General features: G+C 64.9%; 52 protein-coding genes (1 of these 52 cut by a window edge). 24 read left to right on the top strand and 28 right to left on the bottom strand.

The annotated features are described in order from the left end of the window. On the top strand, nt 1-81 hold the 3' end of the coding sequence (locus GPJ75_RS08940) for a class I SAM-dependent methyltransferase (protein ID WP_163267260.1). Its footprint begins 1,002 nt before the window's first position; the window shows 81 of its 1,083 coding nt (coding positions 1,003-1,083); its start codon lies beyond the left edge, outside the window; the stop codon is at nt 79-81. Here the strand turns inward: GPJ75_RS08940 and GPJ75_RS08935 are convergent. After that, nucleotides 78-461 (bottom strand): cupin domain-containing protein, encoded by a 384-nt coding sequence (locus GPJ75_RS08935; protein ID WP_163267259.1) that lies wholly within the window; start codon nt 459-461, stop codon nt 78-80. The genes GPJ75_RS08940 and GPJ75_RS08935 overlap by 4 nt on opposite strands. Before the next feature lie 270 nt (nt 462-731). Between GPJ75_RS08935 and GPJ75_RS08930 the strand changes: the two genes are divergently transcribed. Genes GPJ75_RS08930 through GPJ75_RS08900 form a run of 7 tightly spaced genes read left to right on the top strand, consistent with a single transcriptional unit; the run spans nt 732 to nt 8,263 of the window. After that, nucleotides 732-1,733 (top strand): BMP family ABC transporter substrate-binding protein, encoded by a 1,002-nt coding sequence (locus GPJ75_RS08930; protein WP_163267258.1) that lies wholly within the window; start codon nt 732-734, stop codon nt 1,731-1,733. Between the two features lie 51 nt (nt 1,734-1,784). Continuing rightward, a complete protein-coding gene (locus tag GPJ75_RS08925; RefSeq protein ID WP_163267257.1) occupies nt 1,785-3,305 on the top strand; it encodes an ABC transporter ATP-binding protein in 1,521 nt (506 codons plus the stop codon). Beyond that, nucleotides 3,302-4,372, top strand: a complete 1,071-nt coding sequence (locus GPJ75_RS08920; RefSeq protein WP_163267256.1) for an ABC transporter permease — start codon at nt 3,302-3,304, stop codon at nt 4,370-4,372. The genes GPJ75_RS08925 and GPJ75_RS08920 overlap by 4 nt, the downstream gene beginning before the upstream one ends. Continuing rightward, nucleotides 4,365-5,282 (top strand): ABC transporter permease, encoded by a 918-nt coding sequence (locus tag GPJ75_RS08915; protein WP_163267255.1) that lies wholly within the window; start codon nt 4,365-4,367, stop codon nt 5,280-5,282. Before GPJ75_RS08920 ends, GPJ75_RS08915 begins: the two co-directional genes overlap by 8 nt. Further along, nucleotides 5,279-6,595, top strand: a complete 1,317-nt coding sequence (locus tag GPJ75_RS08910) for an amidohydrolase family protein (RefSeq protein WP_163267253.1) — start codon at nt 5,279-5,281, stop codon at nt 6,593-6,595. Before GPJ75_RS08915 ends, GPJ75_RS08910 begins: the two co-directional genes overlap by 4 nt. A 24-nt stretch (nt 6,596-6,619) precedes the next feature. Then, nucleotides 6,620-7,465, top strand: coding sequence for a purine-nucleoside phosphorylase (locus GPJ75_RS08905; protein WP_163267252.1), 846 nt, complete (start codon nt 6,620-6,622; stop codon nt 7,463-7,465). Between the two features lie 3 nt (nt 7,466-7,468). Next, the gene (locus GPJ75_RS08900) at nt 7,469-8,263 is read left to right on the top strand and encodes an SDR family NAD(P)-dependent oxidoreductase (RefSeq protein WP_163267250.1); all 795 of its coding nucleotides are present in this window, start codon (nt 7,469-7,471) and stop codon (nt 8,261-8,263) included. A 1-nt stretch (nt 8,264) separates the two neighbouring features. On the opposite strand, the gene ureG is transcribed toward GPJ75_RS08900, so the two are convergent. From ureG to urtA, 16 genes are all read right to left on the bottom strand, one after another. Then, a complete protein-coding gene (gene ureG / locus GPJ75_RS08895; protein ID WP_163267248.1) occupies nt 8,265-8,888 on the bottom strand; it encodes an urease accessory protein UreG in 624 nt (207 codons plus the stop codon). Next, nucleotides 8,885-9,592, bottom strand: a complete 708-nt coding sequence (locus GPJ75_RS08890; protein ID WP_246248987.1) for an urease accessory protein UreF — start codon at nt 9,590-9,592, stop codon at nt 8,885-8,887. The genes ureG and GPJ75_RS08890 overlap by 4 nt, the downstream gene beginning before the upstream one ends. Then, the gene (locus tag GPJ75_RS08885) at nt 9,540-10,028 is read right to left on the bottom strand and encodes an urease accessory protein UreE (protein ID WP_163267246.1); all 489 of its coding nucleotides are present in this window, start codon (nt 10,026-10,028) and stop codon (nt 9,540-9,542) included. Before GPJ75_RS08885 ends, GPJ75_RS08890 begins: the two co-directional genes overlap by 53 nt. Nucleotides 10,029-10,057: 29 nt before the next feature. Then, nucleotides 10,058-10,648 (bottom strand): hypothetical protein, encoded by a 591-nt coding sequence (locus tag GPJ75_RS08880; RefSeq protein ID WP_163267244.1) that lies wholly within the window; start codon nt 10,646-10,648, stop codon nt 10,058-10,060. Between the two features lie 145 nt (nt 10,649-10,793). Further along, nucleotides 10,794-11,336: a peroxiredoxin gene (locus tag GPJ75_RS08875; protein WP_163267242.1), complete on the bottom strand. Its 543-nt coding sequence runs from the start codon at nt 11,334-11,336 to the stop codon at nt 10,794-10,796. Nucleotides 11,337-11,534: 198 nt separating this feature from the next. Then, nucleotides 11,535-12,143, bottom strand: coding sequence for a LysE family translocator (locus GPJ75_RS08870; protein WP_163267240.1), 609 nt, complete (start codon nt 12,141-12,143; stop codon nt 11,535-11,537). A 30-nt stretch (nt 12,144-12,173) separates the two neighbouring features. Further along, nucleotides 12,174-13,883, bottom strand: coding sequence for an urease subunit alpha (gene ureC / locus GPJ75_RS08865; protein WP_163267238.1), 1,710 nt, complete (start codon nt 13,881-13,883; stop codon nt 12,174-12,176). Continuing rightward, nucleotides 13,883-14,188: an urease subunit beta gene (locus GPJ75_RS08860; protein ID WP_163267236.1), complete on the bottom strand. Its 306-nt coding sequence runs from the start codon at nt 14,186-14,188 to the stop codon at nt 13,883-13,885. Before GPJ75_RS08860 ends, ureC begins: the two co-directional genes overlap by 1 nt. Before the next feature lie 25 nt (nt 14,189-14,213). Beyond that, entirely contained in the window at nt 14,214-14,804 is a 591-nt protein-coding gene (locus tag GPJ75_RS08855) for a HupE/UreJ family protein (RefSeq protein ID WP_163267234.1), read from the bottom strand. 25 nt (nt 14,805-14,829) lie between these two features. Beyond that, the gene (locus GPJ75_RS08850; RefSeq protein WP_159590232.1) at nt 14,830-15,132 is read right to left on the bottom strand and encodes an urease subunit gamma; all 303 of its coding nucleotides are present in this window, start codon (nt 15,130-15,132) and stop codon (nt 14,830-14,832) included. Nucleotides 15,133-15,150: 18 nt separating this feature from the next. After that, complete coding sequence (locus GPJ75_RS08845) at nt 15,151-15,978, bottom strand: urease accessory protein UreD (RefSeq protein ID WP_163267232.1); 828 nt, start codon at nt 15,976-15,978, stop codon at nt 15,151-15,153. Nucleotides 15,979-16,002: 24 nt separating this feature from the next. After that, nucleotides 16,003-16,707 (bottom strand): urea ABC transporter ATP-binding subunit UrtE, encoded by a 705-nt coding sequence (gene urtE, locus GPJ75_RS08840; protein WP_163267230.1) that lies wholly within the window; start codon nt 16,705-16,707, stop codon nt 16,003-16,005. A 2-nt stretch (nt 16,708-16,709) separates the two neighbouring features. Continuing rightward, a complete protein-coding gene (gene urtD / locus GPJ75_RS08835; protein WP_163267228.1) occupies nt 16,710-17,459 on the bottom strand; it encodes an urea ABC transporter ATP-binding protein UrtD in 750 nt (249 codons plus the stop codon). Between the two features lie 9 nt (nt 17,460-17,468). Then, entirely contained in the window at nt 17,469-18,629 is a 1,161-nt protein-coding gene (urtC, locus tag GPJ75_RS08830) for an urea ABC transporter permease subunit UrtC (protein WP_163267226.1), read from the bottom strand. After that, nucleotides 18,626-20,242, bottom strand: a complete 1,617-nt coding sequence (gene urtB, locus GPJ75_RS08825) for an urea ABC transporter permease subunit UrtB (RefSeq protein ID WP_163267224.1) — start codon at nt 20,240-20,242, stop codon at nt 18,626-18,628. Before urtB ends, urtC begins: the two co-directional genes overlap by 4 nt. Before the next feature lie 115 nt (nt 20,243-20,357). Further along, nucleotides 20,358-21,653, bottom strand: coding sequence for an urea ABC transporter substrate-binding protein (gene urtA, locus GPJ75_RS08820; RefSeq protein WP_163267222.1), 1,296 nt, complete (start codon nt 21,651-21,653; stop codon nt 20,358-20,360). A gap of 323 nt (nt 21,654-21,976) precedes the next feature. Between urtA and GPJ75_RS08815 the strand changes: the two genes are divergently transcribed. Both GPJ75_RS08815 and GPJ75_RS08810 read left to right on the top strand, forming a co-directional pair. Next, the gene (locus GPJ75_RS08815; RefSeq protein ID WP_163267220.1) at nt 21,977-25,336 is read left to right on the top strand and encodes a hybrid sensor histidine kinase/response regulator; all 3,360 of its coding nucleotides are present in this window, start codon (nt 21,977-21,979) and stop codon (nt 25,334-25,336) included. Continuing rightward, nucleotides 25,329-26,243 (top strand): response regulator transcription factor, encoded by a 915-nt coding sequence (locus tag GPJ75_RS08810; RefSeq protein WP_163267218.1) that lies wholly within the window; start codon nt 25,329-25,331, stop codon nt 26,241-26,243. Before GPJ75_RS08815 ends, GPJ75_RS08810 begins: the two co-directional genes overlap by 8 nt. Before the next feature lie 16 nt (nt 26,244-26,259). Here the strand turns inward: GPJ75_RS08810 and GPJ75_RS08805 are convergent, their stop codons facing one another. Beyond that, nucleotides 26,260-27,189, bottom strand: coding sequence for a sugar phosphate isomerase/epimerase family protein (locus tag GPJ75_RS08805; protein ID WP_163267216.1), 930 nt, complete (start codon nt 27,187-27,189; stop codon nt 26,260-26,262). 206 nt (nt 27,190-27,395) lie between these two features. On the opposite strand from GPJ75_RS08805, the gene GPJ75_RS08800 reads away from it, so the two are divergent. From GPJ75_RS08800 to GPJ75_RS08740, 13 genes are all read left to right on the top strand, one after another. Beyond that, a complete protein-coding gene (locus GPJ75_RS08800; protein ID WP_163267214.1) occupies nt 27,396-28,553 on the top strand; it encodes a fumarylacetoacetate hydrolase family protein in 1,158 nt (385 codons plus the stop codon). 101 nt (nt 28,554-28,654) lie between these two features. Further along, a complete protein-coding gene (locus tag GPJ75_RS08795) occupies nt 28,655-29,665 on the top strand; it encodes a LacI family DNA-binding transcriptional regulator (protein WP_163267212.1) in 1,011 nt (336 codons plus the stop codon). Nucleotides 29,666-29,783: 118 nt separating this feature from the next. Continuing rightward, entirely contained in the window at nt 29,784-31,616 is a 1,833-nt protein-coding gene (locus tag GPJ75_RS08790) for a heparinase II/III domain-containing protein (protein ID WP_163267210.1), read from the top strand. A gap of 149 nt (nt 31,617-31,765) precedes the next feature. Then, nucleotides 31,766-33,706 (top strand): ABC transporter substrate-binding protein, encoded by a 1,941-nt coding sequence (locus GPJ75_RS08785; RefSeq protein WP_163267208.1) that lies wholly within the window; start codon nt 31,766-31,768, stop codon nt 33,704-33,706. A gap of 141 nt (nt 33,707-33,847) precedes the next feature. After that, on the top strand, nt 33,848-34,843 hold the full coding sequence (locus GPJ75_RS08780) for an ABC transporter permease (RefSeq protein WP_159590262.1): 996 nt from the start codon (nt 33,848-33,850) through the stop codon (nt 34,841-34,843). Continuing rightward, nucleotides 34,840-35,976, top strand: coding sequence for an ABC transporter permease (locus GPJ75_RS08775; RefSeq protein WP_163267206.1), 1,137 nt, complete (start codon nt 34,840-34,842; stop codon nt 35,974-35,976). Before GPJ75_RS08780 ends, GPJ75_RS08775 begins: the two co-directional genes overlap by 4 nt. Continuing rightward, a complete protein-coding gene (locus GPJ75_RS08770; protein ID WP_163267746.1) occupies nt 35,966-36,991 on the top strand; it encodes an ABC transporter ATP-binding protein in 1,026 nt (341 codons plus the stop codon). Before GPJ75_RS08775 ends, GPJ75_RS08770 begins: the two co-directional genes overlap by 11 nt. Continuing rightward, nucleotides 36,988-38,025 carry an ABC transporter ATP-binding protein gene (locus GPJ75_RS08765; protein WP_163267204.1) on the top strand — a complete coding sequence of 346 codons (1,038 nt, stop codon included), beginning with the start codon at nt 36,988-36,990 and terminating at the stop codon, nt 38,023-38,025. Before GPJ75_RS08770 ends, GPJ75_RS08765 begins: the two co-directional genes overlap by 4 nt. Then, nucleotides 38,022-39,881 (top strand): DUF2264 domain-containing protein, encoded by a 1,860-nt coding sequence (locus GPJ75_RS08760; RefSeq protein ID WP_163267202.1) that lies wholly within the window; start codon nt 38,022-38,024, stop codon nt 39,879-39,881. The genes GPJ75_RS08765 and GPJ75_RS08760 overlap by 4 nt, the downstream gene beginning before the upstream one ends. Beyond that, on the top strand, nt 39,878-40,888 hold the full coding sequence (locus GPJ75_RS08755) for a hydroxyacid dehydrogenase (RefSeq protein ID WP_163267200.1): 1,011 nt from the start codon (nt 39,878-39,880) through the stop codon (nt 40,886-40,888). Before GPJ75_RS08760 ends, GPJ75_RS08755 begins: the two co-directional genes overlap by 4 nt. After that, on the top strand, nt 40,885-42,537 hold the full coding sequence (locus GPJ75_RS08750; protein WP_163267198.1) for an acyltransferase: 1,653 nt from the start codon (nt 40,885-40,887) through the stop codon (nt 42,535-42,537). Before GPJ75_RS08755 ends, GPJ75_RS08750 begins: the two co-directional genes overlap by 4 nt. Nucleotides 42,538-42,547: 10 nt before the next feature. Continuing rightward, nucleotides 42,548-43,231 (top strand): ThuA domain-containing protein, encoded by a 684-nt coding sequence (locus GPJ75_RS08745; protein WP_163267197.1) that lies wholly within the window; start codon nt 42,548-42,550, stop codon nt 43,229-43,231. Between the two features lie 122 nt (nt 43,232-43,353). Then, nucleotides 43,354-44,178: a DUF2189 domain-containing protein gene (locus tag GPJ75_RS08740; protein ID WP_163267195.1), complete on the top strand. Its 825-nt coding sequence runs from the start codon at nt 43,354-43,356 to the stop codon at nt 44,176-44,178. Between the two features lie 19 nt (nt 44,179-44,197). On the opposite strand, the gene GPJ75_RS08735 is transcribed toward GPJ75_RS08740, so the two are convergent. From GPJ75_RS08735 to coxB, 5 genes are all read right to left on the bottom strand, one after another. Then, nucleotides 44,198-44,572: a cytochrome C oxidase subunit IV family protein gene (locus GPJ75_RS08735; RefSeq protein ID WP_163267193.1), complete on the bottom strand. Its 375-nt coding sequence runs from the start codon at nt 44,570-44,572 to the stop codon at nt 44,198-44,200. 9 nt (nt 44,573-44,581) lie between these two features. Beyond that, on the bottom strand, nt 44,582-45,304 hold the full coding sequence (locus tag GPJ75_RS08730; protein WP_163267191.1) for a heme-copper oxidase subunit III family protein: 723 nt from the start codon (nt 45,302-45,304) through the stop codon (nt 44,582-44,584). Nucleotides 45,305-45,317: 13 nt separating this feature from the next. Next, nucleotides 45,318-46,025 carry a cytochrome c oxidase subunit 3 gene (locus GPJ75_RS08725; protein WP_163267744.1) on the bottom strand — a complete coding sequence of 236 codons (708 nt, stop codon included), beginning with the start codon at nt 46,023-46,025 and terminating at the stop codon, nt 45,318-45,320. Then, nucleotides 46,022-47,797 carry a cbb3-type cytochrome c oxidase subunit I gene (locus GPJ75_RS08720; RefSeq protein ID WP_205602497.1) on the bottom strand — a complete coding sequence of 592 codons (1,776 nt, stop codon included), beginning with the start codon at nt 47,795-47,797 and terminating at the stop codon, nt 46,022-46,024. The genes GPJ75_RS08725 and GPJ75_RS08720 overlap by 4 nt, the downstream gene beginning before the upstream one ends. Nucleotides 47,798-47,879: 82 nt before the next feature. Then, nucleotides 47,880-48,707 (bottom strand): cytochrome c oxidase subunit II, encoded by an 828-nt coding sequence (gene coxB, locus GPJ75_RS08715; protein ID WP_163267189.1) that lies wholly within the window; start codon nt 48,705-48,707, stop codon nt 47,880-47,882. Nucleotides 48,708-49,301: 594 nt separating this feature from the next. On the opposite strand from coxB, the gene GPJ75_RS08710 reads away from it, so the two are divergent. Continuing rightward, nucleotides 49,302-49,703, top strand: coding sequence for a c-type cytochrome (locus tag GPJ75_RS08710; RefSeq protein ID WP_163267187.1), 402 nt, complete (start codon nt 49,302-49,304; stop codon nt 49,701-49,703). Nucleotides 49,704-49,772: 69 nt separating this feature from the next. Here the strand turns inward: GPJ75_RS08710 and GPJ75_RS08705 are convergent, their stop codons facing one another. The 5 genes from GPJ75_RS08705 to GPJ75_RS08685 form a co-directional block, all read right to left on the bottom strand. Further along, a complete protein-coding gene (locus GPJ75_RS08705; protein WP_163267185.1) occupies nt 49,773-51,671 on the bottom strand; it encodes a glycoside hydrolase family 127 protein in 1,899 nt (632 codons plus the stop codon). Continuing rightward, nucleotides 51,664-52,740, bottom strand: coding sequence for a LacI family DNA-binding transcriptional regulator (locus GPJ75_RS08700; protein WP_163267183.1), 1,077 nt, complete (start codon nt 52,738-52,740; stop codon nt 51,664-51,666). The genes GPJ75_RS08705 and GPJ75_RS08700 overlap by 8 nt, the downstream gene beginning before the upstream one ends. 29 nt (nt 52,741-52,769) lie before the next feature. Then, on the bottom strand, nt 52,770-53,657 hold the full coding sequence (locus GPJ75_RS08695) for a carbohydrate ABC transporter permease (protein WP_205602496.1): 888 nt from the start codon (nt 53,655-53,657) through the stop codon (nt 52,770-52,772). Beyond that, nucleotides 53,654-54,529: a carbohydrate ABC transporter permease gene (locus GPJ75_RS08690; protein WP_163267181.1), complete on the bottom strand. Its 876-nt coding sequence runs from the start codon at nt 54,527-54,529 to the stop codon at nt 53,654-53,656. Before GPJ75_RS08690 ends, GPJ75_RS08695 begins: the two co-directional genes overlap by 4 nt. Nucleotides 54,530-54,634: 105 nt before the next feature. Next, nucleotides 54,635-55,897 (bottom strand): ABC transporter substrate-binding protein, encoded by a 1,263-nt coding sequence (locus tag GPJ75_RS08685; RefSeq protein ID WP_163267179.1) that lies wholly within the window; start codon nt 55,895-55,897, stop codon nt 54,635-54,637. Nucleotides 55,898-55,999: the final 102 nt, after the last annotated feature.

The following is a 55,999-nucleotide window of genomic DNA, read 5'->3' as shown; positions in this document are numbered from 1 at the left end:
GAGAGCGCGGGTTTCCGTTCGGTGGACCGCCACGTCCTGCCGCACGACCCGATGAACGTCTGGTTTGTGGCGCGGGTTTAACCCGCGCCTCCGCTCTCCTCCAGGTTCACGTAAACTTCAGGCCGGAATTGGGGTGTACAGAGGCAGTAGAACTCCAGATCGCCGTCGCCGGTGTTGGTGATGCGTTGGGCGGCGTTCGCCGGGATCACCGCCTGGTCGCCGACCGTGAGCTGCTGGCGGACGCCGTCGATCTCGACAATGCCCTTGCCCTTGCGGATGATATAGCGTTCCGAGGTGCCGGCAAGCTTGTGCAGTTGCGTCGTGACGCCTGGCTCTACCCGGGCGACGGCGAGCGAAGCATCGGGCGAGGCCGGCGCGTTCAAAAGCTCGGTGATGAAGCATCGCTCCTCCGTCCAGAGCTCCTTCCGGCCCGCGTCGGGCACAAACCAATCGGACTGCATCGCTTCCTCGCTATGAACAATTTCAGCAAATATCAGATCGCTTGACAATTGTTAGAAATGGCATCCTAAATTGTCAAAAGCAGTGGTCGGGCTTGCGAAGCGGCGCCGTTTCCCGTTGCATGGGGGTGCGGCTTCCGGGCGATTTCACCCTTGACTTCATGCCGTGGCGGCTGCGTCCGCAAGCGATTGTCATGCCGCCGTTCTTGGGGACCGATCTGCGACCGCTTCAGGCGAAAGCCGGCGCGAGGGGACGAACAGGGAGATTACCGGATGAAATTCTTGAAAGCACTGCTCGCCGCCGGGTTGGTGAGCGCGGCAGGAACGGCAGCCGCCCAAGAGGACAAGCTCTTCGTCTACGTCTCGCCGGACCCGATCGGCGTCAACGCGTTCCTGCAGATGGGCCGGGACGGCATCGAGGCGGCGGGCGAGGAGTATGGGGCCGATGTGAGGACCTACGAGAGCAGGACCGCCGCCGACCGCCTGGAGAACGTGAATGCGGCGGTGAACGAAGAGGCCGACATCGTCGTGCTTCTCGGCTTCGAGTTCAACGACATCGTCCGGGAAGTGGCGCCGACGGCGCCCGACATCCAGTTCCTCATCGTCGACCAGTGCATTGAGGACAGGCCGGAGAACGTTCACTGTGCCGTGTTCCGGGAATACGAGGCAAGCTACCTGATGGGCGTTGCCGCCGGAATGTTGTCGGAGAGCGGCAAGGTGGGCGTGGTCGGGGCACTCGATATCCCCTTCCTGCATCGCTACACCGACGGCTACGCGCAGGGCGTCAAGTCGGTGGCACCCGAGGCGAGCGTCGACGTGCGCTGGGTGGGCGGGGAGAACCCGTTCTCCGATCCGGTGCGCGCCAAGGAGCAGGCGGTGGCCATGCACTCGGCCGGCTCCGACCTCATCTTCACGGCCACGTCGGGCGGCGATTTCGGCGTCTTCGAAGCTGCCGAGCAAGGCGACTTCCTGGTTTTCTCCGTCGACATCAACCAGTGCCCGCAAGCGCCAGGCCACGTGGTCGACGTCACGCTGAAGCGGGTCGACAACGCCATGCTGCAGGCCATCGGCGCCATTCTCGAGGGCGAGCATGTGATGATGTCGCTCGGCCTTGCGGAAGGCGGGGTGTCGGCCATGGCTCTCGAAGAGGGCCAGCTCGCCGACAGTCAATGCGTGGTCGCCGAGCATCCGGAGGTGGTGGAGAAGATGCGTAGCGTCGCCGCCAGCATCAGCGATGGCTCGCTGAAGCTCGAAGACCCGATGTTTGCCCAGTGAGCGATCTCGCCGTAAGAACGGCGAGTGTGCGCATGGCGGAAGGGTAGGCCGATGCGTGTGGCGCTTTCCGGCATCACGGTCCGCTTCGGCGCGCTGACCGCTGTCGATGATGCTTCGCTCGTCATCGAGCCGGGCGAGATCCACGCTATCGTCGGTGAGAACGGGGCGGGCAAGACGACGCTCATGAACGTGCTCTTCGGCCTCGTCGCGCCGGAGGCCGGCACGATCAGCCTCGATGGCAAGGAGATGCGTTGGGCCTCGCCCCAGGAGGCGATCCGCCACGGCCTCGGTATGGTGCACCAGCACTTCATGCTGCAGGAATCGATGACGGTCCTGGAGAACGTGGTGCTGTGCGCCGAGCCTGTCGGCCGTTTCGGGTTTGTCGATTTTGCCGCCGCGCGGCGGCGGTTGGCCGTGGTTGCGGACGAACACGGCATCGCCATGGACCTCGACCGTCCGGTCGGCCGGCTTTCGGTGGGAGAGCGGCAGGTCGTCGAGGTGCTGAAGATGCTTTACCGGGAGGCGGAGGTGCTGATCCTCGACGAGCCCACCTCGGTGCTGACCCCGCTGGAGAAGGACCGGCTCTTCGCCACCCTGCGCAGCTTCCGCTCGGCGGAGAAGGCCATCGTCCTCATCACCCATAAGCTGGACGAAGTGATGGAACTGGCCGATCGTGTCAGCGTCATGCGCGCGGGACGGCTGGTCCGGTCGGGGCCGCTGTCTGCGACCAGCAAGGAGGAGATCGCGCGCGGGATCATCGGCGGCGAACTGCCGCCGGCGCGGCAGCGCACCGCGCGGACACCGGGCGAGGAGGTGCTTATTGTGCGCGACCTCAAGGTCGCCGGCCGAGGTGGCACTGTCGGGCCATTGTCGCTTTCCGTGCGTGCTGGCGAGATCGTCGGCATCGCCGGTGTCAGCGGCAACGGGCAGGCCGAGCTGATCCAGGCGATCACCGGGCTTGCGCCGTCGCTATCGGGGGAGATCGTACTTTGCGGCAGGCCGATCGGGAACCTGGACGTGGAGGACCGGCGGCTGATCGGCATGAGCTACATCCCGGAGGACCGCCAACGCATGGGGCTGGCGCTGGGCGCGACGGTCAGCGAGAACGCCAATGCCGGCCGCGACGACAGCGCCTCCTTCACGCGCGGCCCATTCCTCGACCGCGCAGCGATGGCTGGTTTCGCCCGTCAGCTGATCGAGCGCTACCGCATTCGAACTGGCGGACCCACGGCACTTGCCTCCACCATGTCGGGCGGTAACAAGCAGAAGCTCGTCGTCGGGCGCGAGTTGGCGCGGGATACACCGCTGGTCATCGCCGAGAACCCCACCTGGGGCGTCGACATCGGTGCCATCGACTTCATCCACGGCGAATTGATGAGGATGCGCGACGAGGGCCATGCCGTGCTGCTGGTCTCAACCGAGCTCGATGAGGTGCTGGCGCTCTCGGACCGCATCCTAGTCATGTATTCCGGCGCCTTCGCCGGCGAGGTGGCAGGGGCGGAGGCGGACCGGGAGCGGATCGGCAGCATGATGACGTCGCGCGTGGTGGATGCCCTGCCGGAGGTGGCATGAACGGTATCGGGCAAGGGTCGATGGCGCGCGAGGCGGTATCATGGGCGGTGGCGCTCGCCTGGATCGCGGCCGTGCTCTTCATCCTCATGGCGCTTGTTGGAGCGCCTTTCGGCGATGCGCTTGCGGCCTTCCTGCAAAACGCCTTCGGCGGTCGGCGCTTCTCCTATCTCATGGCGACCCTCAGCCGGACCGCGCTCATCGCCGGCATGGCGGTCTCCGTCATGCTGAGCTTCCGCGCCGGGTTGTTCAACATCGGCGGTGAGGGGCAGTTGGTGGCGGGCGGGCTCGCCGCCGCCCTGGCAGCACTTCTCCTGCCCGGGCCGCCGCTCTTCGTGCTTACTGCCTCGATCCTCGCTGCCATGCTGGCGGGGGCGGGCTGGGCACTTCTGGCGGGTGTGATGCAGCTTTATGTGGGCGTGCCGCTGCTGGTGGGCTCGCTGCTTCTCAACTATCCCATCCGCTACATTGCCTCCTACGTCGTCGCGCATCCCTTCCGCGACGTGCAGTCGGGCATGGTGCAGTCGCATCTGGTTCCCCAAGCGACGTGGCTTTCCTACTTTCCCGGCACGCGGCTCGATATCGGCATCCTGTTCATCGTGGCCGTGAGCCTCTTCGCCGTCGTCTACAGCCGCGCCACCGTGCATGGCTATCACGCCCGCATGAACGGCCTGTCTCCGGCCTTCGCGCGCACGGTCGGGCTGCCGGTCAGCAAGCTCACGCTGCAGACGCTGGCCATGAGCGGGGCGGTTGCCGGGTTGGTCGGCGCCATCGCCGTCTTCGGGATGCACCACCGCTATATTGACGGCATGCTGGTGCAGCCGCTCTATGCCTGGACGGGCATCATCGCGGTTCTCCTCGTGGGCATGATCCCCTGGGCGGTGCCGCTTTCGGGCCTGTTCTTCGCGGCGATCCAGACGGGGGCGGCGGGCATGGAGCGCTCGGCCGGTGTGCCCAAGGAGATCGCGCTGGTCATGCAGGCGGTCATCATCCTGTTCGTGGCGAGCCGGGTCTCCGGCGCGCTCGTCGCCTCTTCCGAACGCAAGGCGGGGGCGACCGACGATGCTTGACCTGCTCTTCGATGCCTCGTTTGCCGCTTCGGTGCCGCGTTTCGTCACGCCGATCCTGCTTGCCGCGCTCGGCGGGGCGCTGTGCGAGCGGGCAGGGGTTTTCAACATCGCGCTCGAAGGTTTCCTGCTCGTCGGCGCCTTCGCCGCCGTCGTCGGCTCCTATTTTTCCGGTTCCCCCTACATCGGCGCGCTTGCCGCTATGCTGGCCGGCGTTGCCATGGGCCTCGTCTTCGCCGAGTTCAACCTGCGGCGGGGCGGGGACGCCATTGTCGTTTCCATCGCCATCAACATCCTGGCCGCCGGGCTCACCACCTATCTCCTGCGCGCCATCTTCGATGCCATGGGTGCCTTCAGCGATCCGGCGATTGCTGGCTTTGCCCGGATCTCCATCCCGGGCCTCGCTTCCCTGCCGCTGATCGGCCCCTTCCTCGACGGGCAGTCGCCGCTGTTCTATCTGGCACTTCTCATGGTGCCGGCGCTCAGTTTCTTCTTCGCCCGCCACCGGCTCGGCTTGCGCATCCGCGCCGCTGGCGAAAATCCGGCGGCGCTCGAGGCGGGAGGTGTCGGGCGGCGGCGTGTGCAGCTTTATGCGCTGATGGGCTGCGGGGCTTTGTGCGGGCTCGGCGGCGCGCAGCTTTCAATCGCCAACGTCAATCTTTTCGTGGAGAGTATGAGCGCCGGGCGCGGCTGGATCGCGGTGGTCGCTGTGCTTCTGACACGCGGACGGCCGTGGCCGCTCTTTGCCATCGCCGTCATCTTCGGTGCCGTTGACAGCATGTCGTTCCGCGTGCAGGGGCTGGGCATGCCGCAGCAGTTCACGGATATGATGCCGTATCTCGCCACGCTCGTGGTTCTGGTGGCGCTGTCGTGGTGGCGCCACGGACGCACAGCGAACGGAGGAACGCTATGACGGATCTCGTCGTCACCAACGCAACCGTGGTCACCTGCGATGCCGCAGGCACGGTGATCACCGTGGGCGGTGTTGCCGTCGAGGGCGGTCGCATCGAGCGTGTCGCCTCCAGTGCGGAGCTCGAAGCCGCCGCGGCCAGTGCCCGCCAGGTCGTCGACGGCACGGGCTATATCCTGATGCCGGGTCTTATCAACACCCACTGCCATGCCGGCGACAGCCTGTTCCGCGGGCTCGTGGAGGACCTACCGCTGGAGCCGTGGCTGCAGACGGTGTGGAAGGCGGAAGGGGCGATCCTCAATCCCGAGACCTGCCATCTCGGCAGTGTGTTGGGTTTTGCCGAGCTCCTGCTTTCGGGCGTCACAACGGTGATGGACATGTTCTGGTATCCGGCCGAGACGGTGAAGGCGGCGCGCAAGGTGGGCATGCGTGTTTCGACCGGGGGCATCTTCTTCGACCCACCGGGGGTGACGGGCGACGATCTCAAGGGCCGCATTGCTGCGGCAGAGCGTTTCTTCGAGGAATTCGGAGGGGCGGAGGATGTCTTTCCTGCCATCCTGCCGCACGGCGCCTATACGGTGGCGCCGGAGAATCTGAAGGCGGCCAAGGAGATCGCCGACCATCACGGCGCGCTCTTCAGCACCCATGCAGCCGAGACCAGGGCCGAGCAGGCCGACGTCTCCAGTCGCTACGGCCGCTCCGTCATCCGCCATCTCGATCATCTGGGCCTGCTCGACGAGCGCACGGTGCTTGCCCACTGTGTGCATCTCGACGACGAGGAGATCGATATCCTTGCCCGCACGGGCGCTACCGCGGTGCACAATCCGATGTCGAACCTGAAACTCGCCTCGGGCTTTGCCCGCGTGCCTGAGATGCTCGCCGCCGGCGTGCGGGTGACGCTCGGCACCGACGGTGCCATCAGCGGCAACGACCTCGACATGTGGATGGCGCTCAGGCTGGCGGCGACGCTGCACAAGGCCGTCTCGGCCAAGGCCGACGCCGTCTCCACGGGCGAAGCGCTGGCCATGATGACCTCGGCGGGCGCGGCGGCACTGAACGCGGCCGACCGCATCGGCAGCCTGGAGCCGGGCAAGCTCGCCGATATGATCCTTATCGACGTGAAGCGGCCGCACGCCGTTCCGATGTTCGATCCCGTCACGCATCTCGTCTATTCGACCGCCAAATCCGATGTGCGCCATGTTTTCCTGGGCGGCGAGCAGGTGGTGCGCGAGGGGGAGCTGACCCGCCACGCCATCGAGGAAACGATCGAGGCCGTCGAACTGCTGGTGCCGAAGATCGCCGCGAGCATCGCTTAAACGATCACCATACGAGGGATAGTCATGACCGAGAGCCAGCTTCCGCGCCTTGAGAGGGCCTATGCATCGATCGCCGAGCGCGCCGGCGCGCCGTGCGAGATCGCCCTCATGCTCGGCTCCGGGCTCGGCCATCTCGCCGATGCCGTGTCGGATGCCACGGTCATCCCTTACCAGGAGATCGAGGATTTTCCCGTCTCGACGGCCCCTGGCCACAAGGGCCAGCTCGTCATCGGCACGCTTCATGGCCGACGTGTCGTCGTGATGCAGGGACGGCTGCATCTTTTCGAGGGCTGGTCGCCGCGCGACATCGCGCTTGCCGTCTATCTGTTGAAGCGGCTTGGCGCGGCGACGCTGGTGGTGACCAATGCCGCCGGCGGTCTCAACCCCGACTACCAGGCGGGCGAGGTGATGCTGATCGAGGATCATCTGAACTTCACCGGCCATAATCCGCTGCGGGGCACGAACGACGAGGCGATCGGCCTGCGCTTCCCCGACATGTCGCGGGCCTACGACCCGTCGCTGCTCGACCTTGCCGCGCAGGCGGCCGGGCGCGCGGAGGTGACCGTCCGCCGCGGCATCTATGCGGGCGTGCTCGGCCCTTCGCTCGAGACCTCCGCCGAGCGCCGCTTCCTGCGCGCCGCCGGGGCGGACGCGGTCGGCATGTCCACCGTCACCGAGGTGATCGCGGCCAACCATGCGAGCCTGCCCGTCGTTGGCTTTTCGGCGATCACCAACCAGGCCACCGGCGGACCGGACCAGCAGCCCGACACTGTTGAGGACATCTTCGCCCATGCCGCCATATGCGGCGAGAAAATCGCGGCGGTCCTCACCGAGCTTCTGCCTGCCCTGCCGGGTGGGAAGGAGGGATGAGCAATGGCGGCGGACACCCCTCCGGTCGCTGAGCTTCTCGACCTCTCCGGCCGGACGGTGGTCGTCACCGGGGCGAGCGGGGGGATCGGCGCGGGCATCGCCCGGCGTCTCGCCGAGGCGGGCGCCAATGTCGTCTGTCACTACCACGGCAACCGCGCGGCGGCGGAGGGTCTCGTTTCGCAAATCGCGCAAGCGGGTGGGAAGGCTGCCACCTGCCAGGCGGACCTTGCCGAAGAGGCCGATGCCGAAGCGCTCGTCCGTGACGCTGTGGAGCAGTTCGGCGGCCTTTACGGCGTCGTGAATTGCGCAGGAAACCAGCCGGTGGAGCCGTTCACGGATATCTCGCAGGCGAGCTGGGCGCGGATGATGGCGGTCAATGCCGGCGCGCCGTTCCTGCTCACACGCACCTTCGCCGGGCATGTGCGCGCGTCGGGTTCCGGCGCTGGCGCGGTGGTCAACATCGCCTCGATCGAAGGGCACCAGCCGGCGGAGGGGCACGCCCACTACGCGGCGTCGAAGGCGGCGCTCCTCATGTTCACCAGGGCGGCGGCGCTGGAATTGGGTGTGCTCGGCATTCGCGTCAACGCCATCTCGCCGGGGCTTGTTCACCGCGAGGGCATCGAGGAAGTCTGGCCGGAAGGTGTTACCCGATGGAAGAAGGCTACACCGCTCGGCCGGCTCGGCCAGCCGGAAGATGTTGGAGATGCCGTGCTCTTCCTCCTCTCCGACGCCGCGCGCTGGATCACCGGTGCCGATCTGGTAGTCGATGGCGGCGTCAGCACGCGCCCGACATGGTAGATCAGGCCAAAGCCTTCAACGCCCCATTACGCTCGATAAAGGCAACGACATCTTCGAGCCCATTGCGGCGGGAGAGGTCCGTCATCACGTAGGGGCGCCCCTCGCGCACCTTTTCGGTGTCCTTCCGCATCACGTCGAGATCGGCGCCCACGTGGGGTGCGAGGTCGGTCTTGTTGATGATAAGCAGGTCCGAGCGTGTGATGGCGGGGCCGCCCTTGCGCGGGATCTTTTCGCCTTGGGCGACGGAGATAACGTAGATCGTCAGGTCGGCCAGGTCGGGCGAGAAGGTGGCGGCCAGGTTGTCGCCGCCGCTTTCGATCAGCACCACATCGAGGTCGGGGAAGCGGCGGTTCAGGTCGGCGATTGCTGCGAGGTTCAACGAGGCATCCTCGCGGATCGCCGTATGCGGACAGCCGCCGGTCTCCACACCGATGATGCGGTCTTCCGAGATCGTCTGCAGACGGGCGAGGATGAGGGCGTCCTCCTTGGTATAGATATCGTTGGTGACGACGGCCATGGAATAGCGCTCGCGCATGGTCTTGAGCAGCATCTCGCACAGGGTCGTCTTGCCGGAGCCGACAGGCCCGCCGATGCCGATGCGCAGGGGTCCGTTGGGTGAGGTCATGAGCGGAAAATCCTCGTGGAAAGCGTTTCGTGTTTCATGGCCGCGATGTCGGCGGCATAGGCGGCCGAGCCAAGGTCGTTGAGGCTTGCCTTGGCGAGCGTGTCCCCAGTTGCGGCGATCAGCGGCTCCAGCGCCGCCAGGATGGCAAGCCCATCGGTCTGGCCGAGCGGTACCAGCCGGATGGACACTGAAATCTGCGCCTGGGTGTAGGCGGTGAGGAAGGCGATCAGCGTCTCGGCCGCTGCGATACCGCCTGCGCCGGCAACCGCGCCGAAGGCGACCGGGTAGGGGCAGGGATCGGGAAGCCGGCCCAGCACCGGGTTCGGCCACGCGCTTGCCGCCTCCATGAACGCCTTACCCGTCACCAGCATCTCCTCGTGCCGCTGGCGTGCCGGGGTGAGCGCCAGGCAGTGCTCGGCAAGCTCCGTCAACTTCGCCGTGTACCGATGGGCGCGGCAGGCCTCGGCTGCCAGGATCGCGTCGTTGCGCGCCGCGCCGCCTCGCAGGCTGCCCTCGATCCAGTTTCGCGTTGTGGCGGAATCGGTTATGCGCTTTTCCTCGATTGCCGATTCAAGACCGGCCGAATAGGCGAAGGCACCCACCGGAAAGGCCGGTGAGGCCCAGGCGAGCAATCTCTGGAGGGCCTGCGTGTCAGCCATGATGGTGGTGGTGCTCGGCGTCGTGATCGTGGTGATGGTGGCCATGTGAATGGCTGTGATAGGCGCCGCGTTCCGGCGAGAAGGGCGCGGTGATCTCCCGCACCGTCGCGCCGAGGCCGAGGAGCATGTCACGGATGACGTGGTCGCGGCCGATGAGGACGCGGTCCTCGTCGATCTCGGTGGGCAAGTGGCGGTTGCCCAGGTGCCAGCACAGCTTTGCCAGATGGTTCCTGTCGCGCGCCGTCACCTCGTAAAGCGCTTCCTCGGCGGCGAGGATCTCCACCAGGCCTCCATCCTCCAGCACAAGCGCATCGCCGTTGCCTAGCGCCACTGCCTCGTGCAGGTCGACGACCACCTCGCCACCCTCCTTGAGCGTGAGAAGCTTGCGGCGCAGGTGGCGTTCGTCATGGGCGAGCACGATATGACCGACGGGGGTGCCGTCGAATTCTCCGGCATGGACGTGCGAAACGGCGCGGGGCATCTGTTTTCCTTTTCGGGCTTGCCGCCGGTTCAACTGGGCGTGTCGAACAGCGTGGCGATCCAGATGGCTTCATAGGCCATATTAATAGCCACCATGGCGAGATGGAACTTGCGAATGGCGATCCGCATCGCCATCAGGCACAGGATGAAGAAGACCGGCGTGCTAACCAACAGCTCTATGCGGTACTCGTCGAAATGCGTCTCGCCTTTGATGTATGTGTCGACGACGTCGAGAATGAGGGTGGAGGCGAGCAGGCCGAAGAACCACTTTCGACGGTTGAGAAAGAAATCCTCGTAGTTTGCGTATTCTCGGATGTCGTCGGGGAACAACAGCACGCTCATCAGGAAGAGCACGACGGAGTAGATGATGAGGAAGAAGAAGACGCCGAAGGACCAGTGCCGGATGCCGTAGAGCGCTACCTCCCACCACCAGAAATGCACCAGCATCAAGAGCATGGTTGCGACCCAGGCGAGGTGGATGGTGGAGATGCTCTCCCGGGCCGGGTGCTGGACGAAGCGGGCGATGCCGGCCAGCAGGCGGGTGATGCCCATGCCGATGATGATGCCCATGACGATGCGGATATGCGGGAAAATCTCCACGCCGGTCAGTTCATGGTCCATCGCATCCTGCTGATATTGCCGTCATGGAATCTCCCCCTCGCGCATGGTCAGGCGCGCCAAGTGTGCGTCAGCGGCAGTCGTGGTGCAAGGAAAAGCCCCGGCCGCGTCAGCGCCGCCGGGGCTCGGATTTTGCCGGATAGTGCAGTCAGGCGGCGACCGCTTCGCCCGCCCGCAGATTGTCCAGAATATTCTGCGGCGAGGAGACGCCGTAGGGATCGGTCTCGCAGTTGTCGGCGAAGCCCTCCTCCTTGAACCATTGCTCTATGACGCCGTCATTGACGACCGCCGCATAGCGCCAGGAGCGCATGCCGAAGCCAAGATTATCCTTGGCCACCAGCATGCCCATCTTGCGGGTAAACTCGCCCGAGCCATCCGGGATGAGCTTGATGTTCTCGATGCCTTGCGTTTTGCCCCAGGCATTCATGACAAAGGCGTCATTGACGGAGATGCAGTAGATCTCGTCGATGCCCTCCGCGTTGAACTCGCCATAGAGCTTCTCGAAGTCAGGAAGCTGGTAGGTGGAACAGGTGGGGGTGAAGGCACCCGGCAGTGAGAAGAGGACGATCCGCTTACCGGCGAAATAGTCGGCGGTGGTCTTCTCTTCCCAGCGATAGGGGTTCGGGCCTTCGATGCTTTCATCGCGCACACGCGTGCGGAAGGTCGCGTCGGGGACTTTTCTCAACCTCATGAATACAATCCTTCGACAACAGATGAACCAGCCCCGGAAAAAATCGGGGAGGCTGCAAACTTGGTTCTGGTCATGATCCGGCGCGGGGGAGGACCGCGCCGAGTACGGCACTGCAATAAATCATTTTGCAGGTGCGAAGCCAAGTGCGGCAAAGCGCCGATTCTGTTGAGAGAGCGGAGAAAGCCGAGGCTTTTGCGGTCAGTGCCGCGAAAGTGCCATGGAGGCGCCGGAGGCGATCAGGACGCCGCCGACCAGGCGGTTCAGATGCACGAACACGCGGCCCGATTTCAGCAGCTTACCGAGAAGCACGCCGGCCACGACGTAGAGAAGGACAGCGACCACCTCGAGGAGGAGAAAGACGGCGCCCATTGCCGCGAGCTGGCTCCAGGCCGGGGCCGGGGCCGTGATGAACTGCGGGAAGAAGGCGGTGAAGACGGCGATTGCCTTGGGATTTGAGATGGCGATGAGGAAGTCCCGCCGCATCAAGAGCCTTATGGCCGATTCCTCGGACTGCGCCGCGGCTAGCACCCGCGCCTTGCGCCAGAACTGGATGCCGACATAGACGAGATAGGCAGCGCCGACGAATTTGATGATCGTGAAGGCTGTGGCGGAGGTGGCGAGCACGGCGCCGAGGCCGAACACCGTGATCAGGATGAGCAGGGCGAAGGCCGGCATGCGGCCAAAACCGCCCGCCATGGCGCGGAGGAGGCCCAGCCGCGCGCCATTCGAGAATGCCAGCATGTTGTTCGGCCCAGGCGCGCAGTTGAGCGCGAAGCAGGCGGGGATGAAGATGGACCAGGCGATCATGGCGTGTCCCAGTTGGTTGGAGGCCCGACGTTAAAACAGGAAATACCGCTGCGCCATGGCTAGCTCCGTCGCCGGCTCGCAGGTGAGCAACGTGCCGTCGGCGCGCACCTCGTAGGTCTCGGGGTCGACCTCGATATGCGGTGTTGCATCGTTCAGCAGCATTGCCTTCTTGCCGATCCGCCCGCGCGTGTTCTCCACCGCGAGCATGCCCTTATCGACACCCAGCTTCTCCTTCAGCCCGTCTTCAAGCGCGGCCCTGGACACGAACGTGACGGAGGAAGCCGAGATCGCCTTGCCGTAGGCGCCGAACATCGGGCGATAGTGCATGGGCTGCGGCGTGGGGATGGAGGCGTTGGGATCGCCCATGGGGGCGGCGGCGATGGTGCCGCCGACAAGGATCATCTCCGGCTTGACGCCGAAGAAAGCCGGGTTCCAGAGCACGAGGTCGGCGCGCTTGCCCACTTCGATGGAGCCGATTTCCCTCGACATGCCGTGGGCGACGGCAGGGTTGGTCGTGTATTTGGCGATGTAGCGCCTGACGCGGAAATTGTCGTTGTCGCCGGTCTCCTCGGGCAGTCGGCCGCGCTGGCGCTTCATCTTGTCGGCTGTCTGCCAGGTGCGGATGATGACCTCGCCGACGCGGCCCATCGCCTGGCTGTCGGAGGCGATGATGGAGAAGGCGCCCATGTCGTGCAGGATGTCTTCCGCGGCGATGGTCTCCTTGCGGATGCGGCTCTCGGCAAAGGCCACGTCCTCGGGGATCGAGGCGTCGAGATGGTGGCAGACCATCAGCATGTCGAGATGTTCTGCGACGGTGTTCACCGTGTAGGGCCGCGTCGGGTTGGTGGAGGAGGGGATGACGTTTTCCAGTCCGCACACCTTGATGATGTCCGGTGCGTGGCCACCGCCCGCGCCCTCGGTATGATAGGCGTGGATAGTGCGGTTCTTGAAGGCGCGGATCGTGTTCTCCACGAAGCCGCTTTCGTTGAGCGTATCCGTGTGGATCATCACCTGCACGTCGTAATCGTCGGCCACATTGAGGCAGTTGTCGATGGCGCCAGGCGTGGTGCCCCAGTCCTCATGCAGCTTGAGCGAACAGGCGCCGGCCAGAACCATTTCTTCCAAGGGCGCGGGCAGTGAGGCGTTGCCCTTGCCGGCAAGTCCGATGTTCATCGGGAATGCGTCGAAGGACTGGATCATGCGGCCGATATGCCAGGCACCCGTGCAAGTGGTGGCGAGCGTGCCGTGTGCCGGGCCGCTGCCGCCGCCCAGCATGGTGGTCACCCCGCTCATCAGCGCTTCTTCGATCTGTTGCGGGCAGATGAAGTGAATATGCGCGTCGAAGCCGCCAGCCGTGAGGATCTTGCCCTCGCCGGCGATGGCTTCGGTGGAAGGGCCGATGACGATGTCGACGCCGGCTTGCGTGTCCGGATTGCCGGCCTTGCCGATGGCAGCGATGCGGCCGTCCCTCAGTCCGACATCGGCCTTGTAGATGCCGGTCACGTCGACGATCAGCGCATTGGTGATGACGGTATCGACCGCGCCGTCCGCGCGCGAGGCCTGGCTCTGGCCCATGCCGTCGCGGATCACCTTGCCGCCGCCGAACTTCACCTCCTCGCCATAGACGGTGAGATCCTTCTCCACCTCGATGAAAAGCTCGGTATCGGCCAGCCGCACGTGATCGCCCGTGGTGGGGCCATACATGTCGGCATAGGCGGCGCGGGAGACTTTTGCGGGCATCAGAGCTTTCCCATGATCTTCTGCTGGAAACCATACACCTTGCGCGCGCCGGAAAGCGGCACCAGCCGCACCTCGCGCGTCTGGCCGGGCTCGAAGCGGACCGCCGTTCCAGCGGCGATGTCGAGCCGCATCCCGCGCGCCTTGTCGCGGTCGAAGGAGAGCGCTTCGTTCACCTCGAAGAAGTGGTAGTGCGAGCCGATCTGCACAGGCCGGTCGCCGGTGTTGCTCACCTCCAACATTAACTGCTTCGCGCCAGCGTTGAGCTCGATTTCGCCCGTTTTCGTAATGACTTCGCCCGGTATCATGAGAAATTGATTCCTTTTCGAGTTGTCAGCCGGCGAAGGCCAGCCACAGACCCGCCAGCGCCGTGGCTAGGCCTGCGATGCGGGTCAGTGTGCCACCTGTGACGTCGTTCTGCCGGTGGCCGAAGGCGAGGCCCGCCGCGATACCGGCGGTATGCAGGAGCACGGTGGCGAGGGCGAAGCCGGCGGCGAACGGAAGCGCGCCCGCGGTGCCGAGCTCGCCGCCATGGGCATGGCCGTGAAAGAAGGCGAAGAAGGCGACGACGCCGGCAACACCCGCTAGGGGCAACGGAATGGCAAGCGCTACCATGAGTCCGACAAAGACCGCGGAAGCGAGGATCACCGGCTCCACCAGCGGCAGCGGCGCGCCGAGAAGGGCGGCGGCGAAGCCGAGGGCCATCGTGCCGACGAAGGCGGCCGGCACCAGCATCAGCGCGCGCTGCCCGAGCGTTGCCGCCCACAAGCCGACGGCCACCATCACCAGAATATGGTCGAGGCCGAAAAGCGGATGCGAGAAGCCGGCCATGAAGGAGCCGTGCTCGGCCGGGTTCAGGTGTGCGAAGGCGGGCGCGGTGGCGGAGAAAAGTGCCGCGGCGGCGAATGCGATACGTTTGAACATGCGGGGTCCCCCTCGGAGTTCGTGGTCAGCGGATGGGTTCGTGAACGGTGACGAGCTTGGTGCCGTCGGGAAAGGTGGCCTCGACCTGGACGTCGTGGATCATCTCGGCAACGCCCTCCATCACCTGGTCACGGGTGATCACGTGGGCGCCGGCTTCCATGAGCTCGGCGACGGGGCGGCCGTCGCGCGCGCCCTCGACGACAAAATCGGTGATCAGGGCAATCGCCTCGGGATGATTCAGCTTGACGCCGCGCTCCAGTCTGCGGCGGGCAACTTGTGCGGCCATGGCGATCAGCAGCTTGTCCTTTTCGCGGGGCGTCAGGTTCATGGCGGTCTCGTTTCCGTTTTAGATGGTCCACAGGCGGGGCAGGGCGCCGGCGCCTGACAATAATGCGATGGCCGGCGCGAGTGTGCGCCGCAACATAAGACCCGAAGGGGCGAGAATGCGCAAGATGAGGCGTTCGCCGATGGCGCTTGCCGCCGCATGCGCGTGTGGCGCGATCATCGCCCGCAGCGCCTCCAGCTTCTCCTCGGCATCGGGCGTGACGGCGAGGAGGGTGGCGAAGGCGTTGTGGCCGGACAGCAGCGAAAGCCCGTCACGCTCGAAATCGTCGCCGGTGAGCCGCGTCGCCTCGGCATGGATGAGCCGGCCTGCGCGAAAGATACGCCAGCTGTCCTTGAGCCGCGCCGAGCGGGCCGCCTCGCCCATTGCCTCGCGGCCGAGAAGCACGGCCTCGACCGCGGTGAAGGTGGCGCCCTCATCCAGGTTGACTGTCAGTGTGCGGTCGAGACGGCTTGCCTCGAACAGGATTGTCTCCTGCGGCAGCCAATCGACATGCGCGCCGGCGCCGACGCGCAGCGCCGTCGATACCCGGGCGTCATCCCCGGTCGAGCGGTAGATGCGTTCGCAGGCTTGCGTGGTCAGCACCAGTTTCGTGCCCGCCGCCGCTTTGGCTTCCCATTCGACCCGGTCGCCGCCGGTGAGGCCGCCCGAGGTGTTGATCAGCACTGCCTCCAGCGCCGAACCGTGGCCGCGCGGCAGGCGGATTTTGCAGCAGCCCTCCTGATAAAAGGTGTCGAGGCAGGTTTTTTCGCTGCGCAGCTTGGCGCCAAGCTGGCCGGCACCGCGCGAGCGCTGCATGGGAGGGGAGAGATGGAGTGGGGCGGCGGTCATGACGTGCGCTTGATATCCATACCGCTAAACCATCAAATGCCGCTTTACTTCCGGCTTATCGAGATCGGATGCCGGCCCGGAATGGAGGATTTCGCCCCGGTCCATGACGTAGATACTGTCGGCCAGTTCGCGGCAGAAGTCGAGATACTGTTCCACCAGCAGGATCGTCATGCCCAGCTCGTCGCGCAGGAATTGCAGTGCCCGGCCGATGTCCTTGATGATGGAAGGCTGGATGCCCTCCGTCGGCTCGTCGAGGATCAGCACCTTGGGCCGTGTCACCAGCGCCCTGCCGATGGCCAGCTGTTGCTGCTGGCCACCGGACAGGTCGCCGCCCCGCCGGGAAAGCATCTCTTTCAGCACCGGAAAGAGGGTGAAGACCGTGTCGGGAACAAAGCGTTCGCCCGCCTTCAGCGGCGCGAAGCCTGTCTGCAGGTTCTCCCGCACCGTCAGAAGCGGGAAGATCTCACGACCCTGCGGCACGTAGCCGAGGCCGAGGCGGGCGCGCTTGTAGGGTGGGGTCTTGCCGAGTGCGGCGCCGTCGAAGCGGATCTCGCCCCTGGAGATCGGGTGAACGCCGGCGATAGCCCTGAGCAGCGAGGACTTTCCCACCCCGTTGCGGCCGAGGACAGCGGTGATGGCGGCGGGGGCGGCTTCCACGCTCACCGATTTCAGCGCCCGCGCGGCGCCGTAGTAAAGATCGATCCCGTCGACGGCGAGTGCCGTTGCCATCCTCACCTCCCCAGATAGCTTTCGATGACGCGCGGGTCGGCGCTCACGTGGTCGAGGCTGCCCTGGGCCAGCACGGATCCCTCGGCCAGCACGGTAACGCGCGCGGCAAGATCACGGATGAAGCTCATGTCATGCTCGATCACGACGACTGAGCGGGACTTGGCGATCTCCCTCAGAAGCTTCGCCGTTTCCACCGTCTCGGCATCGGTCATGCCGGCCACCGGCTCGTCGACGAGGAGCAGCTTCGGGTCCTGGGCGAGCAGCATGCCGATCTCCAGCCATTGCTTCTGCCCGTGGCTGAGGTTCGCGGCGCGTTCCTCGCGGCGCTCCGTCAGCCGGATGGTGGCGAGGATGTCTTCCAGGCGCCCCACGTCTTCTTTGGAGGGGTGGTAGAACCAGGCGGAGAAGACGTCGCGCGGCTTCTTGAGCGCTAGTTCCAGATTGTCCCACACCGTGTGGCTTTCGAAGACGGTGGGTTTCTGGAATTTCCGGCCGATCCCCAGTTCGGCTATGGCCGCCTCGTCGAGCCGCGTTAGGTCCACATCGCCGGCGAAGAAGACCTCGCCCTCGTCCGGCCGTGTCTTGCCGGTTATGATGTCCATCATGGTCGTCTTGCCGGCGCCGTTGGGGCCGATGATGGCCTGGAGCTCGCCGTGCTGGACGATCAGCGACAGGTTGTTGATGGCCTTGAAACCGTCGAAGGAGACGGAGACGCCGTCGAGATAGAGGAGAGGGGGATGGTTCTGATCCATGGACGACACCTACTCCGCTGGCGAGGGTTCGGGCGCGGCATCGCTGCCGTCCTCCGCCTGCGCTGAAACGCGCTGCGCCTTCAGAGCCGTCCATCCCTGCGCCAGCGCACCGACGATACCCTTGGGCAAGAACAGCGTGACGGCGACGAAGAGCCCGCCCAGAGCGAACAGCCAGAACTCGGGGAAGACCCCGGTGAACCAGGACTTACCTGCGTTCACCAGTACCGCGCCGACGATCGGTCCGATGAGCGTCCCGCGCCCACCGACGGCGGTCCAGATGACGATCTCGATGGAGTTGGCCGGCGCGAACTCGCCCGGATTGATGATGCCCACCTGTGGCACGTAGAGTGCGCCGGCGATGCCGGCGATGACGGCCGAGGCGGTGAAGGCGAAGAGCTTGTAGTTGTCGACGCGGTAGCCGAGGAAGCGTGTGCGGCTTTCCGCATCGCGCACGGCGACCAGCACCTTGCCGAGTTTCGAGCGCACGATGGCCGAGCAGACGATGAAGGACAGCGCCAGGGCAATGGCCGAGGCGGCGAAGAGGGCGGCCCGCGTCGAGCCTGCCTGGAGGGGCGCGCCGAGGATGTCCTTGAAGTCTGTCAGGCCGTTGTTGCCGCCGAAGCCCATGTCGTTGCGGAAGAAGGCCAGGAGCAGCGCGTAGGTCATCGCCTGGGTGATGATGGAGAGATAGACGCCCGTCACGCGGGAGCGGAAGGCGAACCAGCCGAAGACGAAGGCGAGCACCCCCGGCACGAGCACGACCATGATGGCGGCGAACCAGAACATGTCGAAGCCGTACCAGAACCACGGCAGTTCCTGATAGTTCAGGAACACCATGAAATCGGGCAGGACGGGGTTGGCATAGACGCCGCGGTCGCCGATCTGGCGCATGAGGTACATGCCCATGGCGTAGCCGCCGAAGGCGAAGAAGGCCCCGTGGCCGAGGGAGAGGATGCCGCAGTAGCCCCAGACTAGGTCGAGCGCCAACGCCAGCATGGCGTAAGTGAGGTATTTTCCGAGCAGCGGCACGAAGTGATTGGGCACGCGCAGCGGGTGGCCGACGGGCAGATAGAGGTTGGAGGCAGGCACGGCGACGGCGATCGCGATGAGGATCGCCACCACCCATATGGCCTTGCCATCGAAGGCGCGCAGGAGCGTTTTCGTGATCATGCGTCCACCGCCCGGCCCTTGAGCGCGAACAATCCGCGCGGGCGCCGCTGGATGAAGAGAATGATGAAGACGAGAATGAAAATCTTGGCGAGCACGGCGCCGGCGTAAGGCTCCAGGAACTTGTTGGCAACGCCCAGCGTCAGCGCCCCCACCAGCGTGCCCCACAGGTTACCGACACCGCCGAAGACGACAACCATGAAGCTGTCGATGATGTAGCTCTGGCCGAGATTGGGCGAGACGTTGTCGATCTGCGAGAGCGCGACGCCCGCCATGCCGGCGATGCCGGAGCCAAGACCGAAGGTCATGGCGTCTACCCAGGGGGTGCGGATGCCCATGGAAGAGGCCATGCGACGGTTCTGGGTCACAGCGCGCATCTGCAGGCCAAGCGGCGTGCGGTTGAGTACGGCGAGGAGGACGGCGAAGACCACGAGCGCGAAGACGATGATCCACAGCCGGTTCCAGGTGATCGACAGGCCGGCGAGATCGAAGGCGCCGGACATCCAGGAAGGGTTCCCGACCTCGCGGTTGTTGGGGCCGAAGATGGTGCGCACGGTCTGCTGCAGGATCAGGCTGAGGCCCCAGGTGGCAAGCAGTGTTTCGAGCGGCCTGCCGTAGAGCCAGCGGATGATGCCGCGCTCGATGGCGATGCCGACGAGCGCCGTGACCAGGAAAGCGAGGGGCAGGGCGATGGCCAGCGAATAGTCGAAAAGGCCGGGGAAGGAGGTGCGGATCACCTGCTGCACCGCGAAAGTGGTGTAGGCGCCCAGCATGACGATCTCGCCATGGGCCATGTTGATGACACCCATCACGCCGAAGGTGATGGCAAGGCCGATGGCCGCCAGAAGGAGCACGGAGCCGAGCGACAGCCCGTACCAGACGTTCTGCAATCCGTCCCACATGGCAAGCTCGCGCTCGATGCCGGCGATGCCGCGTTCGATGACCGGCTGAAGCTCGGGCGCGGCGGAGGAGCGCGCGCCCGTCAGCATCGCCAGCGCTTCGCGGTCTCCCCGCGCGGCAAGGAGGTCGATGGCGGCCACCTTCTCCTCGATGCCGGCATCTGTCTTGACGATGATGCCGGCACGGGCCGTCTCCATCATCGTCTTCACCTGCGGGTCTGTTTCGGCGGCGAGTGCCGTGTCCAATAGTTCCAGGGAATCGGGATCGGCGTTTCTCAAGAGGCTGCGCGCGGCCCTGAGGCGCACCGAGGGGCTGGGGCTCATCAACGTCAGTTGCCCGATGGCGCTGCGGACAGCGCGGCGCAGCCGGTTGTTGACGCGGATTTTTTCCAGCGCAGAGGAAGGGGCGGTGCCCAGCTCTTCGCCGGTGAGCGCGTCGGTCAGCGTATAGTTGCGGCCTGAGCGCTTGCCAACGATCACGCGGCCATCTTCTTCACGCACGTAGAGGTCGCCTTCGCCCAGTGCGTTGAGCAGCCCCGCCACGCGTTCGTCGCCGGTGGCGGCGAGATCGAAAATCACCTTCTCGCGGTCCGAATAGTCGCCCTCGGGCAGGGCGCTGACGAGGGATTCGACATCTTGGGCGAAGGCGCCGGGTGCTACTGCAATCAATAGCGCAAGCGCGATGAGGAGCTTCGAGATGAGACGGGTCGGGTGCATCGTCTTGGTATCCACCGCTGCGGGGATGCTTTTGCTCTTTCGCACCCCTCGCGGGAGATGGCCGTCAGGCCAGAGGGGGCGTGAAGGGGCGCGGCCTTCGCCGCGCCCCGGCCGGTCAGCTCGCCCCACCGCAGCTCTTCGTCTCGGTGTTGTAGTTTCCGCAGCTGATCGGCGCGGTCCAATCCGCCTCGATCATCTTCGATTCGGGCAGGAAGTCCGACCAGGCGTCACCCGGCACCACCTCTTCCGTCTCCCACACCACCTCGAACTGGCCGTCGTCCTGGATCTCGCCGATCAACACCGGCTTGGTGATGTGGTGGTTCGGGAGCATCTTGGCGATGCCGCCGGTAAGGTTCGGCGTTTCCAGCCCGATGATGGCGTCGAGCACCGCATCGGTGTCGGTCGTGCCGGCCTTCTCGACCGCCTGGACCCACAGGTTGAAACCGACCACATGGGCTTCCATCGGATCGTTGGTCACGCGGTCCTCGTCGCCGATGAACTCGCGCCACTTGGCGATGAACTCCTCGTTCTCTGGCGTGTCGACGGACTGGAAGTAGTTCCAGGCGGCCAGATGCCCCACCAGCGGCTCCGTGTCGATGCCGGCAAGCTCCTCCTCGCCGACCGAGAAGGCGACGACGGGGATGTCTTCCGCCGCGATACCTTGGTTGGCGAGCTCCTTGTAGAACGGCACATTGGCGTCACCGTTGATGGTGGAGACCACCGCCGTCTTCTTGCCCGCCGAGCCGAAGGCCTTGATATCGGAGACGATCGTCTGCCAATCGGAATGGCTGAAGGGCGTGTAATTGATCATGATGTCCTCGGCGGCCACACCCTTATCCATCAGGTATTGCTCGAGGATCTTGTTGGTCGTGCGCGGGTAGACGTAGTCCGTGCCCGCCAGCACCCAACGCTCCACGCCTTCCTCGTTCATCAGGTAGTCGACGGCGGGGATGGCCTGCTGGTTGGGGGCCGCACCCGTGTAGAAGACGTTGCGCTGGCTCTCCTCGCCCTCGTACTGAACGGGGTAGAAGAGGATCGAGTTCAGCTCCTCGAAGACCGGGAGGACGGACTTGCGGCTGACCGACGTCCAGCAGCCGAACACGGCAGCAACCTCGTCGACGGAAATCAACTCACGCGCCTTCTCGGCGAAGAGCGGCCAGTCGGAGGCGGGGTCGACGACGACCGCCTCGAGCTTCTTGCCGAGAAGCCCGCCCTTCTTGTTCTGCTCGTCGATGAGGAAGAGCATCGTGTCCTTCAGCGTCGTCTCGGAGATCGCCATGGTGCCCGAGAGCGAATGCAGGACGCCGACCTTGATGGTCTCCTCCTGTGCGTAAGAGATGCCTGCGGAAAGGCTCACGGAGCCGGCGAGAGCCGCTGCGAGAACCGCGCGGCGGGTAAATCTGGTGCTCATCTTGATGTTCCCCTGCGAAAGATCGATTGGGCCGAAAGGTCGGGCCGGGGGAAGTTTGCAATCATGAGCACACGCCTCCTATACGTCGAACAACGTAGGTGAACCGGCGGGGAGGGTTGCTCCGGGCGCGAAAGACCCGGTTTCCGCGGCGTTCCCGGCTGGAAGAGAAGCGCACAATTTTTTGGCATATTGCAGAATTGATGAAAAAGTAGTCATCTAGGGTGGGCCAGGGGGCAAGCGGCCCCACGCCGGCACCATAGTTGAACAGGTAAAGAAGGCGCGCCGGCTCAAGGGTTGCCACAGGGGGACGTTAGAACAAGGCAATGGCGCGGCAGCGGATTCTTCCTATCAGGCGCGAATATAACCGCTGGGTCGCCAACCAGACGCTGGAGGACTATGCGCTGCGCTTCACGGCGAAGAGCGCCCGGCGCTTTTCCAGCCAGCGCATCTCGCAAACGGCCATCGGCGCCATTTCCTTTCTGGCGCTGGAGGCGATCGGCGGGGCGATCACGCTCTCCTACGGCACCGCCAATGCGATCGCCGCCATCGTCGTCGCCAGTATCGCCATCCTGGCGGTCGGCGTGCCGATCTCGCGTTATGCCACACGCCACGGCCTCGACATCGATCTTCTGACGCGCGGTGCGGGTTTCGGCTATATAGGCTCGACCGTCACCTCGCTGGTCTATGCGAGCTTCACCTTCATCCTCTTTGCCATCGAGGCCTCGATCATGACAGGCGCGCTCAGGCTCGCCTTCGGCATTCCGCCATGGATCGGCTACATCATCAGTGCCGTGGTGGTGATCCCGCTGGTCACCCACGGGGTGAAGCTTATCAGCCGCTTCCAGCTTCTCACCCAGCCTGTCTGGATCGTGCTCAACATCCTGCCCTTCCTCTTCATCGCCTGGCTCGATTGGGAGAAGTTCGACCTGTGGCGCGCCTTCCCCGGTATCCACGAGGTGCCGGGCAGTATCTCCGCGCTGGAGGTGGCGAAGTTCGGCGCGGCGTCGGCCGTCATCCTGGCACTGATGACGCAGATCGGCGAGCAGGTCGATTTCCTGCGCTTCCTGCCGGCCGATGGCGAAAAGCGTAAGCGTTACCGCCTTGGCGTCTTTCTCGCCGGCCCCGGCTGGGTGCTGGTCGGCGCGCCAAAGCTTCTGGCGGGCTCGTTCCTTGCCGTTCTGGTGCTTTCGACCGGCGTTGCGCCCGAGCATGCGTCGGAACCGGCGGAGATGTATGCCGCGGCATTCGGCTATATGATCCCCAACGAAACCCTGGCGCTGGTGTTGATGGCGATCTTCGTCGTCGTCTCGCAGCTCAAGATCAATGTGATGAACGCCTATGCGGGCTCGCTCGCCTGGTCGAATTTCTTCTCGCGCCTCACCCACAGCCACCCCGGCCGCGTGGTCTGGCTGGTCTTCAACGTCGCTATCGCGCTCCTCCTGATGGAGCTCGGCATATACCGGCTTCTGGAAGCGACCCTCGCCATCTTCTCCATCGTCGCCATGGCGTGGCTGTGCACGGTCTCGGCCGATCTCTTCGTCAACAAGCCGCTGGGGCTTGCCCCGCCCGGCATCGAGTTCAAGCGCGCGCATCTCTACGACATCAACCCCGTCGGCCTCGGCTCCATGTCACTTTCGGCGGGTATCGCGCTCGCGGCGCATTTCGGCGCCTTCGGCCAGATGGCCGCGGCGCTTGCTCCCTATATCGCTCTCGTGACGGCCTTCATCGCAGCCCCGGCCATCGCCTATGCTACCGGCGGCAAATACTATCTGGCGCGCAAGCCGCGCAGGGCCTGGGCCGGCAAGGGAGCGATCACCTGCTCCATCTGCGAGCACCCGTTCGAGCCGGAGGACATGGCCTGGTGCCCGGCCTACGCCGCGCCGATATGCTCGCTGTGCTGCTCGCTCGATGCGCGCTGCCACGATCTGTGCAAGCCTAAGGCCAATGCCAGGGCGCAGGCCATGACCCTTGCAGAGAGCCTGCTGCCGGCCCTGGCGGTGGAAAAGTTGCAGACGCGGCTCGGCAAGTTCGGCATGGCGATGGTGTTTGCCGTGGCGCTCCTCGGCGCCATCCTGGCACTGGTCTACTCCTTCGCCACGAAGGTCGCGCCGGAGACGGCGGATGTGGTGGGCGGAACGATCCTCGTGGTCTTTTTCGCCTTCTCGGTGGTCGCCGGCATCGTCGCCTGGTTCCTGGTGCTCGCGCACGACAGCCGCAGGATAGCCGAGGAGGAGAGTGCGCGGCAGAACACGCTTCTCCTGAGGGAAATCTCGGCGCACCGGAAGACCGATGCCGCATTGCAGATGGCCAAGGAGAAGGCGGAAGCGGCCAATCGGGCCAAGAGCCGCTATGTCGTCGGTCTTTCGCATGAGCTGCGCACGCCGCTCAACGCCGTCCTGGGTTACGCTCAGATATTGGAGCGGGAGGCGGCGGCGCCCGCTCCCTGGCGCTCCTCGATCAGCGTCATTCGGCGCAGCGCCGAGCATCTGTCGGGCCTGATCGATGGCCTGCTCGACATCTCAAAGATCGAGACGGGGCGGCTGCAGGTCTATTCCAACGAGATCAACCTGTACGATTTCCTCGACCAGATCGTCGGCATGTTCCGCCTGCAGGCCGAGGCTAAGGGGTTGGCCTTCCAGCACAAGCGCGATCCGGGCCTGCCGCAATATGTGCGTACGGACGAGAAGCGGCTGAGGCAAATCCTCGTCAACCTTCTTTCCAACGCCATCAAGTTCACCGACAGCGGCCATGTCGACTTCACGGTCGGCTACCGTTCGGAGGTGGCCACCTTCCGGGTCGCCGACAGCGGCCCCGGCATCGGCGAGAGCGATCTGGAACATGTCTTCGAGCCCTTCGTGCGCGGCCCGGCCGAGCGCAACCGCCTGTCACCGGGGCTTGGCCTCGGCCTCACCATCACCAGGCTCCTGACGGAGACGCTGGGGGGCGAAATCACGGTCGAAAGCGCCCCGGGAGTGGGTTCGACCTTCCAGGTGCGCCTGATGCTCGCCAAGGTCGACCGGCCGGCGGCTTTCGCCGCGCAGGATCTCATCGTCAAGGGCTACAGAGGCGCGCGCCGTACGGTCATGGTGGTGGACGATAATGCCGAGCACCGCGAGATGATGCGGCAGATGCTGCAGCCGCTCGACTTCACGGTGTTTACCGCCGTCGACGGACCGGACTGCCTGACGATGATCGAAAGCGCGCGGCCGGACCTCGTTTTCGTCGACATTCTCATGCCCGGCATGACGGGCTGGGAGCTGGTCGAGCGGCTGCGCGAGAAGGGCTTCTCCGCCCCCATCGTCATGCTGTCGGCCAATATTGGTGATGACATCGCCAAGACCAACCGCGACGCCGGTCACAACGACGCCCTGGCAAAGCCCTTCGGCCTGCGCCAACTGCTCGAAAAGATCGCCGCACAACTACGGCTCGAATGGATCGAGGGGGTGGAGACGCCGGTGCCTGCCGCCGAGGGCAATGGGCTCTGCTCACCCGGCGCGGGCCATGTGCGTGAGCTTCTGAGCCTCGGCAAGATCGGCCATGTGCGCGGCATCGACCGCAAGCTGACGGAGCTTGGGGCCACGCCCGAGAACACACCATTGGTCGAGCGTTTGAGGGCGCATATGGAAGTCTACGACTTTGCCGGCTACACCAAGCTTCTGGAAAGCGTGAGCGAGCATGAGTGACGTAATCCCGGAAGGGGAGATCGTTCTGGTCGTCGATGATTCACCCGAGGCGCTGGGCTTCCTTACGCGTGCGCTGGAAGAGGAGGGCATCACCGTGCTGGTTTCCACCAGCGGCGAGGCAGCCTTGAGCATCGCCGGGAAGGTGACACCGGACGTCGTGCTCATGGATGCCATGATGCCCGGCCTCGACGGCTTCGAGACGTGCCGCCGGCTCAAGGCGCTGCCGGGCACGGCGCATGTCCCGGTTATCTTCATGACAGCACTGACGGAGACCGAACACGTGGTGCACGCGCTGGAATCGGGCGGCGTGGACTACCTTACCAAACCCATCAACCTGGAGGAGATGCGTGCGCGCATGCGCGTGCATCTGGCCAATGCGCGGCGCACGCAGAGCGCGCGTGTGGCGCTGGATGCGGCGGGAAGGCATCTGATCGCACTGTCGTCGACGGGTGAGGTGCATTGGTCGACGCCGCAGGCGAACAGGCTCCTCAACGCGCCTGAGGCCGGCGAGGGAGTGCTTACGGCGCTTCAAGAGCGGATGCGTCAATGGTTCGGCGGGCGCGACCCGGCGGCGCTCACCGGCGAAAGCCTGACGCTGAGGCTTGCCGATTCGAGCGATCTGCAACTCGTGTGTCTCGGCATGATCGCCCCTGACGAGCATCTCTTCCGCCTAGTCTCCCAGGGCGGCGCCAAGGAAGAGGAGACGCTGCGCCAGCATTTCGGCCTGACGCTCCGGGAAAGCGAAGTGCTGGTGTGGATTGCCCGAGGCAAAACCAACCGCGACATCGCCGACGTCCTGAAGCTGAGCCCACGCACGGTGAACAAGCATCTCGAGCAGATTTACGTGAAGCTGGGCGTCGAGAACCGTGCCTCGGCTGCCGTCAAGGCAATGCACGTGCTGACCTGAGCGCTCTGCCTAATCCCTATGCCGCCCGCGCCCGCTTGAATGTCCGGGCCGCGGCAGCGAGCGCCTTGGTGGCCTCGACGGTCTCCCGCGCGGCGTACCAGTAGCGCTCCTTCAACTCGATGTTGAACAGCACCCCTTGCGGGAAACGGCACTCGGCTACGATCGCCTCCCACGGAATGTCGCCCCACCCCACCGGCAGATGCAGATCGCCGTGCCCATAGGCGAGGCGCTCGCCTTCGGTGAACATCCATATGTCGTCCTGGCGGCCGAAGCTGTCGTGGATGTGCAGATGGCGCGCCCAGGGGGCGAGCGCCTTGATCTCGTCGAGGAAGTCCTCCCGGCGGCCGTCGAAATCGAGCTTCAGATAAGCATGGCTGAAGTCGAGCGTGGCGAGCACGTTGGGATGGTCGATAGCGGTCAATTCGGTCGCCAGCCGCGCCGGGGAGGAGGCATGAACCTGCCCGTCGTAGCCTCCGAAGAGCGTTTCGACGCAGAGGATCAGGCCGTGGCCGGCGGCGATGTCTCCGGCCCGCGACAGCCATTCGCGCTGCCGCCCGTACGCCGCCTCGATGCTTGCGGCCTGTTGCGCGCGGACCAGGCCCGAATGGACGACATAGTGCTCGGCCCCAATCGCCGCACTGGCCTCGACGGAGGCCTCCAGCACTTCCAGATGACGCGGCAGGCGCCAGGCTTCGTCCATGAAGTTGATGGAAAGGGGACCGTGCACCGAGTAGACGAGCTTGCGCCCGGCGCAGGCATGTTTGAGGGCATCGAGCTGCGCCTTGCGGATGCGGCCACCAACCACGACGTCCATGTCGAAGAGCGGGAGTTCGACCGCCTCGACGCCGAGCTCCTCGATTGCGTTGAGTTCATCGGCGAAATCGCTGAGGTCGTTGGCGCGCTTGCGCGCGGAAATGCCGGTTCCCGTGATCCCGTTCGACAGCACCTTCTTGCTCCTTCTCTTCAGGCGCAGCTACATTGTCGCGGAGATTGATCAGCGTATGTGTCAGTGGTCTGACAATGGAAGACATTTCACGGAAATCGGTGCGGTCGGGCGTTCATGCTCCTTCCGATTCCACCTGGCCGATTCCATCCAGGCACGTCCTGCTCTAAGGTCTCGCGAAGTGCGATTCCTGGAGAAGAGGCGAGGCGATGATTATCGAGCGGGACGAGATGGAGCGGGGCCTGTTTGTCGGGCGGGTGTGGCGGCCGGATGTGCAGGGGCCGGCGCTGGTGGTGCTGCGCGAGGGGCGGCTGGTCGACATCACGTCGCGCGCGACCCCGACGATGCGCGACGTGATGGAGTTCGACGACCCGGCTTCCCTCGTGGGCGGTGCCGAAGGCGAGGATCTCGGCTCGCTGGAGGAGATCGCCCAGATGTCGGCCGAAGGAAAAGGCGCGGCCGACCGCCTTCACCTCCTCGCCCCGTGCGACTTGCAGGCCGTAAAGGCGTGCGGCGTCACCTTCGCGCGTTCGATGATCGAGCGCGTCATCGAGGAGAAGGCCGCCGGCGATCCCGCCAAGGCGGCGGCGATCCGGGAGCGGGCGGGTGCCATCATCGGCACGAGCCTCCAGAGCCTCGTGCCGGGCTCGCCCGAGGCCGAGCGCGTGAAGCAGGCCCTCATGGAGGAGGGTGTGTGGTCGCAATATCTCGAGGTCGGTATCGGACCTGATGCCGAGGTCTTCACGAAAGGCCAACCCATGTCGGCGGTCGGCTGGGGCGCGGCCGTCGGTCTGCACCCGGTCTCGCATTGGAACAACCCCGAGCCGGAGGTGGTGCTGGCCGTCGACAGCCGAGGCGTTGTGAAAGGGGCCACGCTCGGCAACGATGTGAACCTGCGCGACGTGGAAGGCCGCTCCGCCCTGCTTCTCGGCAAGGCAAAGGACAACAACGCTTCCTGCGCCATCGGTCCTTTCATTCGTCTCTTCGACCGCAGCTATGGCATCAAAGACGTGCGCGCCGCGGAGCTGGAACTCGGTGTCGAGGGCGAGGACGGCTTCGTGCTCAAGGGCCAAAGCTCCATGAGCGAGATCAGCCGCGACCCGCTCGACCTGGTCTCCCAGACCATCGGCCGGCATCACCAGTATCCCGACGGCTTCGTCCTGTTCCTGGGAACGCTCTTCGCCCCGGTCGAGGACCGCGATGCGCCGGGACAGGGGTTTACGCACAAGAATGGCGATGTGGTCACCATCTCGGAGCGGCATCTGGGCCGGCTCGTCAATACGGTTCGCCTGTCCACCGAATGCCCCGAATGGACCTTCGGCACCGCCGCCCTCATGCGCAACCTCGCCGGGCGCGGCCTTTTGTGAGGAGTAAAACCACCCGCGCTTCGCCAGCCGCATTCCCGCTTTCAAAAAACGCAAAACTTGCGTAAGAGGGGAAAACCTCCTTTGCACGAGGCGGAGCACCCATGACCATAACCCCCCGGCGCCCCAACCAGGCCGATATCGCGGCCCGTCTGGGCGTGTCGGTGAGCACCGTGTCGCGGGCGCTCACCAACGAGGCGGGGGTCAGCGAGACGGTGCGGCGCGACGTGCACAAGGTCGCCCGCGCGCTCGGCTACAAGAGCAAGCACACCGGCGTCGTCAATCTCGACCGGCGAGCCGTCGCGTTGGTGCCGCTGGGCGGCGCCACCAGCGGCATGTCCGGTTTCTATGTGGGCATCGCCGAGGGCATGCGCGCGGCGGCCGAGGAGGCGGGGTTGGCGCTCGACGTACGGTTGGTGAACGAAGCCCAGGTGCCCCTCGAACTCATCGAACGTCATCTCACGCAGTCGGAAGCTAATGGTGTGCTTTTGGCGGGCATCGATGCCTGGGAAGGGCTGGTCTCCTGGTGCGTCGAGAAAGCCGTTCCCACCGTGCTGGTCAACGGCACCGATCCCTTGATGCGATTGAGCTCTGTCGCGCCCGCCAATTTCTACGGCGCCCATCTCGCCACGCAGCGCCTGCTGGACGCCGGCCACCGCCGCATCCTGCACTATACGCACGGCCTGCGGCCGACCATTCTCGAGCGCCGCCGCGGCTTCGAGACCGCCATGGCCGCAACCGCCGATGCGGAGGCCGTGGTGCTGAGCACCGGCGAGCGCAGCCCTGGCGAGCTGGCCCAGGACATCCTTGCCGATCGCTACGGCGTGACGGCGCTTTTCTCCTGGAACGATCTCGCCGCCGTCGAGATCATCGAGGGGCTGCATGGCGGTAGCGGCGTGCTTCCGGAGACCTTCTCCATCGTCGGCTTCGACGACCTGCCGCTCGCCGCAATGACGAGCCCTCGGCTATCGACGATGCGCGTCGACCGCGAGGCCATCGGCCGCGGCGCCATCCGCCTGCTCATCCGGCAGATGGAAGGCGAGACCGCCGTGCAGCAGCTGGAGATCGGCGTCACGCCGGTGGAGGGGCAGACGATCCGGCACGTGGGCTCGTAGGGAGCTTGCTTTCAAGCCGGCTCGATATCTCCAGCTACGCAGTCGTTGATTGCAAAATTTGCGTTATTGCAAATTGTGCTTGGTCTCATAATCTCGCGCCCGAACGGAAGGAGACAAGATGTCCTCGCTTCGGCTTTGGAACGTGCGCCGCGTCGATGCCGCCCTGGCGCAGACAGGCGTGTTCACGCCCTTCGCACCGGGTGCCGACCGCAAGGGCTGGGCAGCCATCGCTGCGCGGGTGGGAGAGGAAAACGTCGCCTTGCTCCGGGTGCGGGCAGGCGAGGACGCGACTGCGCCGATTCCCGCGCTGCCAGCGAGCCTCTATCTCGATTTCCAGCGCACCGGCCGGCGCGAACCCTATGAGGACGCCCAGCGGCGGCGGCGCAGCATGCTCTACCGCCTCGTTCTCGCCGAGTGCCTGACATGGGAGGGAAGCTTCCTCGACGCGATCTGCGATATCCTCTCGGCGCGGCTGGAGGAGACCAACTGGGCCTGGCCTGCCCACGCCCGCACCCTCGATGCGCCCGACCGCCCAACCCTCGATCTCGCCGCCGCGATGACGGCGCTGGATCTGGCCGAGGTCGACTATCTCATCGGCAACCGGCTGGACGAGAACCTGCGCGCGCGCATCCGCAGCGAGGTCGACCGGCGTGCCGTATCGCCATTCCTCCACCGGCACGACCATTGGTGGCTGCATTCGACGCCGGACAGGCCGGTGAACAACTGGACCGCTGTGTGTGTGGCCGGCTCAGCGGGGGCGGCCTGCTATCTGGAGCCGGACCGGGCGCGTCTGGCCGAGATCATCGCCCGCGCCATGGCCTCGCTCGCCGACTATCTCGATACTTTCGATGCGCGCGGCGGCTCCACGGAAGGGCCCGATTACTGGAGCTACGGCTTCGGCAATTTCGTCGCCCTCGCCCATCTCGTGGAGGTGCGCACCGGTGGCGCCGTGCGCCTCCTGGAGGACCTTTTCGTGCGCGAGATCGCCCAGTTTCCGTTGCGTACGATACTTGCACCCGGGCAATGGGCGAGCTTCTCCGATTCCGACCTTCAGGCCACCTTCCATCCCGGCCTGCTCGCCTATCTGGCGGAGCGCCTCGCCCTGCCCGATCTGGCGCAGATGGGCGTTGCCAACGACTTTACCGTCGATCACTTCAACCAGTTCGCCTGGCCGCTTCGGCAATATCTCTGGCCGCTGCCGGATGGTGCAACGCATTTCGGCGGCGGTGCGCACGACTGGTTTCCCGATATGGCGTGGATGATCTCGCGCCTCGATCCCGCCGACCCGGCTTCCCTCAAGGTGGCCGTCAAGGGCGGCCACAACGCGGAGATGCACAACCAGAACGACGTCGGCTCGCTGATCGTCATGACACGCGGCCGTGCCGTGGTCACCGATCCGGGGCGCGGGCGCTATTCGAAGGCGTATTTCGGGGCCGAGCGCTACGAGAACCTGATGACCTCATCGCGCGGGCATTCCGTGCCGGTGGTCGACGGGCATCTCCAGCAGCCCGGCATGGCCTTCGCGGCGCGCGTGGTCGAGCACCGCCACGATGCCACCGGTGACCGCCTGCTCCTCGACATGACCGCCGCTTATCCCGTCGAGGCGGGGCTCGCCTCGCTGCACAGGACGCTGGAGGTCGACCGCCGCATGCCAGGCGGGGAGGTCACGCTCACCGACGATTTCGTCTTCGAGGACGGGGGCCGATCTTTCGAGAGCGTGCTGGTGACCACCGGCGACGCAGAGATCCGCGGCGGCACCGTCGTCATGCGCGCGGGGGAAGGGGGTCTGGAGGTGTCCTTCGACCCGGAAAGCGTGTCGGTACGGCTGGAGCGGCATCGCGATGTGGAAAAGCAATATGCGCCCTCCGTCGACCTGACCCGCGTCATCTTCGCTCTCGCGAAACCGCAGAAAGCCGGACGGATTTCTCTCCTCATGCGACCGCTCGGCTGAAAAGCCGAATGAGATAAGCCGCTTGCGCATAATTGCGCAAAAAACGCAAATTACCGGAAAATTGTTGCCTGAGCGCAAATTTGTGCTAGCCTTGAGAGCGTTACCGAGGAGAGGCCGCTTGCAAGCGGCCGGATGGGAGGAGAAGTTTAATGCTCAAGCGCATTCCGCACCCAGATGCCCATGTCCGGGCAGCCCGTTCAAGCAAGGTCTTGGCGGCGCTACTATCGGGCCTCATGCTTTCCGCCGCACCCGCTCTCGCCTTCGAGCAGGCGCCCATGCTCGACGAGCGTGTCGAAAGTGGCGACCTTCCGCCGGTGGACGAGCGCCTGCCGAAGAACCCGCTGGTGGTCGAGCCGGTCGAGAGCGTCGGCAAATATGGCGGCGTCTGGCGCATGGGCATGCGCGGCGGCGACGACAACGGCCTCATCGCCAAGACCGCGGCCTATGAAGGGCTCGTGCGCTATGATCACAAATGGGAGAAGGTCGTCCCCAACCTCGCCGAGTCCTGGGAGATCAACGACGACGCGACGGAATACACCTTCAAGCTACGCGAAGGGCTGAAATGGTCCGATGGTCAGCCGATGACCTCCGAGGACATCGCCTTCGCCGTCGAGATGTTCCAGAACCCGGAATATCCCGCCAACAGCAACTGGATCGATATCAAGGACAATCCGGTCAAGGTGGAGGTGGTCGACGACTTCACCTTCAAGTTCATCTTCGACAAGCCCAACGGCACGCTGATGGACACGCTTGCCACCATCAATGGCACCCAGGTGCTTACCATTCCCAAGCACTATTGCAGCCAGTTCAGCCCCGACCACAATCCCGACGCCGACAAGATGGCGAAGGCGGAGGGGCATCAGAACTGGACGTTCCTGATGCAGCAGAAATGCGCCTGGGGCTGGGAATCCCAGCGTTGGACCAATCCGGAACTGCCCGTCATGTATGCCTGGCGCGTCACGGAGCCGCTTACCGGCGATGCCGCGCGCGTGGTCTGGGAGCGCAATCCCTATTATTTCAAGGTCGACGCGGAGGGCAACCAGCTTCCCTATATTGACGGGCTCGATATGCGGGTCAGCCGGAGCCTGGAAGAGCTGACGCTGCTCGCGCTCAACGGCGAGATCGATTTCCAGGACCGCCACATCGCCACCAACGCCAATCAGGCGGTGTTCTATGACGGGCAGGAGAAGGGCGATTATCACCTGGGCAAGGTGATCCAGTCGGTCTCTTCGTCGCTCGTGCTGCAGCTCAACTTCAACCATGACGACCCGGTGAAGCGGGCGCTGTTCCAGAACAAGGACTTCCGCATCGGCCTGTCGCACGCCATCGACCGGCAGGAGATCATCGACGTGGTCTTCATCGGCCAAGGCGAGCCCTTCCAGGTCGCGCCGCGCCCCGAATCTCCCTTCTATGACGAGGAGATGGCCAAGCAGTACACGGAGTTCGATCCGGAGAAGGCCGTCGAGCACCTGGAGGCCGCCGGCCTGACCGAGATGAACGGCGACGGCATCCGCCTGATGAGTGACGGGCGCCCCGCGCGCATCGTGGTCGACGTGATCGCCGCCTTGAGGCCCGAATGGATCGACATGCTGGAACTGATGCAGCTCCAGCTTGCCGAGGTCGGCGTTGACATCGAAATCAACAACATCGACCGCACGCTCTTCTATGACAAGCGCCCGAGCAACGACTACGACGCCCAGGTCTGGGCCGGCGACGGCGGCCTCGATGTCATGCAGGAGCCGCGCTACTATTTCCCGTCGGGCGAGGAATCGGTGTGGGCCTACAAGTGGCAGGCCTGGTACACCGGCGCCAACCAGCAAATCGCCGAGGAGCCCGCCGACTGGGCCAAGGAGCAGATGGCGCTCTATGACGAGCTCAAGGGGGAGGGCGATGCCGACCGGCGGGCCGAGCTGATGCGCGAGATTCTCGCCATCGCCAAGGAGAATTTCCCGGTGATCGGCGTTAGCCTCATGCCGGACGGCTACTACATCGCCAAGAACAATCTGAAGAATGTTGCTCCGTCCATGATCAACGCATGGCTCTTCCCCGAGCCCGCCGGCTACGATGCCACGCAGTGGTATTTCGAATGATCATGCGTTCCGCTTCGCGCCGGCTCTCCGGCGCGGAGCACCGGCTGCGGCCGGATCCTGAGTGGCGGCGGGGGCTTGGTCCTCCTCCCGGCTCTCGCCGCCCTCGGCACCCCTTGATCTCAACAAACGGAGTCCGCTCCAATGCTCCGCTTTCTCGTCGGCCGGCTGATCTCGATCGTGCTGACCGTCTGGGCCATCTCCTTCGTGGCCTTCGCCATTATACAGCTGCCGCCGGGCGATTACCTGACCGCCTATATGGCCGAGCTCAGTGCCCAGGGCGAGCGCGTCTCCCCGGCAGAGCTCGAGGCGCTGCGCCGACAATACTCTCTCGGCGATCCTTTCCTCGTCCAGTATTGGAAATGGATTTCGGGCATCCTCGCGCATGGCGATTTCGGTAGCAGCTTTGAATGGAAGCGGCCGGTGACGGAGCTGATCTGGGGCCGGCTTGGTAATTCCATCCTGCTCGAGGGCCTGGCCGTGCTCGTCATGTGGCTGGTCGCGCTGCCCATCGGCATCTATGCGGCCGTGCGCAAATATTCCCTCGGCGACTATCTGGCCACCGTGTTCGGCTTTCTCGGCCTTGCCGTGCCGAACTTCCTCTTCGCCCTGGTGCTGATGTATCTCACCTATGTCTGGTTTGGCACGACGCTCGGCGGCCTGTTCTCGCCGGCGTTCGAGCGCGCCCACTGGAGCCTGCCACGGCTTTGGGATTTCCTTACCTATGCCTGGGCGCCGATCATCGTGCTTGCCACCGCCGGCACGGCTCAGCTCATTCGCATCATGCGCGCCAATCTGCTCGACGAGCTGAAGAAACCCTACGTCACCACCGCACGCTCCAAGGGCTTGCCCGAGTGGAAGGTGATCGTCAAATATCCGGTGCGCGTCGCGCTCAACCCGCTGGTCTCGACCATCGGCTGGCTTCTGCCGACGCTGGTCTCCTCCTCGGTCATCGTCTCGGTGGTGATGAACCTGCCGACGGCCGGCCCGCTTCTCCTGCGCTCGCTCACCAGCCAGGATATGTATCTGGCCGGCACCATCATCATGCTCTTGGGCGTGCTCACCGTCATCGGCACGCTGATCTCCGATCTGATCCTGGCCTGGCTCGACCCACGCATCCGCCACGGAGGCGCCCGATGACCGCCGAAGCCTTGACAGAGGATACAGCGCCACCGGAGATCAAGCGTTCGCAGGAGTCCCAGGCGGCGCTCATGTGGCGGCGCTTCCGCCAGCACCGGCTTGCGGTGTGGAGCCTGTGGATCGTCGGCCTCTTCTATTTCATTGCGCTCTTCGCCGAGTTTCTGGCCCCCTTCGAGCCGTCCGCCTACAACCCGCGCTACACCTATGCCGCACCGCAAGGCATCCACTTCACCGATAGGGATGAGGAGGGGAACTGGACCTTCCGGCCCTTCGTCTACGGTTACAAGTCCGAGATCGATCCGGCCGCGCTGCGTCGCACCTTCGTCGTCGACCGCGACGTCAAGCATCCAATCAATTTCTTCGTCGAGGCGGAGCCGTACCGGCTCCTCGGCATCATCCCCATGGACGTCAAGCTGTTCGGAACAACCGAGCGGCGGGCGCCCCTCTATATCCTCGGCGCCGACCGGCTGGGGCGCGACCTTCTGAGCCGCCTCATCCACGGCACGCGCATCTCGCTCTCCATCGGCCTCATCGGCGTGGTACTGAGCCTCGTCTTCGGCGTCATCATCGGCGGCTTCTCCGGCTATTATGGCGGCTGGTTCGACAGTGTCGTCCAGCGCGTCATCGAGTTCATCCGCTCGCTTCCCACGATTCCGCTGTGGCTGGGGCTTGCCGCTGCATTGCCGCGCGACTGGTCATCGCTGCAGACCTATTTCGCAATCACCGTCATCCTTTCGCTCGTCGGCTGGACGGAGCTCGCGCGTGTGGTTCGTGGGCGCTTCCTGGCGCTGCGCACGGAGGATTTCGTCACCGCCGCAAGGCTCGACGGAGCCAGCGACTGGCGCGTGATCACCCGTCACATGGTGCCGAACTTCATGAGCCATATCATCGCGGCGGCCACCCTCGCGATTCCCGGCATGATCCTGGCGGAGACGGCGCTTTCCTTCCTCGGTCTCGGCCTGCAGGCGCCTATCGTCAGCTGGGGTACACTGCTTCAGGAGGCGCAGAACATCCGCACGCTCGCCAGTGCGCCATGGCTGCTCCTGCCCGGTGTCGCCGTGGTGGTGGCCATCCTCGCCCTCAACTTCCTTGGAGACGGACTTCGCGATGCCGCAGACCCCTATGGCCGATAGGCCGCTTCTCAAGATCGAGGACGTCGAGATCGCCTTCTCGTCCCCGGACGAGGCGGACATCGTCGCCGTGCGCCAGGTGGACCTCGCGCTCAGCCCCGGCAAGACGCTATGCCTTGTCGGCGAAAGCGGCTGCGGAAAGTCCGTCACGGCGCGGGCCGTCCTGCACCTCAACGACCAGAATGCCGTCATCGGCCGCGGCCGCATCCTCTTTTCCCCGCCGGGCGAAGAGACCGTCGACATCGCCGCCCTCAAATCCGACAGCCTGGCCCTGCGCAAAATCCGCGGCAATCAGATCGCCATGATCTTTCAGGAGCCGATGAGCTCCCTGTCGCCGGTTCACACGGTCGGCGACCAGATCGACGAGATGATCACGCTGCACGAGGGACTGAAGCCGAGGGAAGCGCGCGAGCGCACGGTGAGCCTTCTCGACCAGGTGGGCGTTCCCGGCCCACACGAGCGCGCCAACTCCTATCCCTTCCAGCTCTCCGGCGGCTTGCGCCAGCGCGCCATGATCGCCATGGCGCTCGCTTGCAAGCCGGCGCTGCTGATCGCCGACGAACCGACCACCGCCCTCGACATGACCACCCAGGCGCAGATCCTCGATCTCCTCAAGGAACTACAGGAGGACTACGGCATGGCCATGCTCTTCATCACCCACGACCTCGGTGTGGTGGCGGAGATCGCCGACGAGGTGGCGGTGATGTATCTGGGCGACGTGGTGGAACAGGGAGACGTCTTCGACGTCTTCCGCGCTCCGCGCCATCCCTATACGCAGGCACTGATGCGGTCGATCCCGACCATCGCCCGCAAGAAGGAGCGCCAGCGTCTGTCGCCGATCAAGGGCACCGTGCCCTCGGCGAAGGACCGGCCCGAGGGCTGCTCCTTCACGAGCCGTTGCCCCTACGCCTTCGAGCCGTGCGCCGGCACGAAGCCCGATCGTACGCCCGTCGGCAATCACGTGGCGCGCTGCCATCTCCTCACCGAGGGCGCCCGGAAGGCGGAGGTACCGGCATGACAGCGCTTCTCTCGGTCGAGAACGTTTCCAAGACCTTCTCCTTCCGCAGCGGCTGGTTCGGCCCGCTCACCACGCTCGACGCGCTCTGCGACGTCACGCTCTCGGTGGCCCCCGGCGAAACGCTGGCCGTGGTCGGCGAGAGCGGCTGCGGCAAGACCACGCTCGGGCGCTCGATCGTACGGGCACAGCCAGTGACGGCGGGCAAGGTGACCTACCGTCCCCCGGGCCACGACCCGGTGGAGCTGACGGCGCTCGACAAGCGAACTATGAAACCCTGGCGGCGCGACATCCGCATGATCTTCCAGGATCCGATGAGCTCGCTCAATCCGCATATGCGGGTGTTCGATATCGTCGCCGAGCCGCTGCGTATCCACCGTCTCGCCAAGGGTCACGAGCTGGAGGAGCGCGTTGCCAGCGTGCTCGAAAAGGTCGGTATTCCGTCCGACGCCATGGGGCGCTACCCGCACGCCTTCTCCGGCGGCCAGCGCCAGCGCATCGGCATCGCCCGTGCCCTAGTGCTCGACCCCAAGCTTGTCATCGCCGACGAGGCCGTGTCGGCCCTCGACGTCTCCATTCAGGCGCAGGTGTTGAACCTGCTTGAAGACCTGAAGGACGAGTTCGGCCTCACCTACATCTTCATCAGCCACGATCTCGGTGTCGTGAACTACATCGCCGACCGTGTCGTGGTCATGTATCTCGGCCACGTGGTGGAGAACGCGCCCACGGAAGCGCTGTTCGAGCGCCCGCGCCATCCCTATACGGAAGTGCTGCTCGAGGCGTTACCGATTGCCGACCCCACCCGCCGGGTGCGCCGCGCCAAGACCGTGCGTGGCGAGATCCCCTATCTCGGCAGCCGCCCTCCCGGCTGTCCCTTCCACACCCGTTGCCGTTTCGCCGAAGACCGCTGTCGCGCGGAGAGGCCGGCGCTACGCAAGGTCGGCGAGGCGGAGGTGGCCTGTCACTTTGCCGAGACGCTGGAACTGAAGGGCGCCTACGAGCAAACGCCCGCCACAAGGACCTTTGCCAAAGCATGACCTACGACCCCTCACGCGCCAATCCGCTCGCCGGCAACCCGCTGAAGATCCGCGCCGATGTCGAAAAGGCGCTGCACGACCTGTTCAATCCGTTGCTGCCGTTCTTCTCCGAAGGCGGCGCCCGCGTGCGCCTCACTGCTGCTGCCGCGCATTTCGACCGTATCGCAGCGGATGTCGAAGGCTTCGCCCGCCCGCTCTGGGGGCTTGCTCCACTGGCCGCCGGTGGTGGTCGTTTCGACCGCTGGGCACTCTATCGCGAAGGCCTTGCCAACGGCATGGACCCCGACCACCCCGAATACTGGGGCGAGGTGAACGACAGGGACCAGCGCATGGTCGAGATGGCGGCAATCGGCTTCACGCTGAAGATGGTGCCCCATCTCGTCTGGGAGCCGCTCCCCGAGCGGGCGAAGAAGAACGTCGCCGCCTATCTGACGCATATCCGCCGCTTCGACTATGCCGACAACAACTGGAAGTTCTTCCGCATCCTCGTCGATCTCGGGCTGGAAGAGGTGGGCGTCGGCTTCGACCGCGAGCTGACGGAAAGATACCTCGAGGAACTTGACGGCTTCTATCTCGGCGACGGCTGGTACCGCGATGGGAATGTGCGCCGCATCGACCATTACATCCCCTTCGCCATGCACTTCTACGGCCTGATCTATGCCAGGCTTGCCAAGGGCGACGGGGAACGCACCGCCCGCTACCGCGCGCGGGCCGAACAATTCGCCCGCGATATCCGCCACTGGTACGACGAGGACGGCGGGGCGCTCGCCTTTGGCCGCAGCCTCATCTACCGCTTCGCCTGCGCCGGCATCTGGGGCGCGTATGCCTTCGCCGATCTGGAGGCGCTGCCCTGGGCCGAGATCAAGGGCCACTACATGCGCCACCTGCGCTGGTGGGCACGGCATCCCATAGCCGACCGCGACGGCGTGCTGTCGGTCGGCTATGGCTATCCGAACCTTCTTATGAGCGAAAACTACAACTCCGCCGGCTCCCCCTATTGGGCGCTGAAGGCTTTCCTCCCCCTGGCTCTACCCGAGAGCCACCCGTTTTGGCAGGCGGAGGAGGCCCCTGCCGTTACCCCACGGGAGCCGGTGCCGCTCAAGCATCCGGGCATGGTGATGATGCACACGCCCGGCAATGTGGTGGCGCTTTCTTCAGGCCAGCAGAACTACCAGATGCGCTTCGGTGCCGAGAAATACGCCAAGTTTGCCTATTCCTCGCGCTACGGCTTCTCGGTCGAGAGCGATGAGCGCGCCTATGCCAACGCCGCCTTCGACGGCATGATCGGCCTTTCCGACAATGGCCGGCATTACCGCGTGCGCGAAAGCAATGAGGCGGCGCTGATCGCCGGCGATACCCTCTACGGCAAATGGAAGCCATGGGGTGATGTGACGGTCGAAACCTGGCTGGTGCCGGCCAATCCCTGGCATATCCGCGTTCACCGAATTGAAACGCCGCGGCCGCTCCATGCCACCGAGGGCGGCTTCGCCATCGCCCGCGCCGATCTCGACGCCGATACCCGCGAGGAGGGCGAGGGCAGGGCGCTCGCCCACTCCACCACGGACCTGAGTGTCATCCTCGATCTTTCGGAGGGGGCAAAGCGGGCCGGACGTGCGCACCGCGCGATGCCCAACACCAATCTGATTTCCGCCAAGACCATCGTGCCGCAGTTGCGGGGGGAGATACCTGCCGGCACCACCCTGCTCGTGACGGCAGCCATGGCGCTGCCTGCGGGCGGTGACACCAAGGCCGCACTCGCCAGTCCACCCCCACCGCCCGACCTCGCCGCGCTCGAACGCCTTTTCGCCAGCGAGGGCATCGAAGTCAGCGCCATCCAGGTGCCGGAGAGATTTTGATGCGGCCAAAACTCGTCTTCGCCATGGCGCCGAGCAGGACGCGACACGTCTTCGACGAGCGTCTGCTCGCCCGGCTCGGCCAAAGCTGCGATATCCTCTCCACGGCACCGCTGGAGGAATTCTCCAGCAATGCCGCGCGCGATCTCCTGCGGCAGACGGAAATCCTGGTGACCGGCTGGGGCTGCCCCTTCGTTTCGCCCGAGGTGCTGGCGGCAATGCCGGATCTCCGCCTCGTCGCCCACGCCGCGGGCACCGTCAAATATACGCTCGACCCCGCCGTCTTCGAGGCCGGCGTCGCCGTCACCCACGCGGCGGAAGCCAACGCCGTACCGGTCGCCGAATTCACGCTCGCCGCCATCATCTTTGCAAACAAGCGCATCTTCGGCCTGCGCGATCTCTACCGCGCCGACCCTTCCCGCCGCTCCGTCTGGGATCTGATGGATGAGCCGATCGGCAATTATCGTCGCACCGTCGGCCTCGTCGGCGCTTCGCGTATCGGGCGCAAGGTGGCCGCCCTCCTCGGGTTGCTGGAGGTCGAGGTTCTCCTGGCCGATCCCTATGTCGATGGCACTGACCCCGTCGCCCGCCTCGCCGAGATCACCAATCTCGACGACCTCCTCGCCCGCGCCGACATCGTCTCCCTCCACGCCCCCTCGCTTGCCACCACCCACCAGATGATCGGCGCGCGCGAATTGAAGCTGATGCGAGACGGTGCCACCTTCATCAATACGGCGCGCGGCGCGCTGGTCGACGAGGCCGCCCTTCTCGCGGAACTCGAAACCGGCCGCATCCAGGCGGTGGTCGATGTCACGGACCCGGAGATCCCGCCACCCGGCTCTGCCTTCTACACGCTCCCCAACGTCTTCCTCACGCCGCACGTGGCGGGCGCGGCCGGGCTTGAGCGTCTGCGGCTCGGCCAGATGGCCGTCGAGGAGATCGAGCGCTTCGTCGCCGGCGAACCGCTTCTCTACGCGATCGAGCCGCATATCCTGGAGCGGCTGGCATGAGTGAGGCCGAGTGTGTTCGGAGCGAAGTGGCGGAGGGGCACGAGGCGCGCCTGCAATTCCTCACCTGGGAGCGCACGCCGGCTGATATCGATAGCCCCGCCCACCGCGCCCGCAAGAAAAGGCTTGTGCGCGACGCCGGCGCCAGCATCGCCGACACGGCTTATGTGGCGGTCGAGGCGCGCATCTTCACTGATCGCCTTGTCCTCGGAGAGCACGCCTGGATCGCCGGCCATGCCCTGGTGCGCGGCGATGTCAAATTCGGCGCCCATTGCACGGTCAATCCCTATGCCTGCATCTCCGGCAAGGTCGTCTGCGGCGATGGCGTGCGCATCGCCTCCCTCGTCTCCATCGTCGGCTTCAACCACGGCTTCGACGATCCCGACCGCCCGATCCATACGCAACCGCACGAGACGCTGGGTATCATCATCGAGGACGATGTTTGGATCGGCGCCAATGCTGTCATCGTCGACGGCGTCACGGTCCGTCGTGGCGCGGTGATTGCCGCCGGTGCGGTGGTGACGAAGGACGTGCCGGAAATGGCCGTCGTCGCCGGCGTTCCGGCAAAGGTCGTGCGCCGCCGCGGCGATCCTGCCGTCCGCTCCCGCCGCGGCGCGGTGGAGACGGCCCTTGAAAAGATAGGACGTACCGCCGCTACCGAATGGCCGGCGGTGCTGGCGAAGTACCGTACCGCCGAAGGCTACCTCTCGCCGGAGGCCGACGGTACCGCGCGCATGAGCATGCGGCACTTGTGCGATGCCATCGAGATCGCCGCCGGCTTCGACGCACTGCCGGAGCATCTCGACGCCGGCAAGACCATCGAGCGCCTCCAGTCCGTGCAGGATCCGGCCACTGGCCTTTTCCCCGACCCCTATCGTCCGCCGGAGCCGGGCAGGGCCCTGCGCGACGATGGGCTTGCGCTCTACAACGTCCTTGCTGTCGGCTATGCGCTTGAAGTGCTAGGCGCCAGGCCCCTCCACCCCGTCTCCGCAGTCGAGATCGATGCCTCTGCGCTGTGCGCCTGGCTCGAAGGTCTGCCGTGGAAGACGAACGCGTGGTCTGCCGGCGCCCATGTCGACGCCATAGCCACCGCGCTCTATTTCAACGCCCGTTATTTCACCACCGGCCGTGCCCGCGAGGTGCTGTTCGGCTGGTTGGCGATGAACGTCGACCGCGCCACCGGTCTGTGGGGCAGCGCAACCGCTGCTGACGGCCTCCTGCAACCCGTCAACGGCTTCTACCGCCTCACGCGCGGAGCCCACGCTCAGTTCGGACTGCCGGTGCCGTGGCCGGAGGCGGCGATCGAGTCGGTCTTGGCGAACCATCGCAATCATGGCGGTTTCTCCGGCCCGGCCTACACAGCCTGCAATCTGCTCGACACCATCCATCCGCTCGGGCTCTGTCTCAAGCAGACCGATCACCGCCGCGGAGAAGCCGAAGCGATCGCCGAGGCCGTCATCCTGGGTGCACCGGAGCGCTGGCGGCCAGGCGAGGGCTTCGCCTTCGCGGACGGCCAGCCGGGCAGCCTGCAAGGTACGGAGATGTGGCTGTCGGTGCTGCATCTTGCCGCCGACCTCCTGGGCCTCGCGGAGGCCTTCCCCTTCGTGCCGAAGGGCGTGCACCGCACGCGCCCTGTCGGCCTTGGACTATAGGAACCCGCCCATGACCACCCAGCGAAAAGCCCTCGTCGTCCATGGCGGCATGGAGCTGCACACGCCAAAGCGCGGTGCCGAGACGGTGCGCGACCTGCTTGCAGCGGAGCATTTCGCGGTGACCCTCACCGAGGACTACGATGCGCTTGGCGCAGAGGATATCGGCAGCTACGACCTTGTCGTGCCCGTCGTCACCGGCGGCACGCTCAGCCGTGAGAAAGGAGAGCGCCTGACGGCGGCGGTCCGCGCCGGCACCGGCCTTGCCGGTTATCATATGGGGCTGGCCACCAGCTTCCGCGATTGTGTGCCTTTCCGCTATGCAGCCGGCTGCTATTGGGTTGCCCACCCCGGCAACATCATCACCTACCGTGTCGACGTCACCAGGCCGGACCACCCGATCATGGCCGGCATCGAAAGCTTCGAGCACACCTCGGAGCAGTATTACCTTCATTACGATCCGGCGGTCGAGGTGCTCGCCACCACCACCTTCTCCGGTGCGCACCATCCCTGGCGCGAAGACGTGGTGATGCCCGTGGTGTTCACCACGACGCACGGGGCGGGAAGGGTATTCTATTCCTCCCTCGGCCATACGGCGGACGAACTGGAGATTCCCGCGGTGCGCACGATTCTGCAGCGCGGGCTTTTATGGGCCGCGCGCCAGGGAGAACGCTCCACAGCCCTCCCGGAAAAGTAGCGACAAATCGACGCTACCATAGTACTGTATAGCCACGGCAAGGGTTGCGGTTTCACGTAACCGGCCATCGCCAGGCTACGTGAGCCGCAGCCATCCCGGGACCCGATGGAGGGAGGAAGGATATGGCAGGCTTTCACGTGCTCACAGGCGCCCAGAAGACGATTGCGCATCCCAAGGTCCGCACAGTCGATTTTGCGGATATTGTCGATGTTCTTCGTCGCGGTCTGGACGATTTTTGGGAGAAGCCCTCCCACTACGTTTTCCTGTGCCTGATCTATCCGATTCTCGGAATCATCCTGATCACGTGGGCATCGAGCGGCCATGCCCTGCAACTCATCTTCCCCCTGATCGCCGGTTTTGCCCTGCTCGGGCCGTTCGCGGCCATCGGCCTTTACGAGATCAGCCGGCGCCGCGAGCTCGACATGGATACGTCCTGGCGGCACGCTTTCGAGGTGCTCAGGTCGCCGGCGATTCCTTCCATGGTTGCCGTGGGCGCCATGCTTATGGTGATCTTCCTGGTGTGGATTTTCACCGCCCAGGCGCTCTATGCCTGGATTTACGGGCCCGCCGTGCCGGAGTCGTTCATCGGCTTCGCGCGCGAGGTCCTGACCACGCAGCAGGGATGGACCCTGCTTCTCCTGGGCAATGGGATAGGCTTCGTCTTTGCGCTGGTCGTGCTCAGCACCACATCGGTGGCTTTCCCGCTGCTGCTCGACCGGGACGTCGGCGCATACGCGGCTATCCAGACCTCTGCACGCGTCATGCTGGCCAATCCGCTTCCCGTGCTCTTCTGGGGCTTGATCGTCGCCGCGCTTCTGGTGATCGGCTCCTTGCCGTTCTTCGTCGGCCTCGCCGTGGTTATCCCGGTGCTCGGGCATTCGACCTGGCACCTCTACCGCAAGACGGTGATAGCGCCGGGGGTCAGGAAGCGGCGGTCCGAGGAGTAGGGGCGCTTCTGCCCCTCACTCACCCCCCACCAACGAACGACGTCATGCGTGTGAGCGCGGTATAGTCGGATTCGATCGCCATGATGGCGACGAACACGAGGACGGCGATCGGCGGCAGCAGGATGGCGTAAACCAGCGCCAGCCGTTCCCATACCATGTGCATGAACACCGCCACGATCAGCCCCGCCTTCAGGATCATGAAGGTGAGGATCAGCCCCCAGCGCAGATAGCCTTCAAAGCCGACATAGTCGACGAGATAGGAACAGGCGCTCAAGACGAAGAGCCAGAACCAGACGACGAGATAGATGCGGATCGGGTGCTGCTGGCCTTCGGCATGCTCCGCGATGGCGGTCTGCGAGTATTTCCGATGGGGTTGTTCCGCGTGGGAAGCCATGACCGTCCCTCACCACAGATAGAAGAAAGCGAAGATGAAAACCCAGACGAGATCGACGAAGTGCCAGTAAAGGCCCATGGTCTCCACGTGCTCGTAGTCGCCGGGGCGGCTCGTGAAGAAGCCGCGGTCGCCGCGGTCGTATTCACCGCGCCAGACCTTGCGGGCGACGATGAGCAGGAAGAGGACGCCGAAGCTGACATGCGTGCCGTGGAAGCCGGTGATCATGAAGAAGGTGGCGCCGAACTGCGGTGCGCCCCACGGATTGCCCCACGGACGGACGCCCTCGGTGATGAGCTTCGTCCACTCGAAGGCCTGCATGCCGACGAAGGTGGCACCGAGTGCCGCCGTGGCAAGCAGGAGTGCCACCGTCGCGCCCTTGTTCTTCCGGTAGGCGAAGTTGACCGCCATCGCCATGGTGCCGCTGGAAGAGATCAGCACGAAGGTCATGATGGCGATCAGGATCAGCGGGATGTCGGCGCCAAACATATGCAGCGCGAAAACCTCGCTGGCATTGGGCCACGGCACGGTGGTCGATGAGCGCGCCGTCATGTAGGCGAGCAGGAAGCAGGAGAAGATAAAGGTGTCGGACAGGAGGAAGATCCACATCATGGCCTTCCCCCAAGAGGCGCTCTTGAAGGCGCGCTGATCCGACGCCCAGTCGGCCGCCACACCGCGTATGCCGCTCGGGCGGGCGGGCTTGGCTCCGAAGCCGTTCAGCGTGGTCTCGCCCATCTTCGTTTCCCCTTTACGTCAGTATCTGCCGGCAGAGCGCGAGCAGGTCCCCGGCCCAGCCGGCCAGGAGGACGAAGACGCCAAGCCAGACGAAGAGCAGAAAGTGCCAATAGGCGGCGCACAGTTCGACGCCGAGGCGCAGTTGCTCCGCCGCCACGTCATCGTCCCATGCCTTCACCATGGTCCGCCCGAGAGCGACGAGGCCGCCCAGGATGTGCAGCCCGTGCACGCCGGTCATCAGATAGAAGAAGCCGTTGGCCGGGTTCACGTCCAGATAGTGCCCGCCAGCCGCCAGCTCCCGCCACGCCGTCACCTGGCCGGCCAGGAAGACGAACGTGGCAAGCCCCGCCGTCACCAGCGCAAGGCGCGTCATCTCCCGGCGGTGCTCGCGTGCCGCGCGCACGGCGCAGGAAAGGGCGATGCTGGCAAGGATAAGGATCACCGTGTTGACCCACAGGATGCGGGGGAGCGGCGGCGCCTGCCAATCGGCATAGTCCATGCGCATGAAATAGGCGCTGGCGAACAGGGCGAAGAGGCTGCCGACGACGGCCAGGAAGACGGCCAGCGCGACCTTGGCCGTCGGCATGCCCGAAACGTCGGTCTCAGGCAGGGCTGTGTGCACACCGTGCTCCAGCCATGGCTTCTCCATCACTTTCTGGTGGAAGAGCCACCAGAAGGAGAAGCCGATCACCACCGTCAGGAAGACGAGGATGACGCTCATGCCGCCCTCGTCGCGGGCTTGTCCGGCCATGGATCATTCTGGGGGATGAAATCCTCCGGCGCGCCGGGCACCGAGTAGTCATAGGCCCAGCGGTAGACCACCGGCCGCTCGTCGCCCCAGTTGCCGTGCGGCGGCGGAGTGGTGGGCGTCTGCCATTCCAGGCTCGTGGCGCGCCAGGGGTTGGGCCCGGCCTCCTTGCCGAAGCGCAGGCTCCAGACGAGGTTGAACAGGAACACCATCTGCGCGAAGCCGACGACCAGGGCGGCGACGCTGATGAACGCGTTGAGGTTATCCACCGGTGCAGTCATGAAGGCCGCCTCGCCCATTTCGGGATAGCGCCGTGGCACGCCGACGAGCCCCACATAGTGCATGGGGAAGAAGATCGCGTAAGCGCCGACGAAGGTGACCCAGAAGTGGAACTTGCCCATCCAATCCTCAAGCATGCGCCCGGTGATCTTCGGATACCAGTGATAGATGGCGCCGAAGATCACCATGATCGGTGCAACGCCCATCACCATGTGGAAGTGGGCGACCACGAACATCGTGTCGGACAAGGGCACATCGACCACCACGTTGCCGAGGAAAAGCCCTGTCAGCCCGCCATTGACGAAGGTGACGATAAAGGCGAGCGCGAACAGCATCGGCACGGTGAGATGGATGTCGCCGCGCCAAAGCGTCAGCACCCAGTTGTAAACTTTGATGGCCGTGGGCACGGCGATGATCAGCGTTGTGGTGGCGAAGAAGAAGCCGAACCAGGGATGCATGCCCGAGACGTACATGTGGTGCGCCCAGACGATGAAGGACAGCGCGCCGATGATGACGATGGCCCACACCATCATACGGTAGCCGAAGATGTTCTTACGGGCGTGGGTCGAGATCAGGTCCGAGACGATGCCGAATGCCGGGAGCGCGACGATGTAGACCTCCGGGTGTCCGAAGAACCAGAACAGGTGCTGGAAAAGGATCGGGCTGCCGCCGCCGTAGCTCAACTGCTCGCCCATCTCGACAAGCGCCGGCATGAAGAACGAGGTGCCGAGCACCCGATCGAACAGCATCATCACGCAGGCCACGAACAGGGCTGGGAAAGCGAGCAGCGCCATCACCGTGGCAGTGAAGATGCCCCAGACGGTGAGCGGCATGCGCATCAATGTCATACCGCGCGTGCGGCCCTGGATCACAGTCACCGCGTAATTCAACCCTCCCATGGTGAAGCCGATGATGAAGAGGATCAGCGATACCAGCATCAGGATGATGCCCCAGCTCTGGCCGCCGGGCGTGCCACCGAGGATCGCCTGCGGCGGGTAGAGCGTCCAGCCCGCCCCCGTCGGCCCGCCGGGCGCGAAAAAGCTCGCCGCCAGAACGAGGACAGCCAGCAGATAGATCCAGAAGCTCAGCATGTTGACGTAGGGGAAGACCATGTCCCGAGCGCCGACCATGAGCGGGATGAGGTAATTGCCGAAACCGCCGAGAAAGAGCGCGGTCAGGAGATAGATCACCATGATCATGCCGTGCATGGTGATGAACTGGTAGTAGGCCTCCGGCGTGATGAAGCTGAAGGTACCGGGAAAGCCGAGTTGCAGCCGCATCAGCCAGGAAAGCACCAGCGCTACCAGGCCGATGGCGACCGCGGTGCCGGAATACTGGATGGCGATGACCTTGGCGTCCTGCGAGAAGACATAGGTCGTCCACCAGCTCTTCGGATGATAAAGCTCGAGCTCCGGGACTTCCGCAGGCGGGATGTCCCGTTCCATGCGAGGTGTGGCATCGACCATCGCTTCACCTCCTCAAAACCTTCCCGCGAGTCCCGGCCTTTTGCCGGCATCGCCGGAGCATGCTGTTAAGCCGTCTCCCGTCTCAAGGCCCGGCCCCCTCCGCCGCGCCTACCTGGCGGGCGTCCGTCAACTCGGCGAAGGTCGACTGCCCTTCAAGCCAAGCCTGGTAGTCCTCTTCGCTGTCCACCATGACGATGCCGCGCATATAGGCGTGGCCCGAGCCGCACAGCTCGGCGCAAAGCGCCTCGAATGTGCCCGTCTTCGTCGGAGTGAACCAGAAATAGGTGACCATGCCCGGCACCATGTCCATCTTGGCGCGGAACTCGGGCACGTAGAAATCATGCAGCACGTCGATCGAGCGCAGCAGCATCTTCACCGGCTTGTCGATGGGCAGGTGCAGGTCGGCCGCTTCGATGACGATGTCGTCCTGACCGGCAGGATCTTCCGGATCGATGCCCAGCGGGTTCTCGAAAGTGACAAGCCGGTTGTCGGACTTGCCGAGCTTGCCGTCCTCACCGGGTAGCCGGAAGTTCCATTGCCATTGCTGGCCGACCACCTCGACCTCGGTAGCGTCGTCGGGTACGGTGACGAACTGCGACCAGACGTAAAGGCCCGGCGCCAGCATCGCCGCAACGCCCACCGCCGTCACCACGGTGAGCCACCATTCCAGCCGCTTGCTCTCGGGCTGGTAGGCCGCCTTGGCGCCCTCCTTGTGGCGGAAACGGAAGACGCAGTAGGCCATGAACAGGATCACCGCGCTAAAGACGGCTCCTGTAATCCAGAAGGTGATGATGAGCGTATCGTCGATATAGCCCCAGTTGGACGCGATGGGCGTCCACCACCATGGGCTCAAGATATGGAACAATATCGAGCCCAGGACCACAAGAACGAGTATCAATGCGACGGCCATTCTCCGTCCCTCCCGGCCTCCTGGAGAACCTCTCCTTCCTCAGGAAGCCGGCGGCATATTAGCCTGAAACGGTCGCGAATATCCAGAGGCGGCCAGCGCACCTGTGATTGGTTGGAAGATTTCGACGCCCTGGGCAACAGCGCTTTCTTCGGCTTTTTCTGTTGACGCCTTGCCGGCTGACTTGGCTTAACTTGCGTCTTCTCATGCTTTTTAGAGACCGCACGTCGAACACGCTGCTGCACAATGCTAGCGCCGGCGGTTGTTCTTCTGTAACCTGTGGAAAGTTAGGCAAGCCGGCATGTTCGGATGCTGCCGAGATGCCTTCGATTCCGTCCGGGAGGTCGTGCGATGGACGCCAAAACCTCGTTCTTGGTCGCGCTTTCTGTGGTGATACTGCTGTTGATCGGCTTCGGCCTCATTCCCGTCTGATGCGGCGGGCGGCGCCGCTCGGTTGCCGGATTCGCGGCCTTATGTCACAGGAGCCTGCGACAATTTGCCCATTGTTGGGGCCGGGGAGGGGCAACAGGATAAACGCATGGGGAGGCGATTGCGCCGCTGGATGCGTGCCGGCGAGCGAGAGGGAGGAGGTTCCTCATGAAATCGATATCCCAATGCGTTCGGATTGGCCTTGCCATCGCCGTGCTGGCCCCGATTCCGGCACTGGCCCAAGAGGGCGACCCGGCCGCCGGAAAGACGGTGTTCAACAAGTGCCGAGCCTGCCACGAGGCAGAGACGGACAGGAACAAGGTCGGCCCGTCCCTGCTCGGCGTCGTCGGCCGTACCGCCGGCACGCTGGAATCGTACCAGTCGCGCTACTCCCCGAACATGAAAGAGCTGGGCGAGGAAGGACTCGTCTGGAACGAGGAGAACCTGACTGAATATCTGCGTGATCCGAAGGCAGTCGTCCCGCAAGGCAAAATGGCTTTCGCCGGCCTCAAGAACGATGAGGATCTCGCCAACGTGATTGCCTATCTGCAGGCCGACCCCAAGCCTTGAGGCAAGGGGACACCGCGTGGTGCCGGTATCTCCCCGCCGTGCGTCCAAAGGAACGCACGGCGCTGCCGTCTATGCTTCGTCCCCGACCCACACCTGCATCGGACCGGGTCCGCGATTGTTCCATAGGAAATACGGAATGGCTGTCAGTGTTGCCGGTCGTTCCTCGGGCGGGTCGGTGCGGTAAAGGGTGTCGTGCCAGTCGCTGCCGATGGCCTTTCCCTCGGCGGTGAGCAGCGTCACGCCGTCGAAAAGGTCTTCCCGTGCCACTGCCCGCACCTCGGCGCTGCGTGGCAGGCGTGTCTGCCGGACGGGGATGTCGGGGTTGTCGGCATGCTCCAGGCAATAGACCAGGGGTCCGCGCTTCAGCGCCACGCGCCCGAAATCTGCGGTAACCTGCGGGTTGGCGTAGACGCGTTCGGGCTGCATGGGCAGGTCGAGTTCGACGCGGTCGCCCTTGGCCCAGCGCCGGCGGATATCTAAATAGCCGTTGACGGTACCCGCCGAGACATCGACCGTCTCGCCGTTCACCTTTGCCCGCGCGCCGCGCGCCCAGCCGGGGATGCGCAGCTTGAGACCGAATTCGGCCTCGGCTTCGGGAGTGAGCGTGATGGAGACAGCGCCGGACCAGGGATAGTCGCTTTCCTCCACGACGCCGACCCTGGTGCCCGCGACATCGAGTGTGGTCTCGGTGCCGCCGTAAAGATGCACGATGAGGGAGTCCGCGCTGGTGGCATAGAAATAGCCGCTGACGGAGGCGATCAGGCGCGAGGCGTTCATGGTGCAGCACGGGCAGGGGTGCCAGGTCCAGCGCGTGTGGCTGCCGTCGCTTTCCAGCGGATTGTCGTAGAAATAGTGCTCGCCGTCGCGGCTCAGTCCCGTCAGGGCGCCGTTGAAGAGGGCGAGTTCGAGCGTGTCGGCGTACTTACCTTCGAGGTCGAGGTTGAGCATGCGCTGCGCCCACAGGATGAGGGCGACGGAGGCGCAGGTCTCCGCGTAGGCCGTGTCGTTTGGCAGGTCGTAATCCTTGGTGAAGCCCTCGTTATGGGCGGAGGGGCCGACGCCGGCGGTCACGTACATCCGCTTGGTGGTGATGTCCTCCCACAACCGCTCGCAAGCCTTTTTCAGCGCCGCGTCGTCGAGCTCGGCGGCGAGATCGGCCATGGCCGTATAGAGATACATGGCGCGCACGGCGTGGCCGACGGCCTTGTCCTGCTCGCGCACCGGCTTGTGCGACTGGGAGTATTCGTGCGTTCCCGCCCAGTAGTGGTTGTCGCCGCGCGCTTCGGCCTCGATGTCGAAATAGTTAGGCTCTGCCCCCCGCTCGTTGACGAAGTAGGCGGCAAGGTCGAGGCGGCGCTTGTCGCCTGTGAGATGATAGAGCTTGACCAGCGCCAGCTCGATCTCCGGGTGGCCGGGGTAGCCGCGCTTCTGGCCGGGGCCGGTGCCGAAGACATCGGATATGTGGTCGAGATAGCGCTCCATGATATCGAGGAAGCGGCGGCGGCCGGTCGCCTGGTAGTAGGCGATGGCGCCCTCCAGCAGATGGCCGGCATTGTAGAGCTCGTGATTGTCCCTGAGGTTGGTCCAGCGGTTCTCCAATTCGCGCTGGATGTACCAGCAGCTCAGGTAACCGTCGGGAAGCTGGGCCTTGGCCAGATCCTCGACGATGGCGTCGATCCGCGCCTCGATCTCGGCATCGCGCTTGTGGGCGAGCGCATAGCTTGCCACCTCGATCCACTTGCCGACATCGGAATCCCAGAAGATCTGCGTGGTGAAATTGTGCCGGTTGGGCGGGATGGAGACGGGGGGCACGGGCTTCGGCAGCTTCAGCGATTCAAGGATGCCATGCGCGGCCAACTGGCGGTGCTGACTGGGCACGGTGCGCGCGAGCACCGTGTCGAGCCGCTCGCGCCAGAAGGTGCCGGTGAGTTTGACATCCGTGAATCTGGCCGGTGTGTATTTACGCATGGTCTTCCGTTCCCGTTTGAGTGTCGGTTCTAGCGCCGCAGGATTGGCGGATCACCAGCGTGCACGGCAGCCGGCTGACGCCCCGCATCGGTGCACCGTCGATCATGGCGATCAGGCGGCGGCCGGCTTCACGGCCGAGCGCGCGGAGATTGAGGTCGACGCTGGTGAGCGGCGGGCGGCTTGCTTCGGTCATCACGTTCCAGTTGTCGAAGCCGACGATGGCGACGTCCTCGGGCACGGCAATACCGCGCTCGCGCAGCGCGTCGGCGGCGCCGCGGGCGATCTGGTCGTTGCCGCAGAAAAGCGCGTCCGGCGGCTGGCGGCCGGGGGCGAAGAGCTGCGCTGCCGCGTCGTAGCCCCATTTCTCCGACCATTCGCCGCTCAGGTAGTAGCCTTCGCCTTCCGCAAGCCCCGCTGCCGCCAGCGCCTGGCGATATCCGTCGCGGCGCAGGCGCACGGCCTCGAAGCGCTCCGGCCCGGTGATGTGGGCGATGCGCTTGCGCCCGAGCCCGATCAGATGCTCGACCGCCGTGCGTGCACCGCCCTCGTCGTCCGGCAGCAGGCACACGGCATCGGGGTCGTCAGACTGGGAGAACACATAGATGACCGGCAGCCCGCGCAGCGCGCCGTCGAGCCCCGGCCGGCGGTCGGCGCGGCGCGCGGTGACCACAACGCCATCGACCCGCTTTCCCAGAAGCTGCTCCACATGCTGGCGTTCGCGCTCCGGATCGTCGGTGGCGTTGCACATGAAGACGGCGATCTGCCGGTCCGCCAGGCAGGCCTCCAGGCCCTCGGCGATCGGCATGGTGAAGCGGCCGAAGCTGTCGTTGGAGATCAGCCCGACGGTAAAGCTGTGCCGCCGGTGCAGGCTCTGGGCCAGGCTGTTGGGGCGGAAGCCGAGCGCGTTGGCCGCGGCGACGATGCGCTCCCGCGTCTCGGCCTTCAGGCTGCCGTTGTTGTTGAGCGCCTTGGAGACCGTGCCGATGCTGACGTTGGCCATGCGCGCCACGTCGCGGATAGTGGGGCCCTCCCGGCGCTGCTGGCGGCCGTCTTCCGGGTCGCGGTCCATGGGTTTGGCTCGATCTCCCATTGCGGCGCCTATTTCACCGCGCCGCTCAGGAAACCGGAGACGTAGTAGCGCTGCAGGAGGAAGTAGATGGCGATGCAGGGGATGACGGAGACGACGACGCCCGCCTGCAGCGGGCCCCAGGAGACGGAGCCGTAGAAGCTGTCGATCACGCCGGTGAGCAGCACCGGCAGCGTGAAGGCGGTCTCCTTGCTCATGAAGATGAGGGCGGCGAGGAACTCATTCCAGCTCATGATGAAGGCGAACAGCGAGACCGTTACCATGCCGGGCATCGCCAGCGGCATGAAGATGCGGCCGAGGATCTGCAAGGGGCTGCACCCGTCGACGATCGCCGCTTCCTCCAGTTCGCGCGGGATGCCCTCGAAGGCGTTGCGCATCACGTAGACGCTGAAGGGCAGTTGCAGGATCGTATGGATGATCGCCAGGCCGACATGGTTGTTGGTCAGTCCCAGCTTGGTGAACATCAGGAAGAGCGGGGTCAAAAGCGCCTGATAGGGGATCATCATGCTGGCGAGCAGGACGAGGAACAGCACCTCCTTGAACGGCACATGGAAGCGCGCCAGCCCATAGCCCGCTGGCACGGCAAGGGCGAGGCAGAAGACGATGGTCAGGAAGGCCACCATGAAGGAGTTGAACAGGTAGGTGGGGAGGCCGGCCTGGTATCCGTAGACCTTCAGATAGCTTTGCAGGCTGAAGGAATGCGGCAGGTAGTCCGGCGGCACGGCGGTCACCTCCGCCTCCGGCTTGAAGGAGGCGAGGAAGGACATCACCAGCGGCCAGGCCATGATGGCGATCACCAGCCAGCAGATCAGAGCCACGATCACCCGCGCCGGCAACCTGGTGCCGACCCTGCGGGTGGAGACGCTGACAGCGCCTCTTTCGAGGGGGATGTCGCTCACGAAGATCCTTTCCGGCTGGTCAGCGCGATCTGGACAGCCGCACCCGCCATGATGATCACCATCAGGATGAGCGACAGCGCGCTGCCGTAGCCAAGTTTGAAGTAGACGAACGAGTTCTGGTAAATCCAGTAGACCGAGGTGAAGGTCTGCCCGCGCGGCGCGCCGCCGGTCATGATGTAGAACTGGTCGAAGGCGAGCATCGAGCCGATGGCGCTGATGAGCGTCGCCAGCAGGATGCTGCGGGCGGCGAGCGGCAGGATGATGCGGCGCACGCGTTGCCAGTAGCTGGCGCCGTCGATCATCGCCGCCTCGATAAGGTCGTCACCGATGGACTGGATGCCGGCGACCATCAGGATCATGCCGAAGCCGACGATCTTCCACGTCACCGAGATGATGACGGCAAGCTGGCCAAGGTCGGCCTTGCGGAACCACACCAGCGGCTTGTCGAGGATGCCGAAATCGACCAAGAGCCTGTTGAACAGGCCCACCTGCTGGTCGAACAGCCACAGCCAGATGAAGCTTGAGGTGGCAAGGCCGATGACCACAGGCAGAAAGATCGCGCCGCGCGTGACCTGCTTGAGCCGGGTGTTTTCGGTGGTCAGAAGCGCGGCGAGGAAGCCCAGCCCCATCAGCACCGGCGTGATGTAGAGCGTGTAGCTGACCGTGAACCAGAGCGAGCGCCAGAAGCCCCTGTCGGAGAAGGCCTTGACGTAATTCTCCAGCCCTACGAACTCGCCGCCGCCGAGCAGCGAGGCGTCGGTCATGGACGTATAGACGAGATGCGCCAGCGGATAGAGCACGAACACGGCCACGAACAGGAGGGCCGGCGTCATGAACAGGAGCCCGACATATCTGCTGGAGTTGGCGTACATTGGTCCCGGTTCTTGTGTTCTCAAACTCTTTGATGCCGGCGCCACGGGGCGCCGGTATCGGTGTGTTTCCTGCTTTCGCCGAACACCTCCCAAGCGGATGCTCTGCTACTCTCCCGCGATCTCGATCATCCTCTCGCGCGCTTCCTCGATGGCCTCGTCGATCTCGCCGTCGAACACCGCGCGCTGCAGCATGTTGATCCAGGGGCTTGCGTCCGAATTCACCATGTCGGCGAAATGGAAGACCCACGGCACATAGCCCACCTTGAGCGCTTCCGCCGTCACCTGCACCTTCGGCTGGTTCGCGAAATACTTGTTGTCGGTGGCGAGATCGGCGCGCACGGGCAGGATGCCGTTCTTGGCCAGCCCTTCCAACTGGGCCTCGTCGGTGAGCACCCAATTGATGAACTCGCGCGCCAGTTCCTCGTTCTTGGAGCCGCGCGGTATGGCGATGGTGTCGCCGCCCACAAAGCCCGAGACCTGGCCTTCCTCAAGGCCCGGCAGCAGGGCTACGCCGTAATCGAGGTCGGGGAAGTCCGACTCCATCAAAGGAATGACGAAGCCGCCCGTGCCGGCGATGCCGACATTGCCGTTGGTGAAGCCGGAGACGAAATTCGCCCCGTTGTCGGTCTCCGCGCTCTCCGGCACCAGGCCCTCGGTCCACATGTCGCGGTAGACCTGAAGCACCTCCTTGACCGCTTCACCCTCGAGCGCGGTATCCTCGCCGTCGCGCGGCAGTATCTTGGCGCCGCCGGCGACCATCAAAGGCGAGGTGACGAAGATGTTGCAGCCCGGGCAGGAGCCGGCGAAGTAGAAGCCGTAGGTGTCGTCGCCAAGGGCGGCGATCTTCTTCGCCATCTCGTGAATTTCGTAGATCGTGCGCGGCGGCTTCTCCGGGTCGAGGCCGGCCTTACGGAACAGGTCTTTGTTCCAGGCGATGACCGAGACGTCCGGCGCGAAGCCGGTACCATAGGTGCGGCCCTCGTAGGAGGAAATGTCTTTGTAGGCGTCGATCACCTTGTCGAAGTTGGGGTTTTCGGCAGCCTCGTCGGAGATGTCGACGAGCGAGTCTGCCTTCATGAAGTCCGGCATGTAGATGAGATCGAGCGAGATCAGGTCCGGCGGTTCGCCGGCGGCGATGCTGGTGGCGAGCTTGGTCACCATCTGCAGATTGGGGATGACGGTCAGCTCGATGCGGTTGTCCGGGCGGCTCTCGTTCCAAAGGTCGACGAGCACCTTGCCGGCATTGGCCGCGGTGCCGTCGCGCACCCACATGGTCATCTCCTGGGCGAAGACCGTGCCGGTCATAAAGGCGGCCGTCGCCGTGGCCAGCAGGGCAGCCCCGACACGCCGGGCGTTCAACATTCTCATGATTTCCTCCCATATCGCGGAACCGGCCACGGAGCCCGCCATGCTCCGCGGCAGGAACTGGTTCCCCTTCCGCTGGCCGCGGCTCCTCCCGCTGATATCGCC

The organism is Chelativorans alearensis, from assembly GCF_010993735.1.
Taxonomy (GTDB): domain Bacteria; phylum Pseudomonadota; class Alphaproteobacteria; order Rhizobiales; family Rhizobiaceae; genus Chelativorans; species Chelativorans alearense.
The sequence above is the reverse complement of the archived record's forward strand: the minus strand, read 5'-3'. Positions and strand labels throughout refer to the sequence as shown.

What these genes read in the sequence shown, in the direction of transcription:
- GPJ75_RS08765 (WP_163267204.1), top strand. Translation starts at nt 36,988, where the DNA reads ATGACAGCGCTTCTCTCGGTCGAGAACGTTTCCAAGACCTTCTCCTTC.
- GPJ75_RS08885 (WP_163267246.1), bottom strand. Translation starts at nt 10,028, where the DNA reads ATGCCCCGCGCCGTTTCGCACGTCCATGCCGGAGAATTCGACGGCACC.
- GPJ75_RS08735 (WP_163267193.1), bottom strand. Translation starts at nt 44,572, where the DNA reads ATGGCTTCCCACGCGGAACAACCCCATCGGAAATACTCGCAGACCGCC.
- GPJ75_RS08810 (WP_163267218.1), top strand. Translation starts at nt 25,329, where the DNA reads ATGAGTGACGTAATCCCGGAAGGGGAGATCGTTCTGGTCGTCGATGAT.
- GPJ75_RS08750 (WP_163267198.1), top strand. Translation starts at nt 40,885, where the DNA reads ATGAGTGAGGCCGAGTGTGTTCGGAGCGAAGTGGCGGAGGGGCACGAG.
- GPJ75_RS08915 (WP_163267255.1), top strand. Translation starts at nt 4,365, where the DNA reads ATGCTTGACCTGCTCTTCGATGCCTCGTTTGCCGCTTCGGTGCCGCGT.
- GPJ75_RS08700 (WP_163267183.1), bottom strand. Translation starts at nt 52,740, where the DNA reads ATGGACCGCGACCCGGAAGACGGCCGCCAGCAGCGCCGGGAGGGCCCC.
- GPJ75_RS08790 (WP_163267210.1), top strand. Translation starts at nt 29,784, where the DNA reads ATGTCCTCGCTTCGGCTTTGGAACGTGCGCCGCGTCGATGCCGCCCTG.
- GPJ75_RS08780 (WP_159590262.1), top strand. Translation starts at nt 33,848, where the DNA reads ATGCTCCGCTTTCTCGTCGGCCGGCTGATCTCGATCGTGCTGACCGTC.
- GPJ75_RS08910 (WP_163267253.1), top strand. Translation starts at nt 5,279, where the DNA reads ATGACGGATCTCGTCGTCACCAACGCAACCGTGGTCACCTGCGATGCC.
- ureG (WP_163267248.1), bottom strand. Translation starts at nt 8,888, where the DNA reads ATGACCTCACCCAACGGACCCCTGCGCATCGGCATCGGCGGGCCTGTC.
- GPJ75_RS08925 (WP_163267257.1), top strand. Translation starts at nt 1,785, where the DNA reads ATGCGTGTGGCGCTTTCCGGCATCACGGTCCGCTTCGGCGCGCTGACC.
- GPJ75_RS08850 (WP_159590232.1), bottom strand. Translation starts at nt 15,132, where the DNA reads ATGAACCTGACGCCCCGCGAAAAGGACAAGCTGCTGATCGCCATGGCC.
- GPJ75_RS08745 (WP_163267197.1), top strand. Translation starts at nt 42,548, where the DNA reads ATGACCACCCAGCGAAAAGCCCTCGTCGTCCATGGCGGCATGGAGCTG.
- urtA (WP_163267222.1), bottom strand. Translation starts at nt 21,653, where the DNA reads ATGAGCACCAGATTTACCCGCCGCGCGGTTCTCGCAGCGGCTCTCGCC.
- GPJ75_RS08880 (WP_163267244.1), bottom strand. Translation starts at nt 10,648, where the DNA reads ATGGACCATGAACTGACCGGCGTGGAGATTTTCCCGCATATCCGCATC.
- urtE (WP_163267230.1), bottom strand. Translation starts at nt 16,707, where the DNA reads ATGGCAACGGCACTCGCCGTCGACGGGATCGATCTTTACTACGGCGCC.
- GPJ75_RS08935 (WP_163267259.1), bottom strand. Translation starts at nt 461, where the DNA reads ATGCAGTCCGATTGGTTTGTGCCCGACGCGGGCCGGAAGGAGCTCTGG.
- GPJ75_RS08870 (WP_163267240.1), bottom strand. Translation starts at nt 12,143, where the DNA reads ATGATCGCCTGGTCCATCTTCATCCCCGCCTGCTTCGCGCTCAACTGC.
- GPJ75_RS08795 (WP_163267212.1), top strand. Translation starts at nt 28,655, where the DNA reads ATGACCATAACCCCCCGGCGCCCCAACCAGGCCGATATCGCGGCCCGT.
- GPJ75_RS08930 (WP_163267258.1), top strand. Translation starts at nt 732, where the DNA reads ATGAAATTCTTGAAAGCACTGCTCGCCGCCGGGTTGGTGAGCGCGGCA.
- urtC (WP_163267226.1), bottom strand. Translation starts at nt 18,629, where the DNA reads ATGATCACGAAAACGCTCCTGCGCGCCTTCGATGGCAAGGCCATATGG.
- GPJ75_RS08875 (WP_163267242.1), bottom strand. Translation starts at nt 11,336, where the DNA reads ATGAGGTTGAGAAAAGTCCCCGACGCGACCTTCCGCACGCGTGTGCGC.
- GPJ75_RS08725 (WP_163267744.1), bottom strand. Translation starts at nt 46,025, where the DNA reads ATGAGCGTCATCCTCGTCTTCCTGACGGTGGTGATCGGCTTCTCCTTC.
- GPJ75_RS08900 (WP_163267250.1), top strand. Translation starts at nt 7,469, where the DNA reads ATGGCGGCGGACACCCCTCCGGTCGCTGAGCTTCTCGACCTCTCCGGC.
- urtD (WP_163267228.1), bottom strand. Translation starts at nt 17,459, where the DNA reads ATGGATCAGAACCATCCCCCTCTCCTCTATCTCGACGGCGTCTCCGTC.
- GPJ75_RS08785 (WP_163267208.1), top strand. Translation starts at nt 31,766, where the DNA reads ATGCTCAAGCGCATTCCGCACCCAGATGCCCATGTCCGGGCAGCCCGT.
- GPJ75_RS08905 (WP_163267252.1), top strand. Translation starts at nt 6,620, where the DNA reads ATGACCGAGAGCCAGCTTCCGCGCCTTGAGAGGGCCTATGCATCGATC.
- GPJ75_RS08685 (WP_163267179.1), bottom strand. Translation starts at nt 55,897, where the DNA reads ATGAGAATGTTGAACGCCCGGCGTGTCGGGGCTGCCCTGCTGGCCACG.
- ureC (WP_163267238.1), bottom strand. Translation starts at nt 13,883, where the DNA reads ATGCCCGCAAAAGTCTCCCGCGCCGCCTATGCCGACATGTATGGCCCC.
- GPJ75_RS08855 (WP_163267234.1), bottom strand. Translation starts at nt 14,804, where the DNA reads ATGTTCAAACGTATCGCATTCGCCGCCGCGGCACTTTTCTCCGCCACC.
- GPJ75_RS08815 (WP_163267220.1), top strand. Translation starts at nt 21,977, where the DNA reads ATGGCGCGGCAGCGGATTCTTCCTATCAGGCGCGAATATAACCGCTGG.
- GPJ75_RS08800 (WP_163267214.1), top strand. Translation starts at nt 27,396, where the DNA reads ATGATTATCGAGCGGGACGAGATGGAGCGGGGCCTGTTTGTCGGGCGG.
- coxB (WP_163267189.1), bottom strand. Translation starts at nt 48,707, where the DNA reads ATGGCCGTCGCATTGATACTCGTTCTTGTGGTCCTGGGCTCGATATTG.
- GPJ75_RS08890 (WP_246248987.1), bottom strand. Translation starts at nt 9,592, where the DNA reads ATGGCCACCATCACCACGATCACGACGCCGAGCACCACCACCATCATG.
- GPJ75_RS08760 (WP_163267202.1), top strand. Translation starts at nt 38,022, where the DNA reads ATGACCTACGACCCCTCACGCGCCAATCCGCTCGCCGGCAACCCGCTG.
- GPJ75_RS08845 (WP_163267232.1), bottom strand. Translation starts at nt 15,978, where the DNA reads ATGACCGCCGCCCCACTCCATCTCTCCCCTCCCATGCAGCGCTCGCGC.
- GPJ75_RS08720 (WP_205602497.1), bottom strand. Translation starts at nt 47,797, where the DNA reads ATGGTCGATGCCACACCTCGCATGGAACGGGACATCCCGCCTGCGGAA.
- GPJ75_RS08775 (WP_163267206.1), top strand. Translation starts at nt 34,840, where the DNA reads ATGACCGCCGAAGCCTTGACAGAGGATACAGCGCCACCGGAGATCAAG.
- GPJ75_RS08920 (WP_163267256.1), top strand. Translation starts at nt 3,302, where the DNA reads ATGAACGGTATCGGGCAAGGGTCGATGGCGCGCGAGGCGGTATCATGG.
- GPJ75_RS08730 (WP_163267191.1), bottom strand. Translation starts at nt 45,304, where the DNA reads ATGGGCGAGACCACGCTGAACGGCTTCGGAGCCAAGCCCGCCCGCCCG.
- GPJ75_RS08705 (WP_163267185.1), bottom strand. Translation starts at nt 51,671, where the DNA reads ATGCGTAAATACACACCGGCCAGATTCACGGATGTCAAACTCACCGGC.
- GPJ75_RS08740 (WP_163267195.1), top strand. Translation starts at nt 43,354, where the DNA reads ATGGCAGGCTTTCACGTGCTCACAGGCGCCCAGAAGACGATTGCGCAT.
- GPJ75_RS08860 (WP_163267236.1), bottom strand. Translation starts at nt 14,188, where the DNA reads ATGATACCGGGCGAAGTCATTACGAAAACGGGCGAAATCGAGCTCAAC.
- urtB (WP_163267224.1), bottom strand. Translation starts at nt 20,242, where the DNA reads ATGCACCCGACCCGTCTCATCTCGAAGCTCCTCATCGCGCTTGCGCTA.
- GPJ75_RS08770 (WP_163267746.1), top strand. Translation starts at nt 35,966, where the DNA reads ATGGCCGATAGGCCGCTTCTCAAGATCGAGGACGTCGAGATCGCCTTC.
- GPJ75_RS08690 (WP_163267181.1), bottom strand. Translation starts at nt 54,529, where the DNA reads ATGTACGCCAACTCCAGCAGATATGTCGGGCTCCTGTTCATGACGCCG.
- GPJ75_RS08710 (WP_163267187.1), top strand. Translation starts at nt 49,302, where the DNA reads ATGAAATCGATATCCCAATGCGTTCGGATTGGCCTTGCCATCGCCGTG.